The organism is Acinetobacter lactucae (assembly GCF_013122135.1).
In the GTDB taxonomy this organism is placed as follows: Bacteria; Pseudomonadota; Gammaproteobacteria; order Pseudomonadales; family Moraxellaceae; genus Acinetobacter; species Acinetobacter lactucae.
This window is the reverse complement of sequence record NZ_CP053391.1, coordinates 3,517,616-3,575,286: the sequence shown is the minus strand read 5'-3', so window position 1 is coordinate 3,575,286 and position 57,671 is coordinate 3,517,616. Positions and strand designations below refer to the sequence as shown.

The 57,671-nt window shown below is 40.2% G+C and carries 51 protein-coding genes, 2 tRNA genes and 1 riboswitch (2 of these 54 running past the window's edge); of the genes, 29 read left to right on the top strand and 24 right to left on the bottom strand.

Annotated elements, in window-relative coordinates; translation table 11 throughout:
• On the top strand, nucleotides 1-1,207 hold the 3' end of the coding sequence (locus HLV59_RS16700; RefSeq protein ID WP_171430402.1) for a UvrD-helicase domain-containing protein. 2,492 nt of this gene lie to the left of the window's left edge; the window shows 1,207 of its 3,699 coding nt (coding positions 2,493-3,699); its start codon lies off the left edge, out of view; the stop codon is at nucleotides 1,205-1,207.
• A 108-nt stretch (nucleotides 1,208-1,315) separates the two neighbouring features.
• Nucleotides 1,316-3,067 carry an exodeoxyribonuclease V subunit alpha gene (gene recD, locus HLV59_RS16695; RefSeq protein WP_171430401.1) on the top strand — a complete coding sequence of 584 codons (1,752 nt, stop codon included), beginning with the start codon at nucleotides 1,316-1,318 and terminating at the stop codon, nucleotides 3,065-3,067.
• Nucleotides 3,068-3,768: 701 nt separating this feature from the next.
• On the opposite strand, the gene HLV59_RS16690 is transcribed toward recD, so the two are convergent.
• On the bottom strand, nucleotides 3,769-5,067 hold the full coding sequence (locus HLV59_RS16690; RefSeq protein WP_151748020.1) for a serine hydrolase domain-containing protein: 1,299 nt from the start codon (nucleotides 5,065-5,067) through the stop codon (nucleotides 3,769-3,771).
• 210 nt (nucleotides 5,068-5,277) lie between these two features.
• Here HLV59_RS16690 and rpsO point away from each other — a divergent pair, with 210 nt between their 5' ends.
• The 3 genes from rpsO to HLV59_RS16675 all read left to right on the top strand — a co-directional run bounded on the left by rpsO (nucleotide 5,278) and on the right by HLV59_RS16675 (nucleotide 9,188).
• Entirely contained in the window at nucleotides 5,278-5,547 is a 270-nt protein-coding gene (gene rpsO / locus HLV59_RS16685; RefSeq protein WP_002114951.1) for a 30S ribosomal protein S15, read from the top strand.
• A gap of 256 nt (nucleotides 5,548-5,803) precedes the next feature.
• Complete coding sequence (pnp, locus tag HLV59_RS16680) at nucleotides 5,804-7,891, top strand: polyribonucleotide nucleotidyltransferase (RefSeq protein ID WP_171067952.1); 2,088 nt, start codon at nucleotides 5,804-5,806, stop codon at nucleotides 7,889-7,891.
• Between the two features lie 85 nt (nucleotides 7,892-7,976).
• On the top strand, nucleotides 7,977-9,188 hold the full coding sequence (locus tag HLV59_RS16675) for a magnesium transporter CorA family protein (RefSeq protein WP_057104867.1): 1,212 nt from the start codon (nucleotides 7,977-7,979) through the stop codon (nucleotides 9,186-9,188).
• A gap of 228 nt (nucleotides 9,189-9,416) precedes the next feature.
• Here HLV59_RS16675 and HLV59_RS16670 read toward each other — a convergent pair whose 3' ends face one another.
• The 6 genes from HLV59_RS16670 to HLV59_RS16645 form a co-directional block, all read right to left on the bottom strand.
• Complete coding sequence (locus HLV59_RS16670) at nucleotides 9,417-9,746, bottom strand: chaperone modulator CbpM (RefSeq protein ID WP_016144191.1); 330 nt, start codon at nucleotides 9,744-9,746, stop codon at nucleotides 9,417-9,419.
• Nucleotides 9,747-9,757: 11 nt separating this feature from the next.
• On the bottom strand, nucleotides 9,758-10,714 hold the full coding sequence (locus HLV59_RS16665) for a DnaJ C-terminal domain-containing protein (protein WP_171430400.1): 957 nt from the start codon (nucleotides 10,712-10,714) through the stop codon (nucleotides 9,758-9,760).
• Between the two features lie 146 nt (nucleotides 10,715-10,860).
• Entirely contained in the window at nucleotides 10,861-11,472 is a 612-nt protein-coding gene (locus HLV59_RS16660) for a LysE family translocator (protein WP_057104864.1), read from the bottom strand.
• A gap of 137 nt (nucleotides 11,473-11,609) precedes the next feature.
• Complete coding sequence (hslO, locus tag HLV59_RS16655; RefSeq protein ID WP_125699041.1) at nucleotides 11,610-12,485, bottom strand: Hsp33 family molecular chaperone HslO; 876 nt, start codon at nucleotides 12,483-12,485, stop codon at nucleotides 11,610-11,612.
• 163 nt (nucleotides 12,486-12,648) lie between these two features.
• Nucleotides 12,649-14,493 carry a monovalent cation:proton antiporter-2 (CPA2) family protein gene (locus HLV59_RS16650; RefSeq protein ID WP_031947229.1) on the bottom strand — a complete coding sequence of 615 codons (1,845 nt, stop codon included), beginning with the start codon at nucleotides 14,491-14,493 and terminating at the stop codon, nucleotides 12,649-12,651.
• A gap of 76 nt (nucleotides 14,494-14,569) precedes the next feature.
• On the bottom strand, nucleotides 14,570-16,798 hold the full coding sequence (locus tag HLV59_RS16645) for a primosomal protein N' (RefSeq protein WP_171430399.1): 2,229 nt from the start codon (nucleotides 16,796-16,798) through the stop codon (nucleotides 14,570-14,572).
• A 148-nt stretch (nucleotides 16,799-16,946) separates the two neighbouring features.
• Here HLV59_RS16645 and gspF point away from each other — a divergent pair, with 148 nt between their 5' ends.
• From gspF to HLV59_RS16625, 4 genes are all read left to right on the top strand, one after another.
• Nucleotides 16,947-18,152 carry a type II secretion system inner membrane protein GspF gene (gene gspF / locus HLV59_RS16640; protein ID WP_005065941.1) on the top strand — a complete coding sequence of 402 codons (1,206 nt, stop codon included), beginning with the start codon at nucleotides 16,947-16,949 and terminating at the stop codon, nucleotides 18,150-18,152.
• A gap of 20 nt (nucleotides 18,153-18,172) precedes the next feature.
• Complete coding sequence (gene gspG, locus HLV59_RS16635) at nucleotides 18,173-18,622, top strand: type II secretion system major pseudopilin GspG (protein ID WP_227513998.1); 450 nt, start codon at nucleotides 18,173-18,175, stop codon at nucleotides 18,620-18,622.
• 268 nt (nucleotides 18,623-18,890) lie between these two features.
• On the top strand, nucleotides 18,891-19,235 hold the full coding sequence (locus tag HLV59_RS16630; protein WP_171430398.1) for a hypothetical protein: 345 nt from the start codon (nucleotides 18,891-18,893) through the stop codon (nucleotides 19,233-19,235).
• Nucleotides 19,236-19,379: 144 nt separating this feature from the next.
• Complete coding sequence (locus HLV59_RS16625) at nucleotides 19,380-19,718, top strand: tRNA-binding protein (RefSeq protein ID WP_171430397.1); 339 nt, start codon at nucleotides 19,380-19,382, stop codon at nucleotides 19,716-19,718.
• Nucleotide 19,719: 1 nt separating this feature from the next.
• Here HLV59_RS16625 and lnt read toward each other — a convergent pair whose 3' ends face one another.
• Both lnt and HLV59_RS16615 read right to left on the bottom strand, forming a co-directional pair.
• Nucleotides 19,720-21,279 (bottom strand): apolipoprotein N-acyltransferase, encoded by a 1,560-nt coding sequence (gene lnt / locus HLV59_RS16620; RefSeq protein ID WP_016144200.1) that lies wholly within the window; start codon nucleotides 21,277-21,279, stop codon nucleotides 19,720-19,722.
• Nucleotides 21,276-22,115, bottom strand: a complete 840-nt coding sequence (locus HLV59_RS16615; protein ID WP_002114976.1) for an HlyC/CorC family transporter — start codon at nucleotides 22,113-22,115, stop codon at nucleotides 21,276-21,278. Before HLV59_RS16615 ends, lnt begins: the two co-directional genes overlap by 4 nt.
• Nucleotides 22,116-22,299: 184 nt before the next feature.
• Between HLV59_RS16615 and tusA the strand changes: the two genes are divergently transcribed.
• On the top strand, nucleotides 22,300-22,557 hold the full coding sequence (tusA, locus tag HLV59_RS16610; protein ID WP_002053527.1) for a sulfurtransferase TusA: 258 nt from the start codon (nucleotides 22,300-22,302) through the stop codon (nucleotides 22,555-22,557).
• Nucleotides 22,558-22,689: 132 nt separating this feature from the next.
• Nucleotides 22,690-23,070, top strand: a complete 381-nt coding sequence (locus tag HLV59_RS16605) for a hypothetical protein (protein ID WP_016144201.1) — start codon at nucleotides 22,690-22,692, stop codon at nucleotides 23,068-23,070.
• Nucleotides 23,071-23,113: 43 nt separating this feature from the next.
• Here the strand turns inward: HLV59_RS16605 and HLV59_RS16600 are convergent, their stop codons facing one another.
• Nucleotides 23,114-24,826, bottom strand: coding sequence for an electron transfer flavoprotein-ubiquinone oxidoreductase (locus HLV59_RS16600; protein ID WP_032005116.1), 1,713 nt, complete (start codon nucleotides 24,824-24,826; stop codon nucleotides 23,114-23,116).
• Nucleotides 24,827-25,013: 187 nt separating this feature from the next.
• Here HLV59_RS16600 and HLV59_RS16595 point away from each other — a divergent pair, with 187 nt between their 5' ends.
• The 5 genes from HLV59_RS16595 to HLV59_RS16575 all read left to right on the top strand — a co-directional run bounded on the left by HLV59_RS16595 (nucleotide 25,014) and on the right by HLV59_RS16575 (nucleotide 29,417).
• Nucleotides 25,014-25,625 carry a DUF1285 domain-containing protein gene (locus HLV59_RS16595; RefSeq protein ID WP_016144203.1) on the top strand — a complete coding sequence of 204 codons (612 nt, stop codon included), beginning with the start codon at nucleotides 25,014-25,016 and terminating at the stop codon, nucleotides 25,623-25,625.
• A gap of 46 nt (nucleotides 25,626-25,671) precedes the next feature.
• Complete coding sequence (murI, locus tag HLV59_RS16590; RefSeq protein WP_087090117.1) at nucleotides 25,672-26,538, top strand: glutamate racemase; 867 nt, start codon at nucleotides 25,672-25,674, stop codon at nucleotides 26,536-26,538.
• Nucleotides 26,539-26,654: 116 nt separating this feature from the next.
• Nucleotides 26,655-27,659 (top strand): DUF4062 domain-containing protein, encoded by a 1,005-nt coding sequence (locus HLV59_RS16585; protein ID WP_171430678.1) that lies wholly within the window; start codon nucleotides 26,655-26,657, stop codon nucleotides 27,657-27,659.
• Nucleotides 27,660-27,732: 73 nt separating this feature from the next.
• Nucleotides 27,733-28,749 carry a ferrochelatase gene (gene hemH, locus HLV59_RS16580; protein ID WP_125699046.1) on the top strand — a complete coding sequence of 339 codons (1,017 nt, stop codon included), beginning with the start codon at nucleotides 27,733-27,735 and terminating at the stop codon, nucleotides 28,747-28,749.
• Nucleotides 28,750-28,772: 23 nt separating this feature from the next.
• Nucleotides 28,773-29,417 (top strand): MBL fold metallo-hydrolase, encoded by a 645-nt coding sequence (locus HLV59_RS16575; RefSeq protein ID WP_057105401.1) that lies wholly within the window; start codon nucleotides 28,773-28,775, stop codon nucleotides 29,415-29,417.
• Here the strand turns inward: HLV59_RS16575 and HLV59_RS16570 are convergent.
• Entirely contained in the window at nucleotides 29,414-29,608 is a 195-nt protein-coding gene (locus tag HLV59_RS16570; RefSeq protein ID WP_016144208.1) for a DNA gyrase inhibitor YacG, read from the bottom strand. The genes HLV59_RS16575 and HLV59_RS16570 overlap by 4 nt on opposite strands.
• An 87-nt stretch (nucleotides 29,609-29,695) precedes the next feature.
• Here HLV59_RS16570 and HLV59_RS16565 point away from each other — a divergent pair, with 87 nt between their 5' ends.
• The 4 genes from HLV59_RS16565 to crcB all read left to right on the top strand — a co-directional run bounded on the left by HLV59_RS16565 (nucleotide 29,696) and on the right by crcB (nucleotide 32,635).
• The gene (locus tag HLV59_RS16565; protein ID WP_171430396.1) at nucleotides 29,696-30,334 is read left to right on the top strand and encodes a class I SAM-dependent methyltransferase; all 639 of its coding nucleotides are present in this window, start codon (nucleotides 29,696-29,698) and stop codon (nucleotides 30,332-30,334) included.
• Nucleotides 30,324-31,529: a TIGR03862 family flavoprotein gene (locus HLV59_RS16560; RefSeq protein WP_171430395.1), complete on the top strand. Its 1,206-nt coding sequence runs from the start codon at nucleotides 30,324-30,326 to the stop codon at nucleotides 31,527-31,529. The genes HLV59_RS16565 and HLV59_RS16560 overlap by 11 nt, the downstream gene beginning before the upstream one ends.
• Before the next feature lie 78 nt (nucleotides 31,530-31,607).
• A complete protein-coding gene (locus HLV59_RS16555) occupies nucleotides 31,608-32,018 on the top strand; it encodes a GFA family protein (RefSeq protein WP_081175408.1) in 411 nt (136 codons plus the stop codon).
• Between the two features lie 45 nt (nucleotides 32,019-32,063).
• Nucleotides 32,064-32,130: riboswitch (Fluoride riboswitch) on the top strand.
• A gap of 124 nt (nucleotides 32,131-32,254) precedes the next feature.
• Nucleotides 32,255-32,635: a fluoride efflux transporter CrcB gene (crcB, locus tag HLV59_RS16550; RefSeq protein ID WP_005045024.1), complete on the top strand. Its 381-nt coding sequence runs from the start codon at nucleotides 32,255-32,257 to the stop codon at nucleotides 32,633-32,635.
• A 428-nt stretch (nucleotides 32,636-33,063) separates the two neighbouring features.
• On the opposite strand, the gene HLV59_RS16545 is transcribed toward crcB, so the two are convergent.
• From HLV59_RS16545 to HLV59_RS16535, 3 genes are all read right to left on the bottom strand, one after another.
• A complete protein-coding gene (locus HLV59_RS16545; RefSeq protein ID WP_081175406.1) occupies nucleotides 33,064-33,399 on the bottom strand; it encodes a HopJ type III effector protein in 336 nt (111 codons plus the stop codon).
• A gap of 252 nt (nucleotides 33,400-33,651) precedes the next feature.
• On the bottom strand, nucleotides 33,652-33,906 hold the full coding sequence (locus HLV59_RS16540) for a type B 50S ribosomal protein L31 (protein WP_002114896.1): 255 nt from the start codon (nucleotides 33,904-33,906) through the stop codon (nucleotides 33,652-33,654).
• A gap of 102 nt (nucleotides 33,907-34,008) precedes the next feature.
• Entirely contained in the window at nucleotides 34,009-35,307 is a 1,299-nt protein-coding gene (locus HLV59_RS16535) for an ABC1 kinase family protein (RefSeq protein ID WP_081175405.1), read from the bottom strand.
• 256 nt (nucleotides 35,308-35,563) lie between these two features.
• Between HLV59_RS16535 and HLV59_RS16530 the strand changes: the two genes are divergently transcribed.
• On the top strand, nucleotides 35,564-36,811 hold the full coding sequence (locus HLV59_RS16530) for an SfnB family sulfur acquisition oxidoreductase (protein ID WP_031947246.1): 1,248 nt from the start codon (nucleotides 35,564-35,566) through the stop codon (nucleotides 36,809-36,811).
• A gap of 33 nt (nucleotides 36,812-36,844) precedes the next feature.
• Entirely contained in the window at nucleotides 36,845-38,095 is a 1,251-nt protein-coding gene (locus HLV59_RS16525) for an acyl-CoA dehydrogenase family protein (protein WP_171430394.1), read from the top strand.
• 33 nt (nucleotides 38,096-38,128) lie between these two features.
• Here the strand turns inward: HLV59_RS16525 and abeM are convergent, their stop codons facing one another.
• The gene (gene abeM, locus HLV59_RS16520) at nucleotides 38,129-39,475 is read right to left on the bottom strand and encodes a multidrug efflux MATE transporter AbeM (RefSeq protein WP_171430393.1); all 1,347 of its coding nucleotides are present in this window, start codon (nucleotides 39,473-39,475) and stop codon (nucleotides 38,129-38,131) included.
• A 33-nt stretch (nucleotides 39,476-39,508) separates the two neighbouring features.
• Nucleotides 39,509-39,970 carry a DMT family transporter gene (locus HLV59_RS16515; RefSeq protein WP_016144218.1) on the bottom strand — a complete coding sequence of 154 codons (462 nt, stop codon included), beginning with the start codon at nucleotides 39,968-39,970 and terminating at the stop codon, nucleotides 39,509-39,511.
• 116 nt (nucleotides 39,971-40,086) lie between these two features.
• On the opposite strand from HLV59_RS16515, the gene hemW reads away from it, so the two are divergent.
• Nucleotides 40,087-41,241 carry a radical SAM family heme chaperone HemW gene (gene hemW / locus HLV59_RS16510; RefSeq protein WP_081175400.1) on the top strand — a complete coding sequence of 385 codons (1,155 nt, stop codon included), beginning with the start codon at nucleotides 40,087-40,089 and terminating at the stop codon, nucleotides 41,239-41,241.
• A gap of 46 nt (nucleotides 41,242-41,287) precedes the next feature.
• Here the strand turns inward: hemW and HLV59_RS16505 are convergent, their stop codons facing one another.
• Nucleotides 41,288-42,043, bottom strand: a complete 756-nt coding sequence (locus tag HLV59_RS16505; protein WP_061874212.1) for an SDR family oxidoreductase — start codon at nucleotides 42,041-42,043, stop codon at nucleotides 41,288-41,290.
• Between the two features lie 112 nt (nucleotides 42,044-42,155).
• Between HLV59_RS16505 and HLV59_RS16500 the strand changes: the two genes are divergently transcribed.
• Nucleotides 42,156-43,052, top strand: coding sequence for a LysR family transcriptional regulator (locus tag HLV59_RS16500; RefSeq protein WP_081175398.1), 897 nt, complete (start codon nucleotides 42,156-42,158; stop codon nucleotides 43,050-43,052).
• A 63-nt stretch (nucleotides 43,053-43,115) separates the two neighbouring features.
• On the opposite strand, the gene HLV59_RS16495 is transcribed toward HLV59_RS16500, so the two are convergent.
• From HLV59_RS16495 to HLV59_RS16480, 4 genes are all read right to left on the bottom strand, one after another.
• A tRNA-Lys gene (locus HLV59_RS16495) sits at nucleotides 43,116-43,191 on the bottom strand.
• Nucleotides 43,192-43,213: 22 nt separating this feature from the next.
• Nucleotides 43,214-43,289: transfer RNA gene (locus HLV59_RS16490), tRNA-Lys, on the bottom strand.
• A gap of 120 nt (nucleotides 43,290-43,409) precedes the next feature.
• Nucleotides 43,410-45,251: a long-chain-acyl-CoA synthetase gene (locus HLV59_RS16485; protein WP_081175396.1), complete on the bottom strand. Its 1,842-nt coding sequence runs from the start codon at nucleotides 45,249-45,251 to the stop codon at nucleotides 43,410-43,412.
• Nucleotides 45,252-45,442: 191 nt separating this feature from the next.
• Entirely contained in the window at nucleotides 45,443-48,769 is a 3,327-nt protein-coding gene (locus HLV59_RS16480; protein ID WP_081175394.1) for an Rne/Rng family ribonuclease, read from the bottom strand.
• Nucleotides 48,770-49,490: 721 nt separating this feature from the next.
• Between HLV59_RS16480 and HLV59_RS16475 the strand changes: the two genes are divergently transcribed.
• The 4 genes from HLV59_RS16475 (at nucleotide 49,491) to HLV59_RS16460 (ending at nucleotide 52,518) form a co-directional block, all read left to right on the top strand.
• Nucleotides 49,491-50,423, top strand: coding sequence for an RluA family pseudouridine synthase (locus tag HLV59_RS16475; protein ID WP_062849589.1), 933 nt, complete (start codon nucleotides 49,491-49,493; stop codon nucleotides 50,421-50,423).
• Nucleotides 50,420-51,094 carry an HAD-IA family hydrolase gene (locus tag HLV59_RS16470; RefSeq protein ID WP_081175392.1) on the top strand — a complete coding sequence of 225 codons (675 nt, stop codon included), beginning with the start codon at nucleotides 50,420-50,422 and terminating at the stop codon, nucleotides 51,092-51,094. The genes HLV59_RS16475 and HLV59_RS16470 overlap by 4 nt, the downstream gene beginning before the upstream one ends.
• Before the next feature lie 73 nt (nucleotides 51,095-51,167).
• Nucleotides 51,168-51,863, top strand: a complete 696-nt coding sequence (locus HLV59_RS16465; RefSeq protein WP_171430392.1) for a helix-turn-helix transcriptional regulator — start codon at nucleotides 51,168-51,170, stop codon at nucleotides 51,861-51,863.
• Nucleotides 51,864-51,912: 49 nt separating this feature from the next.
• Nucleotides 51,913-52,518, top strand: coding sequence for a glutathione S-transferase family protein (locus HLV59_RS16460; RefSeq protein WP_171430391.1), 606 nt, complete (start codon nucleotides 51,913-51,915; stop codon nucleotides 52,516-52,518).
• 58 nt (nucleotides 52,519-52,576) lie between these two features.
• Here the strand turns inward: HLV59_RS16460 and HLV59_RS16455 are convergent, their stop codons facing one another.
• Both HLV59_RS16455 and hcaR read right to left on the bottom strand, forming a co-directional pair.
• Nucleotides 52,577-53,254 (bottom strand): DUF1345 domain-containing protein, encoded by a 678-nt coding sequence (locus tag HLV59_RS16455; RefSeq protein WP_016144228.1) that lies wholly within the window; start codon nucleotides 53,252-53,254, stop codon nucleotides 52,577-52,579.
• Nucleotides 53,255-53,521: 267 nt separating this feature from the next.
• Nucleotides 53,522-54,427 (bottom strand): DNA-binding transcriptional regulator HcaR, encoded by a 906-nt coding sequence (gene hcaR / locus HLV59_RS16450; protein WP_016144229.1) that lies wholly within the window; start codon nucleotides 54,425-54,427, stop codon nucleotides 53,522-53,524.
• A gap of 653 nt (nucleotides 54,428-55,080) precedes the next feature.
• Between hcaR and HLV59_RS16445 the strand changes: the two genes are divergently transcribed.
• Nucleotides 55,081-56,133, top strand: a complete 1,053-nt coding sequence (locus tag HLV59_RS16445; RefSeq protein ID WP_016144230.1) for an MBL fold metallo-hydrolase — start codon at nucleotides 55,081-55,083, stop codon at nucleotides 56,131-56,133.
• A 73-nt stretch (nucleotides 56,134-56,206) separates the two neighbouring features.
• Here HLV59_RS16445 and katG read toward each other — a convergent pair whose 3' ends face one another.
• Nucleotides 56,207-57,671 carry the 3' portion of a catalase/peroxidase HPI gene (katG, locus tag HLV59_RS16440; RefSeq protein ID WP_171430390.1) on the bottom strand. Its footprint extends 692 nt past the window's final position, so only the last 1,465 of its 2,157 coding nucleotides appear in the window; its start codon lies beyond the right edge, outside the window; it ends in the stop codon at nucleotides 56,207-56,209.

Genomic DNA, 57,671 nt, shown 5'->3' with positions numbered 1-57,671 from the left:
GCAACATGAGGAGCGAGCGCTCGCTGAACAGAATCGTCTTTGGTATGTCGCTTTAACGCGAGCAAGCCATCGCGTCTATGCTGTTTTACAAGATCTCGATGGTAAATCGGTATCAGGCCTCGCATTTTGGAAAAATAGGAATGAGCCTTTTCAGCACCATTGCTGTACGGATGAAATGGTTTTGGAACAGATTCCACAAGCAATTCATTTAGCCGAACAAACAAGTATTATCGAAATACAAGCAAAACGGTTTCCTGAACAACGTTTTTATTCGAGAGGGAAAACCAGTTTCAGTTACTTGGCACAGCATTTAAAACATAAGACGGGCACAGATTTATTGGCCAGCCAGAGCAATGATGCTGTATTGGCAGAAGATGAGTTGGATTTAATTCATACTGCTGAAGCAATCAGTGCTCAGCCGATTGACTGGATAAAGAATAACTTTCCTAGAGGAACACTTGCCGGTAATTTCTTGCATGAAATATTTGAACATATTGATTTTCAATGTTCAGATGACTGGGTCATAGAAATACGTCGTCGCTTTAAAAATGACTATAGTAGCCTTTGGCAAGATTTACTCAGTAAATATAACGAGAGCTTCCCAGAAGAGGAAGATGCCGAAAATCTGCTTTACCAGTCAGTTGCAGAATGGTTAAAAGATATTTTGCGAACACCGCTTTATCAAGGCTTTCGATTAAACCAGCTCCAACAAGATCAGTATTTGTCAGAGTTTCCTTTTTATTTGGCACTCTCAGATCGGGTATTAGCGATGACTCGTATTCAGCAACTCTTCGCTGAGTATGGGTTGAATATGCCAGAATTACTTGAAGCTCGCTCAGCGCGTTACCTTAATGGTTCTATCGATTTGGTTTATTTTGATGGTCAGCGTTACCACATTGCCGATTATAAAAGTAATTACTTAGGCGATGATCTTGCAGATTATCGTAGCGACAGCATTGCCCAAAGTATGTCTTTAGCAAGTTATTGGCTACAAGCAGGTTTATATCTCGTTGCGTTACATCGTTATTTGCAAGTCAAAATGCAGGATTACCAGATTGACCAACATTTGGGTGGGGCAACTTATCTTTATTTACGTGGTATGAATGGTGAAGCGGAGCAGGGGTACTATTATTGGGAACCTAGCGTCGAGTTTATTCTTCGTCTTGATGCCATTTTGGGGTATTTTGCTGAGGATAAAATTGCATGAAAAATGCTGATAAAATGCGTAATTTGAAGATTAACAAATACTTGGCATGTGGATAAGCCTGTCTATAACCATGTGGACAAGCGTGTGGAAAACTAGGTGGATAAGTGTGTGGACAATCTAAACAGCCCTGAACAAGCCGATTTAAGCTGGTTAACAACTTGGAGTAACTTCTTAAATCAGGCTCCATTTACTGAACAATCGCAAGTGCCAGAAACCACTTCTTACTTGCAGCAGCTTATTGAAGCGAGCTTACAAGGCGATAGCTGTATTGATATCAGTTCAGAGCAAATTGCAGCACTTGGTCAGCTTGCTATATCTGCCGATCAAGCAACTTCAAAAGTTGCGCCGTGCGTCTACGATGAGCAGGGGTTGGCATTATACCGATATTGGCACCTAGAGCAACGACTTGCAGAACAAATTTGTCGATTAAAGCAACAATTAATTCAACCTGTAGCTTGTGAAGACTATCTAGACCTACTCACCGATCCTCATCAACAGGCAGCTTTACAGATGGTTGCTCGGCAAAGCTTGAGTATTATTACGGGTGGGCCGGGTACAGGTAAGACTTATACGCTGGCACGTATTATTGCTGTGCTGAGTCAGGCAATTCCGCATATTCGTGTGGCGATGGCTGCTCCAACAGGTAAAGCAGCACAGCGAATGCAAGAAGCATTACAGAACTCGTTTAATGATCCTAAATTGCTTGAGTCTGGATTAGTGAGTGAAGAGCTAAGGAATCAGGGAACACAAACGATTCATCGATTATTAGGGATGGGACATAGCCAAACACCACGGTTTAATCAAAAACAGCCTTTGCCTTATGACGTGATTGTCGTGGATGAAGCTTCCATGCTGGATTTAAATCTGGCTACTCTTTTATTTGAAGCTGTGCCTGAGTCTTGTCGAATTATTTTATTAGGAGATGCGAATCAGCTCGCTTCCGTCGATGTCGGCGCGGTTCTTGCAGATTTACAACAAATACAGGCGTTGGCTGATAACAGAGTACAATTACAAACCAGTCGTCGTTTTGCTGAGGGTGCATTGATTGGACAAGTGGCCAAATTTATTCAGGCACAAAGCTATCAACAAGACCATGTAGAAGTTTTGCAGCGATTTGAAGTTGATATTGTTCAGGTGTCAGAATTAAAGCCCATACTTTTACAAAGAGATATGCCTGATGTGGTTCAGCTTGAATATTTATCAGAAGGGAATCAATTAGACCTAGATAGCTATTATCAAAAGCTAATGCTCGGGTTCCAAGGGTATGTACAGAGTCTAAAAAATTATTTAAAAGAAGAGCGTTCGATTGAACAGGCCCAAAATGTAGTAAAAGCGTTTGATGATTATCGGATTTTAACGGCTGTTCGTCATGGCCCGTTCGGCTTGCAGCAGTTAAACCAATATGCACAGCGTTGGCTACAGCAACAGTTATCAATCGTGACTCTTGGAGGATGGTATGTGGGTCGTCCGGTAATGATGACTTATAACGATTACCAGCTTGGTATTTCAAATGGAGACATTGGTTTGTGTTTTGAACATAGAACTCAGCCACAGCAGTTTGAAGTATATTTCCCAAGTTTAAATAAATGGGTCGCTGCAAATCGATTGCCTAAAAGTATTCAAAGTGCCTTCGCCTTAACCATTCATAAATCGCAAGGGTCTGAATTTACACATACTGCTGTCGTTCTAGATCAGGCTGCAAAGAACTTATTAAGCCAAGAACTTATTTACACTGCGATTACACGAGCTAAGAAAGTAGTCAGTCTTTTAGTGCATCAAGAGGCATTATTACAGGCATTTACAGTTCGTACTACACGAAAAAGTGGTTTAGTTCAGAAAGTTAATCGGTTAGTTCGTTAAGACAAACTTAATATTTTTACACTTGTAAGAAAAAGCTTACATAGATTCGAGATATTTGCTGCTAGAGTACACCCCGTGTTTTTGAGATTATAAATGCACAACGAGCTTGGCACGGAATGTCGGGCAAAATCGCACAATAATAATTACTTAAGTCGAGAGACTGCGAACTTACAATGATGTAGGTGTATAAAGAGGAAACTTACAGCCGCTAAGCCTTGTAGTTTTGGGAGAGACTACAGGGCTTTTTTATATTCTAATTTTTACCACGTTTCAAAAAGTATTAAGAAGTTTCCTTTCTAGCACTGCCGTCGCTATGTTTTCTGCTAAAAATTTAAATCAATAATATCAATATATTTATTTGTAATATGATTTTAAAACAGGCATTTTTCCTGTGAATTGTTAAGTTAAATGTTATACAGAACTGTACGTTAAATGTTAAAAGGGGCCATTTGCCAAATATTAGACAGACCTGTACGTTTTTACTTACATGATGATAAGAAAAATACTACTTTTCTTCATAATTGGATATGTCACAATACATCACATAAGGAAATAGAAACTAAAACAACGGAAGTGAGTTAAAACAACAAGAAGGATGTGGCTAGCATCTCACCAACGACAATAAAAACAGTAATAACACGATAAACAAAAACTACAGCGCAAAAAACCCAAGCAGAAATGCTTGGGTTTTTTATTTGCTTCTACACTAAGTCAGTCTCATGAGAATCGCTACCAAATAAAGAACGGCGTTGATCTCTCGGTATACGTGGACATTGGGTTGAGATTTGATATAACACTTTAGCTAAAGCAGGCAGGTGAGTACCTACTACAGATTTGCCTGTTGTTAATAGAGAAACACTGATATCTCTTTCAGGATCGGCCCAGCATAAGATATTAGAGAACCCTAAATGGCCAAATGCTTGCCCTGACATTGGACCAAAAAGTCCTACAGGGTTGCTGCCTAACATTGGTCCTAAAGCATAGCGCATTGGAATTAATAATGTACGGTCAATGTTAACGCCTGTGGTGGGAAGAGTCGCTCTGAAAATAGTTTTTTCACTGAAGATTTGCTGACCTCCGTAGCTTCCACCACTTAAAAGCATTTCAAAGAATCGGCCAGCTTGTTCTGCGCTGGTATAGATGTTCCCTGCTGGGCAAATGGTGTCCATAAAACGACTATCATTAGTGACATCAACTGCAAGTTGTAAACCGCCACCTAAAACATGGTTAAGGTAGTGATCGGTACCAAGGCGAGGATGCAAACCTGTTGCACAGTTTAAGGCAACTTCTGAACGGTATTCAGGTTTTAAACCATAGTTGAAATAAGGCATTCCCATCGGTTTTTCGATAGTCTGATGCACAAAGTCACGTAAATCCTGCCCAGTCACCCGCTCAATGACTTCTCCTAAAATATAACCTGCCGTAACCGCATGATAGGCAAGGTGATTACCAGCGGGAGACACAGGGCGAGCAGTATATAAACGTTTTAAAATTTCGTCTTTATCAAATAATAATTCTGGTGTGACATCGCCATCAATATAGGGAATGCCACCACGATGTGCTAACAAATGAAAGATCGTTGCGCGGCGCTTACCGTTAACACCATATTCGGGAATGTAATAGCTCACGGGATCAAGCAAATTAATTTCACCTTTTTCATCTAATAGATGAATCAACATGGCTGTGATCATCTTTGATGCTGAAAAGAGGCAAACAGGGGTATCTGGTGTTGCAATCAGCGCATTGTCTTGAAGCCCCATCGGAGAATTCCCTTGGGCATATCCAATGCTTCTATTGAGCAAAATTTTACCTTGCCTACGTAAACAAAAGGTAATGAGTGGATAGTTTCCGGTTTTATATAGTGCTTCTATACTTTTCCAGATTTTTTGAATCTGGTGTTCACTCATGCCACCCTGTTCAGCAGCAACTTCATCTTTTTGTCGAATGACTTGCTCAATATTGTCCGGTACTGGACAAGTGTTGGTCGAAAAAATTTTCACACGTCCCTCGCGCTTCTTTCTTTTTATTCAAGGCTAGTGTGCAGGGTTAAGGTCTTCATGTCAGTGTCTAAAATGACAAGTTACTGAAAACTATTTTGCAATCCACCTATAGATACCTTAAAATAGGCGACTTGCTGTAGTGATGCACGGCAGTCAGTTGCCTCAACTGATTCATATCGTTTACTTTTTTAAGCATCTCGGAGAAATCGAATGGCTTTAACTAATGCAGACCGCGCAGAGATCATTGCTAAATTTGCTCGCGCTGAAAATGACACTGGTTCACCAGAAGTTCAAGTAGCTTTATTGACTGCTCAAATCAATGATTTACAAGGTCACTTCAAAGCTCACAAACACGACCACCACAGCCGTCGTGGTTTGATCCGTATGGTTAACCAACGTCGTAAATTGCTCGACTACTTAAATGGTAAAGACCACGGTCGTTACACTGCTTTGATCGGTGCTTTAGGTTTACGTCGTTAATTCGATTTTCACTTTGTTTTCGCTATTTCGCATGTCGCAATGCTTTATCGCTGAAAAGAGAGTTTCACTTAATGTTAGGTTAAGTGATTTTTAGAAGGGGCGCTTGTGCGCTCCTTCTTTGCGTTTAACTTTTTTAAATAATTGATCTAGTGTGATGGCTTCTAAGCTTTGTCATTTATCTACCAATCGGTGTAGTCTGAATGCCAAACCTTAGGGGTCTCACTAGAATAAAATTAGGAAAATACAATACATGTCAATGTTCAATATCGTTCGTAAAGAATTCCAATTCGGTCAACATCAAGTCGTTTTAGAAACGGGTCGCGTTGCACGTCAAGCAAACACAGTTTTAATCACTATGGGTGGCGTAACTGTTTTAGTTGCAGTTGTTGCTCAACCTAAAGCAAAAGCGGGTCAAGACTTTTTCCCGTTAACAGTTAACTATCAAGAAAAACAATATGCAGCTGGTCGTATCCCTGGTGGTTACGGTAAGCGTGAAGGCCGTGCTTCTGAAGCTGAAACTTTAATTTCACGTCTTATTGACCGTCCAATTCGTCCGTTGTTCCCAGAAGGTTACTTCAACGAAATTCAAGTAACAGCAACTGTTGTTTCTTCTGACAAAACTATGGATGCTGACATTGCAGCAATGCTTGGTACATCAGCAGCATTGTCTATTGCTGGTACTCCTTTCCGTGGTCCAATCGGTGGCGCACGTGTTGGTTTAATCAACGGTGAATATGTTCTTAACCCGAACTTCGAACAGTTGAAAGAAAGTGACCTTGACCTTGTGGTTGCAGGTACAGAATCTGCTGTATTGATGGTTGAATCTGAAGCGAAAGAACTTTCAGAAGATCAAATGCTTGGTGCTGTGCTTTTCGGTCATGATGAAATGCAAATTGCAATTCAAGCGATTAAAGAATTTGCTGCCGCTGCTGGTGCTGTTGAATCAACTTGGGTTGCTCCAACTAAAAACGAAGCTCTTCTTGAGCAATTAAAAGCAGCTTTCGAAGCGAAAATTTCTGAAGCATATACAATTGCGGTTAAACAAGACCGTTATGCAGCGCTTGATGCACTTTATGCAGAAGCTGTAGCTCAGTTCGTTCCAGAAAATGACGAAACTGGTATTGCTGATGAAGTAAATGAATTATTCGAAGACCTTAAATACCGTACAGTACGTGACAACATCTTGTCAGGTAAGCCACGTATTGATGGTCGTGATACTAAAACTGTTCGTGGTATCGACGTTCAAGTTGGTGTATTAGATCGTGCACACGGTTCTGCATTATTTACACGTGGTGAAACTCAGGCGTTGGTAACAACAACTTTAGGTAATACTCGTGATGCATTAATGGTTGATACCCTTGCTGGTACTAAAACTGACAACTTCATGTTGCACTATAACTTCCCTGCATACTCTGTAGGTGAAACTGGCCGTGAATCTGGTCCTAAGCGTCGTGAAATTGGTCACGGTCGTTTAGCACGCCGTGGTGTTCAAGCTGTTCTTCCTGCTGCTGACCGCTTCCCGTACGTGATTCGTATTGTATCTGACATTACTGAATCTAACGGTTCATCTTCAATGGCTTCTGTATGTGGTGCTTCATTATCACTTATGGATGCAGGTGTTCCACTTAAAGCTCCAGTTGCGGGTATCGCAATGGGCTTAGTGAAAGAAGGCGAGCGTTTCGCAGTACTTTCTGACATCTTGGGTGATGAAGATCACTTAGGTGATATGGACTTTAAAGTAGCAGGTTCTGCAAACGGTATTACTGCGCTTCAAATGGACATTAAGATTGAAGGTATTACCGAAGAAATCATGGAAGTTGCATTAAACCAAGCGTTTGCTGGTCGTATGCACATCCTGAATGAAATGAATAAAGTCATTTCACGTGCTCGTGCTGAAATCAGTGCTCATGCACCGACGTTTGAAGTTATTAACATTAACCCAGACAAGATCCGTGATGTTATTGGTAAAGGCGGCGCAACTATCCGTCAAATTACTGAAGAAACTAAAGCTGCAATTGATATCGAAGACAACGGTACAGTTCGCGTATTTGGTGAAACTAAAGCTGCTGCTAAAGCTGCAATTGCTAAGATTCAAGCCATTACTGCTGAAGTTGAACCAGGTAAGATCTATGACGGTAAAGTAATCCGTATCGTAGAATTCGGTGCGTTTGTAAACATCATGCCGGGTACTGATGGTCTTCTTCACATTTCGCAAATTTCAAATGAACGTATTGCGAATGTAACTGATGTTCTTAAAGAAGGTCAGGAAGTGAAAGTACAAGTTGCTGATGTTGATAATCGTGGTCGTATTAAATTGACTATGAAAGACATTGAACAAGCATAATTGTTCCAGTGACATGAAAAAGTCCGCTTGATGCGGACTTTTTTTATGGCATGATGCAAGTAATACAAAAACAGATCATTGTGGTATGCAGGTTTATTACTTTTATCGCCATCAAGCTGACGGCTATGTCTTTTTAAGCCGTGAACAGCATAGTGAACATGTTCTGGAGTTTTTCTGGATTGATAGTGTCAGAACCGATGTGGTGAGCCATAACGAAGAATGGCAACAAAAAATTCAACAGCTTTCAGGCGTGGTGATTAATGAATTTCATATGCGGGATATCGCGAATATTGAGCATCCTTGTGCATTTGATACGCTTGAAGAATATGACCTGCTGATTTTTAAAAAGTTGGTTACACCTGATGATGAAATTAAACAGGCAGACTCCCAAGACAGTGTTTTTGGATTGGCCACAACACCTATCAGTTTTATTTTGACGCCTGATGTACTGATTAGCGTGCGTGAGCAGGGGAATAAGTCGATTGAAAACTATATTCAACGTCTAGAAAACATTTTATGTAAAACCTTAGAAGAGCAGAATAAGACCCGTAAATTACCGAATTCACCTGTAGATTTATCTTTGCGTCTTTTAAATAGTATGGTGGATGGATATCTTGATATTCGCTCACCATTGACGAGAAGAGTCGAGCATTGGCAACAACAATTATTGCAAGGTAATCGTCGTTTCAAACAATGGCATCAGCTATTCCATGAAAATATGGCCTTTCAACAGGTCGAAAATTTATGTGAAGAGCAAATTGAAACCTTACAAGAATTTCGAGATGAAATTGTAGACAATTACCATCATGTGGTCGGTAGTCATATACGTAATTCTCAAGATATTTTATTGGTGCGTGTAAATGATTTGATGAGTCATGTTGAGCGTATTCAAAAACATACTTTACGTCTACGTAACGCTATTCAATCAGCAATTGATTTGCACTTTTCTGCAATTGCAAACCAGACCAATGAAAACATGCGGATTCTTGCCATTATCACCGCTGTTTTTGCACCGCTTACGCTTTTAACAGGTATTTATGGAATGAACTTTGAGTTTATTCCAGGGCTTAAATCTCCTATTGGTTTCTGGATTATGTTAGGCGTCATGCTACTGAGTACGATTTTGCTTTTGTACTATTTTTATCGACAGCATTTGGTGGGACGTGGTGAAAAAAGTGTGATTGATTTACTGGCTCACCGACAACGTCAAGATCGAATGAATTTGTTTTGGTTTTTGGAATATGAGCCGATTAAGCAGACTTTGAAGGAAGTAGAGAAGATTACTCGGTTAAAGTAATAGTAATTTTCAAAAATGAATAAAGTCGATTTATTAGCATTGCCTCAAATATAGAGATTAGTTAAATATTTTTTTATAGGCATGTCCTTACTTTTGACTGGGCAAAAGTAACAAAACCCTTTATTGGACTGACGGTACATCCATGTTACCGCAGTCCAAAAGGCGGCATCCATGCCGCCCATCACTTTAATTCATGCCTGTTTAGAAGGTTACTTAGAAGAAAAAATCTCAATGAAAATGCTTCAACTGTTTTCTAAGTTGTTGTACTTCATCAATCAAATCTAACATTACCGCAACTGCTGCCAAACTTGCGTCAAAGTCGCGTTGTAGACGATAAGCTTTACGTGCGCGTGCGACATCTTCGCCCATAAACTGATGCGCTTCAGGTGTATTTTCGACTGATAAAATATCATATTCAATTAACTGAAGAATCCAGTCAGGACTTTGGCCGCAAGCTTGGGCAAATTGTTGTAAGTCAAATGTAGATTGTTCATCAACGACCTCCGCATTAAAGGTGTGGCCGTCATATACAATTTCGCGATAGTGAATGGTTGTCATGATCTTGCTCCCTAATGAGATGAACGAGGTTCGAAAGAAGCAAAGGCTTCTGCTAGTTGCTGATAGGCTTCTTTTTCTTTTTCAGAGTTTGCAGGCGGGAATACAATATTTAAAATTAAATAGAGATGGCCTGGCGTTTTATTTGGTATCCCTTTATCTTTTAAACGTAGCTGTTGTCCTTGTTTTGCATTTTTAGGTAAGTTGACATGTAAAGATCCTGCTGGTGTTTTTACTTCAATACCCTGACCTAATGCCGCTTCCCATGGAGTTACGTCTACAGTCAGATATACGTCACTGCCTTCGACATGAATACGGTCGGTATCTTTATACTGGATTTCAATATAAAGATCGCCGTTAGCACCACCATTAATCCCACTTTGGCCTTGTCCACTTAAGCGGATTTGCTGACTTTCTTTCATGCCTTTTGGTATTTTGACTTGAAGTGTTTTGCGTTGAACTTCAGGCTCACCATAAGCGTTTATGGTTGGAATTTGTAGAGTAATTTGTTGGGTTGAACCATGATAGGCAATATCAAGATCAACCTCTATGCTGGCATGTTGATCTTCACCGCGGTAACTACGTTGTTGTCTTTGGTATTGGTGTTGCCCACCGCCAAAGCCCGCACCAAAGCGACCAAATAAATCGTCAAAACCACTAAAGTCTGCTTGCTCACCACCTGTAAAGCCTTGACGATAAAACTGAGCTCCATCAAAGCCCCCTTGAGCAGCACCTTGACCAAAGTGATTAAAACCTTGAGGGTGATCTAACATCTGGTCATATTCGGCTTTTTTATCTGCATTACTTAATGTGTCGTAGGCAACATTAATTGCCTGCATTTTTTCTTCTGCATCTTTTTCTTTGCTGATGTCTGGATGATATTTACGGGCCAATTTTCGATAAGCTTTTTTAATGTCATCAGCAGAGGCTTTGCGTGTAACCCCTAATTCTTCATAATAATTTTTTGCCATAATGTTTTATCACGATGGTGTTGTTTATTTCATTATGAAACGATTTTTAGAGTTTTTAATAAGCTAGATTGTATAAGAGTTGTTCTATTCCAAAATGAAATTAATAGAAAGAGGTATAGGTAAATGAGGCCAATACCTCTCATGATTTAGAGAACACTTTGATATAAGCCGTAAAGGGCAATAAGTAGAAGTAATAAACCGCATAGGCCCAATATTTTTGGATATAAATGACTGTTAGAAAGGCGGCGGAAAAATATATAAACCAAAGATAGGGTAAGGAAATCTAAAACAATCCATGTTAACGTGAGTATGGTTAAACTTAAATTTAACTGAGGGGTAATAGAGACAAATTGCGGAAAAAAAGCCGAGAAAAAGATAATATCTTTTGGGTTTGAAATACCGACAAGAAAACCTTTTTTAAAGCCTCCATTTTGTGCTGAAACGGTTTGTATCGCTTCTGGATGAGGGGCTTGAATCACTTCTTTAAGAATACTAAAACCCAAATAACCAATATATAGACAGCCTAAAATTCGAATAATGTTGAGATAACTATCATTAACACTCAGCACTCCTTTTAAAACGAGTACTGAAATAAAAATTAAGATAAGGGATGCTAGGTTTGTACCAAAAATGGTTTCAAGTGCTTTTTTATAGCCCCCTTTAAGTCCAGCGCTTGCAACTAAAATCATGACAGGGCCAGGGGTTGCAATCATGATAACTACACTAAAAATAAAGAGAAAATAATCAAAATAATTCATGGTACTTAGACATCTTATTTATAAGGCTATAAAGTAGCCTTATATTATCCTATTTAAAATAACATGTTGAAAATTATCATCAAAAAATACGGATAAATAAAAAGGCGGTATAACCGCCTTTTTATAAAGTTAAAATATTAACTTAAATGTTCACCAAATAACGCTAAAGCTTCTTCAGCTGTAAAGGTATATTGCGTATTACAGAACTGACAATCCATACGAATCGGGTTCTGATGTTCTAGGGTTTCATGGACAGCGTCTACACCAATTTGAATCAGAGCATTTGCACAGCGTTCTTTTGAACATGTACAGCCAAATTTTAATGCTTCAATTTCTGGTAAACGAACTTCTTCTTCGTTGTATAAACGATATAAGATTTCATTTGCATCTAAATTGGTAAGCTCTTCAGCTTTTAATGTTTCAGTCAACATCGTCAAACGTGGCCATAAATCTTCATCGACCAAGTTTTGCTCTTCTTCATCATGGCGTGGTAAGAGTTGAATCAGTAAACCACCAGAACGCTTATCCGTACTTGCCAACACAATGCGAGTTGGAATTTGAGCAGATAAATCGTAATACTGCATCAAGCAACCCGCTAAATTCACTTGATCAAGCGGCACGATCCCTTGATAACGTTCGCCAAATTCCGGTTCAATATTAATAAATAAAACTGGATTAACTAAAGCGCCAAGAACTGTGCTGCTGTCTGTTGCTTCAAGAAAGCGAGGGTCGGTTTCATAGTCCGCTAAAGCACGAACCTCTCCTAAATGGTTACATTCAGCCATCGCCCATTTGAAGGTGCCGCTAGCCTGGATTTGCAAGCTGATACGGCCTTTGATTTTTAGTGTACTTGCAAGTAATGCAGTCGCACTCAACATTTCACCTAGCAGAATTTTAACCGCAGGCATATAGTCACGTTGAGCTAAGATAGTTTGTAGGGCTTCTTCTAGATGAACTACTTCTCCACGTACTGGAAAGTTCTCTATATAAAAGCGTTGGCGTAAATCAGACATAATATTCTCCAGGGCCCTAAGCAGAGTATAACTATTTCGTTTTAATCAAGCTTAGGAAATGCAGCGAAGCCGCAAGCCGGACAGGGGCAGCTTTGTGCCCATTGTCCAATTATTTAGGCAATGTGAATAAGTCCTTAATATAGCCATTTTCTGAAATCTCAAGTTATTCTAGATGATCTCTTGTAATGTCGATGCGATTTGGTTGCAAATGACGCTTTAAATTAACATCATGTTTTGATGTAGCCTGTTGCTGTGCATCACTTTCAAACAAATGCTCAAGCTCGGCTAAGGCATTACGATGTGTTTCAAAAATCTTCTGTTCATCAGTATAAATACTTTGCTGCTGTATGAGCAATTTCTCATCATAATCCCGAAAGATTTCGATATTGTTATATGCTTGTTCATCAGAGATACCAAGTTCTCGCAAGGCGCGATAAGCCATTCCTAATGAAGATAAATATGTCTCACGCCAAATGTATTCCACGCCTAAATCTCTTAAAAGATGGACATGATGGCGGTCACGCGCGCGAGCCAATAGCTTTAAGTGTGGATAATTTAATCTAAGATGACGCGCGACATTCATAGAGTCTTCAACATCATCAATCGCTAAAATAAATACTTTAGCTTTTTCAATACCAGCAGAGCGCAGTAAATCAGGTTGGGTCACATCGCCATAATAGAGCTTACCGCCATATCGACGAACAAAGTCCACTTGCTGAAGATTGTTGTCGATTGCGGTAAAGCCTAAATGTTGTAGGCGGGCAATACGCGCGATAATTTGTCCAAATCGACCAAAACCAGCAATGATAATGGGGTTATCCTGCTCGGGAATTTCATCGTACTCAGGTGGACGTTCTTTATTAAATAGAGGAATGACCTGATTTGCCATAATCCAGTAAATCACTGGGGTAAGGACCATCGATAAGGTCACAATCAGGGTCACTGGCTCTAATAAAGCTTGAGTTAAAATCTTCTCACTTTTTGCAAGACTCAAAATGACAAAAGCAAATTCTCCGCCTTGTGCCAAGCAAGTACCTAAAAGCAAACTGTTATTCCAACTGTATTTTTTATAGCGAGCAATCGCAGTTAATATCAGTGTTTTGATGAATAATAAGCCGACTGCGCCACCAATAATAAGCAAAGGCATATCAATCAGTAGTGACAGCTGGGTGGTCATACCCACAGTCATAAAGAATAAGCCAAGCAATAAACCTTTAAACGGTGCAATACTCGCTTCAACTTCGTGACGGAACTCTGAATCTGCTAATAATACGCCTGTGAGGAACGCGCCTAATGTGGTGCTAATTCCTAATGTATCCATCAGCAAGACAACAGCAAGAATAATAAATAATCCTACTGCCGTAATGAGTTCAGTCGCTCCACTTTTTGCAACAAAACGGAAGAATGGGCGCATCACATAGCGACTAAACAGAAATAGGCCAGTAAAGGTTGCAATAATCGCCGCAAAATAAGCGACGCCGTGATGGGTTGATTCTGTTCCTGCCAAGAGTGGAATGATGGCAAGTAGGGGAATAGCTGCTATATCTTGAAAGAGTAAAATTGAAAAAGACTGTTGACCATAAGTCGTGTTGAGTTGCTGTTTTTCGGTCAGAAGCTGTAATACAAAAGCGGTAGAAGACAGCGCAAGGGCAAAACCAATCACAAAGCTGACAGAAAGCTGCTGTTGAAACAGTAATAGTATGATCAACATAAGAATACCCCCACTAATGAGGACTTGCAGACTTCCCATCACAAAAATAGAGTCACGCATTTCCCATAAACGTTGTGGACGTAACTCTAAGCCAATTAGGAACATTAATAAGATAACGCCGAATTCGGCAAGTTCCATAATTGCTTCAGGGTCATGTGCAATATTTAAAACACTAGGACCCAGAAGTATTCCTGTAAATAAATAACCTAAAACTGTTGCTATCCCTAGGCGTTTGCCAAGAGGGACTAAAATCAGAGAAGCTCCAAGAAAAATTGTTGCTTGCAGTAAGAATGACATTCATTGCCTCGAATGTATTAGTCTCTTTTAAGTGTAAAGCCAAAAAGGCTTCTTCACACCATGATATTCAAATCATCTAATTAAATTCTTGCGGATCGACATCAATTGATAGCCTGAGTTGATGCTGGCGCGGTGCATGAACTAATTGTGACCACCATTGTCTTAAGTAAAAATGTAGGCGAGCACGGTCAGCAGATAAAATCACCATATGTGCGCGGTAGCGTCCAGCTTTACGCTCCATAGGGGCTGGAATAGGTCCCCAAATATCAACAATTTCACCAGCCACTTGACGAAGTTGCTCGGCAGCTTCATTTAAAAAATGTAAGGTATAGTCACGGTCTTTGGACTCTGCACGTATCAGTACGGCATAGCGATAAGGCGGCAGCAATGCGACTTTACGTTCTGCAAGTGTCTGTTTGGCAACCGCCCGATAATCTTGTTCGATGAGTGTGGTGAGTAAAGGGTGATCTGGTCTTAGGGTTTGTAAGTAAACATGGCCTTTATGTTCGCCACGGCCTGCACGTCCCGCGACTTGTACAATTAACTGCGCAGTACGTTCTGGCGCACGAATATCGACACTCAATAAGCCCGCATCAATATCTAAAATAGCAACCAAAGTAACATGTGGGAAGTGATGACCTTTTGCCAACATTTGAGTGCCGAGCAAAATTGTTGGTTTGTTTTGGTGAATACGATCATAAATTTTTTGCCAGCTTCCGACACGACTCGTGCTGTCACGGTCAACCCGAATCACATCGTGTTCGGGAAATAATTCTTGTAAGTGTTCTTCGACCTTAGCTGTTCCTGCTCCTAGGGTTTTTAAACTCTTTTGCTGACATTCAGGGCAATGGTCTGGCAAGCGATGAACGGTACCACAGTGGTGGCAATGTAAATAAGAATAAGGCTGAGTATGCAAAGTAAAATGTGCGTCACAATGTGGACAATTTGCTTGCCAGCCACAGCTTTCACACACCAGTACAGGTGCGTAGCCACGACGGTTTAAAAAGATTAAAACCTGTTCTTTTCTGGCTAGGGTATTTTTAATCTTTTCAATTAAAGGTTGGCTAATACCATGTTGTTTTTTGACAACTTTAAGGTCAATCAAATGCATTTTAGGTAAAAGCGCATGGCCTGCACGTTGGTTAAGCTGAAGCGCTGTTAACTTGCCAGTTTCGACCAAATAATAACTATCGATGCTTGGAGTTGCTGAACCTAAAATAACAGGGCAGTTTTGTAAGTGCCCACGGTACAGGGCGACATCACGTGCATGGTAGCGGAAGCCTTCTTGCTGTTTATAAGACAGGTCATGTTCTTCATCTAAAATGATTAAGCCCAAACGTGGTAGTGGCGTATAAATCGCAGAGCGTGTGCCTAAAATAATAGATGCTTTGCCAGTCTGAGCCTGTTGCCATGCTTGTAAACGTTTAGAGTCATTTAAGCCCGAGTGTAATAGAGCAATATCACAGTTAAAACGCGATTTAAAACGAGAAATGGTTTGAGGGGTTAAACCAATTTCAGGGACCAAAACCAATACTTGCTTACCTTGCTTTAGCACTTCGTGCATGATGTGTAGATAAACTTCAGTTTTACCACTTCCAGTTAAACCATCTAACAAGAAGGCTTGGTATTGATGCTGCGCGTTTATGACGTGCTGGGTTGCCTTCTTTTGGTCTTCATTGAGTGTGAGTGGCATTTGCGCCAATTGAACAGGTGCGGGGCTAAAGTCGTGCGGTTCAAGTGTGCAGTCTACCAGTCCTTTCTTTTGAAGTGCTTTAAGCGTAGCCGTTTCTACACCACTTAAATTAAGAATATTCTCTGTAGTTCCGGAAGGGTGTAACTTTAAAATTTGATACGCGTCTTGTTGCTTAACAGAACGTTTAAGAAGTGCTTCAACATTATCACATGGTGTAATTTTCCAAAGATGGAACAAAACATCCATCGGTTTGCCTTGACGCAATAATGCGGGTAGGGCGGTTTGCATGACCTCACCAATTGGAAATTGGTAATACTGAGCTGACCATGTCAATAAACTTAAAACTTGTTCATCTAAAATAGGCTGTTCGTCTAAAAGGTCAGAAATGGCTTTAAGCTGAAAGGTACCGGTAAATGATTCACTTGGGTCAACTTTTTCAGTAATGATGCCAATCAGATTTTGGCGTCCAAATGAAATGGCGACGCGTGAGCCTACGTGAGCCCGTTCATATTGTGCTTTGGTGAGTGTATAGTCAAAAGTGTCGTACAGATGCACAGGTACGGCTACACGCACACGATAAACAACTGAATCAGGCTTTGGCGTTATGGTCATAGAGGCTCATTTCGTCAATTTTAAAAAACGGCATAGCGTCGTGAAGAGGACTTGGGTATTCTACACAGGCTATAGAACGAATATGAATGATTGCGTAGCATAGATGCAACAGCAGCGACTATTATTTTTGGAAAATTAGAACATTACCATGCCTGCATATCAATTTACTGCCATTGATGCTTCAGGGAAGCAGCAAAAAGGGGTGCTTGAGGGAGACTCAGCGCGCCAGATTCGCCAACAATTACGTGATAAAGCATGGACACCAATTAGCGTTGACCCTGTTGAACAAAAAGATAAACATCAGAGTCAGGGGTTATTCCAAAAAAAGTTCAGTGCTTATGATTTGGCGCTCATGACCAGACAACTTTCGGTCTTGGTTGCTGCTGCTATTCCACTTGAGGAAGCCTTACGCGCCGTGAGCAGACAAAGTGAAAAAACACATGTGCAAAACCTTTTATTATCTGTACGTTCTCGAGTCTTAGAAGGGCACTCACTCGCGCAGGGTATGCAGCAGTCTGGACGTTTCCCTGACCTGTATATTGCAACGGTTGCTGCTGGCGAGCGTTCGGGGCATTTAGATCTCATTTTAGATCAGCTTTCGGATTACACCGAAAACCGCTTTGCCATGCAAAAGAAAGTTCAGGGTGCCATGATTTATCCCATCATTTTAATGCTGATGTCTTTTGGTATTGTGATGGGTTTAATGACTTATGTTGTGCCAGAGATTGTAAAAACTTTTGATCAAAATAAAGATGCTCTTCCGTGGATTACAGTCGCTTTAATGAAAGCGAGTGATTTTATTCGCCATGCGTGGGTGTTTATTATTCTTTTTGCAGTAGTAGGTGTTATCGCATTCGTTCGGTTCTTAAAAACCACTGCTGGACATTATGCTTTTGATCGATTAACACTCAAATTGCCATTATTCGGTAAACTGTCACGTGGTATTAATGCTGCAAGATTTGCCAGTACCTTATCTATTTTGACTCGTTCAGGTGTCCCTTTGGTTGATGCCTTAAAAATTGGTGCAGCAGTAACCAATAACTGGGTCATACGCGACTCAATTGCTCACGCGGCTGAGCGTGTGACAGAAGGTGGTAACTTAGGTACGCAACTTGAGCGCAGTGGTTATTTCCCACCAATGATGGTACAAATGATTCGAAGTGGAGAGGCATCAGGCGAGCTGGACCGCATGTTAGAACGAGCATCGACCATGCAAGACCGTGAGGTGACGACATTTATTTCAACCTTACTGGCATTACTTGAACCGCTTATGCTGGTTTTAATGGCAAGCATTGTACTGGTTATTGTAATCGCGGTTATGCTGCCAATCGTAAATATGAACAATATGATTTAATCACTTTGATATTAGAGATAATGATGAAAGTACAAACTATGCAACGTAAGCGAAATAAAAACTCAGGCTTTACCCTCATTGAAGTCATGGTAGTAATTGTAATTTTAGGCGTGTTAGCTGCTTTAATCGTACCAAATGTCATGGGGCGTAGTGAAAAAGCCAAAATTGATACGACTCAAATTGCATTAAAGGGTGTAGCGGGAGCTTTAGATCAGTACAAGCTTGATAACGGGCATTTCCCAACCATGCAAGAAGGCGGGCTAGATGCTTTGGTTAACCAGCCAGCTACAGCGAAAAACTGGATGCCAGGTGGTTATGTAAAAGGTGGTTATCCTAAAGACAGTTGGAAAAATGATATTCAATATGTCATTCCTGGGGCAGATGGTCGAGCTTTTGACTTGTACTCGTTTGGAGCAGATGGCAAAGAAGGTGGTGAAGGTAATGATGCAGATATTTATTATCAACCTTAATTAAAATGTAATGGAGATTATCAGTTCAGTTAAAAAGATAAAATGATAAATGTGAATTGATAATCTCTCTCAATTAGTAAAATATAATAAATAACTGAAAAATATAAATTAAAGTTAATATTAATATTTTGAGATTTATAATAAGAATTATTCCCATATTTAATAGTTACAAGAAAGTTAAAATGTAGAGGAAAATAAGCTATATATTTAAATGAAAGCTTTGCATAATAACTAAAAAGCACTTTATTCAATTAAAAGGAGAGATTAAATGAAAGCATTTCTCATATTAGATGAACTGACTCAGTTTCATGGGGTAATGCTCAAGTCTGTCCTATTGATTTTGGGTTTATTGCCGATTGCTGAAGTTTTTTTAAAGTTATGGCTGAGTACAGAGGGAAGTAGCCAAATCATGATTGGCTTCTTTGCACTAAGTATTGTGAGTGCATGGTTAATGGTGAGTTTCTTCACCGCATTAAAAGCGAGCGTTTGGCAAGTTAAACAAATATCTACTCAATATGAGCAATTACTTTTTAAAGCTTATCGTTATCTACCCATGGTCTTTTTATCGAGTTTAGTTGCTTATTTATCTTTGCAATTATCGATTGCTTTTTAATAATATTTTAAAACCAAGTTTTTAGATAAAACGTAGACTAAACATCTACGTTTTATCTTTTAACTGAACTTAAAAATAGGGTGTTCCTTCATTTGTACATATTATATGCTTCAGATCAGCTATTTAAGAACATGAGAAAAGTAAATGGAACAAATCGAGTGGAATGATTTTTTAAAAGTAGAGCTTCGCGTTGGTAAAATTATTCAAGCTGAGGTTTTTGAAAAGGCGCTTAAACCTGCCTATATTTTGCATGTAGATTTTGGTGAAGAATTGGGTGTACGTAAAGCAAGTGCACAGATTACCAAGCTCTATCAACCACAAGATTTGGTAGGTAAATTAGTTGTAGCTGTAGTGAATTTCCCTAAAAAACAAATTGGACCTATCCAGTCAGAATGTTTAGTGACAGGGTTTCATAATGCAGATGGTGATGTAGCACTTTGTATCCCAGAGTTTGAAGTGCCTCTGGGTACAAAGTTATTATGATTTAGCGACGAGATTTAAAAGAAACGTCAACTTTACGTGGACGATAAACCCAACCTAAAATCAGCAGTAAGACCGCAAATCCTAAAATTGGATAATCACCTAAACGGTTATAAAGAGTTTGGCCTTGCATAGCAGGTAAATCGCCTCTCAAGACAAACTCTTTATCGATTGGTGCTTGTTCAGTGATATGACCATTTTGATCAATAAACGCTGTTACACCTGTGTTAGTTGCACGAATAAACCAGCGGCCATTTTCTTTCGCGCGCATCTGCACCATTTGTAAATGTTGCCAAGGCCCAGCAGTACCCGTAAACCAAGCATCATTCGATACAGTCACCAAGAAATCACTGCCTTCTGCATTACGTCTTGTTAGGTTCGGATAAGCCACTTCATAACAAATTGCAGCAGCAAGCGCATGCCCTTTAATTAAAAGTGGTTTCTGATCACTCTCACCACGTGTAAAACCGCTCATGCTAATGTCATTTTGCATGGCTGGTAATACCCAAGAGAGTAAACCTGAAAGAGGAATATATTCACCAAATGGAACAAGACGCTGCTTTTTATAGAGTCCACTTGAATCACTGCCAGAAGCCATAATACTGTTGTAATACAGCGGGCTACCAACTTGATGTGATTTCGCAAAATCCCAATAAGGAATGCCAGTTACCCAAGCTGTATGGTTCTTTTTCGCTTGTGCATCCATTGCATCCAAAAATGGTTCAATGTCAGTTTGGAAGAGCGGAATTGAAGACTCAGGCCATACAATTAGGTCACGGCCCCATTCAGATTGTGTCAAACCAGCATAAATTTCTAATGTTCTAACTTGGTATTCAGTCAGCCATTTTAAATCTTGTGGAATGTTACCTTGAATGAGCGAAACGCTAAGTGGTTTAGCCGCTTTAGGTTTTACAAACTGTATATAGGATGCTCCCCATGCACCCAAAACTAACAGGGCAGAAGGGATAACCCAGAAAACACGTTTACGCAGAACTTCAACTAAAGCACATGCTAATACAATGACAACGAAGGAAATTGCATAAATACCAAATAACGGCGCATAACCATCGAGTAAGCGTTCAGTAAAAGCGTAACCTACAAATAACCATGGGAAACCTGTAAATACCCAAGTTTTTGCCCATTCGAAAACAATCCAAAGTGGGGCAAAAGTAAGTGGTGTTTCAGGGAAGAAACGTCGGTAAACCCATGTCTGAAATGCCGTAAATAAACCCATCACAAGGGCCATAATAGCAATCATACATACGCTTAGAAACGCATTGGTATCGCCGTATACATGGATGGAAGTATAGAGCCAGAAAGCGCCTACAAACCATAAACCAAAGCCGTAGCTCCAACCAATAGCAAAGGCTTGTTTAGCTGAGCGCTTATGTAGTGTTGCATAGAGTAGGGCTGGAGATAAAATTGCCAACCACCACCAATAATAAGGTGCCAGTGAAAAACTGAACACGGCACCTGAAAATAAAGCAATGAGTAAAGGAAAAATTAAAGGAAGCTGTTTTTGTTGTTGCGAAGAATCTAACAGCTTTTCAAAGTATGCTCTCATTGACGTACAGCTCGAATCAGATGAATAGTGCGGGCATCTGCTTCAACGATTGTAAATAACCAATTTCCAAGCTCAACAGTTTGACCTTGTAAATCACTTACTAGACCAATCTCTTGAAGCAATAAACCGCCGACAGTTTCTACTTCATCGTCAGAAAAATCAGCATCTAAAACAGTATTGAAATGTTCGATTGGTGTAAGTGCTTGCACCATCCATGCATTTGCTACCGTATGGTCATTGTCAGGAACAATGTACTGAGCATCTTCATCGACAGTGTCATGCTCATCTTCAATTTCGCCAACGATCTCTTCAAGAATATCTTCAAGCGTAACAAGACCTGCTGTTGAGCCATATTCATCAATCACAATCGCAATGTGAGTCTGAGTGTGTTTCAACATACGCAATACCTGATCGGAACGCGCACTTTCAGGAACAAACAACGGTTGACGCATGAGAACTCGAATATCGACTTTGGTATTCGGTTCAGTTAGAAACGGCAATAAATCTTTTGCGAGCAAAATCCCGACAACATTGTCTGGCTGATCGGCAGAGAAGACAGGAAAGCGTGAGTGAGCAGACTCAACCAGTACATCAAGAATATCAAGTAATTGATCATCTTCTTGTAAACTGATCATTGCTGTTCGTGGCGTCATGACTTCACGAATTTTTGTAGCTGGAAGGTCAAGAACGCCTTCAAGCATAGCAACAGTATCTGGTTCTAAAAAGCGGCGTGAATTTTGGACTAATTTTAATAATTCATCACGGGTTTCTGGCGCTGTACCTAACCATTTTCGTAAGCCTCGCATTCCCCACGACGGACTTGGTTCCTCTTGCATGATCTTTCCTAAAGACTCAATGTATCAAATGAATACACAGATCATACCGAAGAAAAGATGCTTATGCATCTATAAAACAAGCTAAAAGACAAAACGTATATTGTTATGTAAAAGCCAGTTACAGTTAACAGCTCAGTAATTTGTTTATGCTAAAATGTGAAAATTCTATTTGTTCGAGTTTGTTATGTCAGAGCAACCCATTTCACCTACTGTACAACTCAATACGCGTGGTTTACGTTGTCCGGAACCTGTCATGATGTTGCATCAAGCCATCCGCAAATCTAAGTCTGGGGATGTGGTTGAAGTCTTCGCAACAGATAATTCGACCTCGTGGGATATTCCTAAGTTTTGTATGCATTTAGGCCATGAGTTGTTGTTGCAAGAAGAACGCTTAGATGAAAATGGTCATAAAGAATTTCATTATTTAGTGAAGAAAGGTTAATAGAATAATATGGCTTCTAATAAAGACGTTTAGAAGCCAATAATAATTCACATTTAATTTGAAATGATAATTTTTTACAAATAAGAATCGTTATATAATTTATAAAATTAAGCATATAAATGACGTATAAAAATGAATGAATATTTTGTGAAACGAAGCTTATTTATTTTTCTTTGGTTTTTCTCAATTGCTCTTTTATTACATACAGAAACTTCTTGGTTATCTGAAACTGCTGCTATTATTATTTTATTAATCCTTATTATATTAGGTTCTGTTCTACTTGGTTACAGAAATACATCTTTTGCTCCTGAACCTAAGATAAAGATGAGTTTGATTCTGCATACAGGGTTTATGGGGCTTATGTTAATTCTTGATTTATTATTTAGTAATTCTGTTTGGTACTTCGATTTAGCGCGAAACTTTGGCTTTCTTGGCTTATTTTTATTAGGCACATTTATTTTCTATAAAAAGAATTTTAATTTAAACGTAGCAAAAATACCGCCTTTTCAATAAGAGGATTCCAATAAAAAAGCCCCGAATAATCGGGGCTTTTTTATTACATATTAGGATAATTCGGACCACCGCCGCCTTCAGGCGTTACCCATGTGATATTTTGAGATGGGTCTTTAATGTCACAGGTCTTACAGTGAACACAGTTCGCTGCGTTAATCTGGAAGCGTTTAGAACCATCATCATTTTCCATGATTTCGTAAACACCAGCAGGGCAGTAGCGTTGTGCAGGCTCATCCCATTTTGGTAAGTTCACATTCACTGGAATTGAAGGATCAGTAAGCTTCAAGTGAGCTGGCTGGTTTTCTTCATGTACAGTGTTTGAGATAAACACAGAAGACAAACGGTCAAAAGTCAACTTGCCATCCGGTTTTGGATAGTTTGGTTTGAAGCTGGTTGCATCAACAGTTTTTAATGCAGCAAAGTCTTGCTTCAAATCATGTAAAGTGAATGGTACTTTAAAGACATTCTGGTCGATAAAGTTAAATGCACCACCCATCCATTGACCAAATTTATGCATTGCTGGGCCAAAGTTACGAGAGTTATAAAGCTCTTCTTTTAACCAGCTGTTGTTAAATTTGTCAGTGTAAGAAGTTAATTCTTTAACGAATAAATCTTCGCCTTCAGTAACACGTGCAATCGCAAGATCACCACCTTTTTCTACACCCGCAGCAATCGCTTCAAATACAGCTTCACCACATAACATGCCTGATTTCATGGCAGTGTGTGAGCCTTTGATTTTTGCAAAGTTTAAGAAACCTGCATCATCACCAATCAAGCAACCGCCCGGGAAAGTTAATTTAGGCAATGAGTTGAAACCGCCTTTCACTACAGCACGTGCGCCGTAAGAAATACGCTTACCACCTTCTAAATACTGTTTAATCAGTGGGTGAGTTTTCCAGCGCTGCATTTCCATAAATGGATACATGTGTGGATTTTCGTACGACAAGTCCACGATCATACCCAAAGTCACTTGGTTGTTTTCAGCGTGGTATAACCACCAGCCACCTGAAGACGCTGTTTCAGCTAAAGGCCAGCCTGCACCGTGCATCACTAAGCCCGGCTTATGTTTTGCTGGATCAATTTCCCAAAGCTCTTTAATCCCGATACCGTAATGTTGAGGATCAGCATCTTTATCAAGGTTGTATTTCGCAATCAGGCGTTTACCTAAGTGACCACGGCAACCTTCAGCAAAGAGAGTATATTTAGCGTGAAGTTCATAACCTGGGGTAAAGTTATGCGTTGGTTCGCCATCTTTACCAACACCCATGTCGCCAGTTTGAATCCCTTTTACAGTACCGTCTTCATGGTAAAGCACTTCAGATGCAGCAAAACCAGGGAAGATCGAAACTTCTAGCTCTTCAGCTTTTTGACCTAACCAACGAACAACGTTACCTAAAGAGATCACATAGTTACCATCGTTATGCATGGTTTTAGGAACCATCCAGTGTGGTACTTCTTTTGAAGTGGTGTCTGAAAGTAAGAAGAATGTTTTGTCTTCAGTTACAGGGACATTAAGAGGCGCGCCTTCTTCTTTCCAGTTCGGGAAAAGTTCATTGATGGCACGTGGCTCAAGCACAGCACCAGACAAGATATGCGCACCTACTTCAGAGCCTTTTTCAACTACACAAACAGAAAGATCGGGTAAGTTTTTTTCAATCGCTAATTGACGGATCTTAATCGCAGCAGATAGACCTGCAGGTCCTGCACCTACGATGACAACGTCAAACTCCATCGATTCACGTTCGATGTGTTCCATGTAGGACTCCTCAATACTTAAAGGTGGCAACCGTCATATTCAGAAAATTCGGTGCTGCCGTGAGTGTTTTAATCCATAGGCGCAAATATGCTATTGTGCCTTTTATCGTTTGGGCTAGTATAGTTTTAAACCATGATCTAGCCAATTGGCTGAGTCGTAACATTTTTTCGTCAGCAAGGCATAAACTATGGTAAATCAAAATAATTCACCATCGGATATGGGAAAAATACCGTTATCTGATGATAAAAACTTAATGAACATTGCACAATACTTAAAAGGTGTACAGCAAAGTCACAAAAGGTCAATTCCACCTTTAGAGCAGTGGCATCCAAAGCATTGCGGTAAAATGGATTTGACTGTGAAATCCAATGGAGAATGGTGGCACGAAGGTCAATTAATCAAGCGCCAAGCTCTATTAGATCTGTTTACCAAAGTCCTATGGAAAGAAGAGGGTAAATTCTACCTGAAAACCCCTGTAGAACAAATTGAAATCGAAGTTGAAGATGAACCTTTATTAGTCAATCAGGCAGATCAGGTCGAAATTTCAGGTGAGCAGTTTTTACAACTGACCACGACCAATCAAGACGTGATTTTAGTTGATAAAGAACATCCAATTTTTATGCGGGAATATGCAGGGGAGTTGCGTCCTTATGTGCATGTCCGTTTTGGAATTAATGCGCTGATTCAACGTCAGGCTTTCTATCATTTGGTGAACTATGGAACACTGATTGAAAATGATAAAGGAGAAACCATTTTAGAGCTAAAAAGTGGTAATTTGCTCTTGCAATTAGGCACTTGAGGTTTAAGCTTTAGGGAGTGAAATTTTCTGACACTTCAGTACAGCTATGACCGCCATACAACCTTTATTTTCCGAGCTAGAACCTATGCCTAAAGCATCAGCAGATGCCCCAATTGGTATTTTTGATTCGGGAATTGGAGGAATGTCAGTTGCAGCAGAAATTGCCAAACATTTACCAAATGAACGTATTGTGTATTATGCCGATACGGCCTATGTTCCTTATGGTCCTCGCTCTGATGAAGAAATCAGAGAACTCACTGCTCGTGCTGTTGATTGGCTATATCGTCAAGGCTGTAAAATTGCAGTCGTAGCCTGTAATACTGCTTCCGCATTTAGCCTTGATCATTTACGTGAACATTATGGAGAACACTTTCCAATTGTGGGATTGGTTCCAGCATTAAAACCTGCCGTATTACAGACACGTTCTAAAGTGGTTGCTGTGTTGGCGACACCTGCTACTTTTCGTGGCCAACTCATTAAAGATGTGGTCGAGAAGTTTGCTATTCCGGCAGGGGTTAAAGTGATGACTTTAACTAGCCTTGAACTTGTTCCTTGTGTCGAGGCAGGTCAGCAAATGGGTGAGACATGTTTAAAAGCATTAAAAGAAGTTTTACAACCCGCTGCTGAGCAAGGTGCGGACTATTTAGTGCTCGGTTGCACGCATTATCCTTTCTTAAATCAAGCAATTCATCATCTTTTTGATAACCAATTCACACTGGTTGATTCTGGGTTGGCAGTTGCCCGACAAACAGCCCGTATTTTAATAAAAAATGAGTTATTATGTGACCAAATAGGTCAGAATGTTGCACGTATTGAATGTTATGTCAGCGGTAATAATGCTGAGGCACTGCAACCTGTTTTACAACATATGATTCCACAAGAGTTAACTTGGACACTTCATAATCTGAACTGATCGTTTAGCATCATTTAGAAAATAGTGTTTTTTAGATTTATTATTTTATTTGGGGCGGTTCATGATCTTGGCTGATATTAAGTCACGGACAGATCATGGGGCGAAAGGGTATTGTTATGCTCGATACACGCTATCAGATTTTTATTTCAACGTCTGGCCGCGATATGCAGCCAGAGCGAATGGTTTTGTCTCAAACCTTGGTAGGGATGGGTTTCTTTGCTTGGGGATTAGAACAACGAACACCTCTAACCACTACACTTGCACGTCGACAAATTGATGAATGTGATTATGTAATCCTACTTTTAGGCAGCCAGTATGGCGAACAATCGATTTCTGGTGTGAGTTATTTGTCTTTAGAATATGAATATGCGTTAAGTCAGGCTAAACCCATTATTGTGTTCATGCATGAGCAACCCGAAAGCCGTGATATGCATTTACAAGAAATACATCCACAGCTTAAAGATAAATTTCTCGCATTTAGAAAAAAGTTATTACTTGATGTGAATCATATTTTTTACTTTAAAACTCCACGTGAACTAGAGTTGGCTGTCCGTTTAAATATGCCTTTAATCATGGAGCAGCATATCGGACAAGGTTGGGTGCCTGCTCATCAGGCTCATCACTTAGAAGATGAAATTCAGCTATTAAAAAGTAAAATTTTACAGTTAGAACAACAATTAGCAGAATCATCAGCTCAAGTAAATGAAGTTGCTCCTCAAGATATTTTTGCATTTGAATATCAAATTCAAGCATTTCAGGATGGGAATTTTAAAGAGCTTAAACGACAACGACAAATGACTTGGTCGCAGTTGCTAAGCATATTGGCAAAGCAGTTTGAAACACCGATGCCAGAAGAGAGCTTTAGGACATGCTTGAATGAATATTTAAATCAGGCAGGTTTAGAAGATGCTCGTCAGGAGTTACCTCGCGCACATGCTGTTGCTTGTGCTCAGATTAACCATAAGGCATTGTTCCGGATTAAAAAGCAAATGCATTCACAGGGCTGGATTGTTCCAACTCAAACTGAACAATCCTATAACTTATGGAAAGTTACAGCTAGAGCTCAAAAGATATTACTTAGCTATAAATGGAGCCATCGGGGTACTCGATTAAAAGCTTAGAGCGATTCAATTTATATATGACAATAAAAGCTGTTACATTAATGTCATAAGATGAACTGAAAGGCATTTACACATGTCGTTTGAACAAAAACCGAAAGTTACTGTCATTTTAGCGAATTTAGGTACACCGGATGAGGCGACTGTGCCTGCGGTGCGCCGTTTTTTAAAGCAGTTTTTATCTGATTCACGCGTGATTGAAATACCAAAATTTATTTGGTGGATTATTTTAAATCTGTTTGTTTTACCTTTTCGACCGAAAAGAGTAGCGCATGCCTATGCTTCGGTATGGTCAACAGATTCACCCATGCGTGAAATTGTGTTTGAACAAACCAAACGTGTGCAGGCTTATTTACAGCAAGAAAATAATCAGTTTGATTTAACCGTGATACCAGCAATGACCTATGGTAATCCGGGTATTGATGCAGTATTAGAAAAACTGGCGTCTAACCCGCAAGAGCATGTCATTCTATTGCCTTTGTTTCCTCAATATTCTGCAACTTCTACAGCGCCGTTATACGATGCGTTTGCGAAGTGGATTCCAGCCCAGCGAAACTTGCCAGGTCTAACAATTATTAAAGACTATTATCAGCATCCCATGTTTATTCAGGCATTGGCAGAAAGTGTTTTAGCTTACCAAGAGCAACATGGGAAACCTGAAAAGCTGTTGATGTCATTTCACGGTATTCCACAGCCATATGCTGATAAGGGTGACCCGTATGCAGACCGTTGTCGCATCACAGCAAAGTTAGTCGCTGAAGCCTTACATTTGAAAGATGATGAATGGGCAATTAGCTTCCAGTCACGTTTTGGGAAACAAGAATGGGTGAAACCTTATACTGATCAGCTTTTACAAGATTGGGCGAAGCAAGGGGTTCAGTCCGTTCAGGTTTTAAGCCCAGCTTTTTCTGCTGACTGCTTGGAAACACTTGAAGAACTAGCCATACAAAATGCTGAGTTGTTTCAAGAGGCGGGCGGTGGTAGCTATGCTTACATTCCTGCTTTAAATAGCGATCAAGCTCATATTGATTTGCTTGCAGGGTTAGTTCAGGCTAATCTTGATGCCCTTACTTATACCTTAGCCCACCGTTAATTGCGTTTTAGCCAGAGGTTCTTATGCTGCAAGTCAAAATTGTTCCAGTTACTGCATTTGCCCAAAATTGTTCTCTTGTTTGGGACAGTGAAACCAAAGAAGCAGTTTTGATTGATGCTGGTGGTGATGCTTCAGTTTTGAAAAAAGAAGTTGAAGCCTTAGGTCTGAAGGTGAAGGCTCTTTGGCTCACTCATGGGCATTTAGACCATGCTGGAGCGGTAGGAGAGCTTGCTAAAGAATGGAGCATTCCAGTTATTGGTCCCCATAAAGAAGATCAATTCTGGTTAGATATGATTCAGGAAGTTTCAGCACGTTATGGCTTTCCAATTCCACAGCCAGTAAAAGTCGATCAATGGCTTGAAGGCGGTGAAGTGTTAAAACTGGGTGAAGATGAATTTGAGGTGCGCTTTGCGCCGGGTCATACACCAGGTCACGTCATTTTCTATAATAAAAATCATGGCTTGCTTTGGACTGGTGATGTCTTGTTTAAAGGCTCGATTGGCAGAACAGACTTCCCGCGTGGAAACCATGAACAACTCATTGAATCGATTAAACGTGAGTGTTTTAGTTTGCCAGATGATACTCAGTTTATTTCAGGACATGGTCCGATGAGTACCATTGGCTATGAAAAACAATTTAACCCATTTGTCGCGGGCAAAGCGGGTTAATCCTCGTAATCATCTTCATTTTGACTACCCTTGTCATGCTGAGGTGCATCTTGGGTAGGCAGTTTATATTCATCGTTTGCCCACGCCCCTAAATCAATTAATTTACAGCGCTCTGAACAAAACGGACGAAATTCATTACCTTCCCAAACACTTGGTTCACCACAACGTGGGCAGGGGAATGTACGTGGCATAAAGCGATATCCTCAAAGTGAAGAGAAATAGATTAGGCAAAAGTCAGGTGACTTGTTAGACTTATGCCGATTTTTATTTAGTTTGATGTGATTATGCAGATTCGTCAATTTCAAGCACAACGTATGCAAGCGCCTCGCGATTTTACCCCAATTGAAAATACCCCGATTTGTGTAGAAATTGGAGCAGGCAAGGGTAAACATGCTTTGCTTTTTAGCGGGCAACAACCGCAGCACACGTTGTATGCAATTGAACGAACCCGAGAAAAATTCTTGGCAATGCAAAAACAGCATGGACTGGAACCAAGAGATAACTTAATCCCTGTGCATGCAGATGCTTTACCGTGGGTGGTACATGCTTTGTACCCCGCCCAAGTAGAGCATTTCTTTATTCTCTATCCAAATCCAGAACCACATAATCCAGCACAGCGCTGGTTGAATATGCCATTTTTTGAGTTCTTAATCTCACGCCTGAAAACAGGTGGAACCATTACTCTGGCAAGTAATATCCCTGAATATATTGAAGAAGCTGAACAGCAGTTATTAAATGTTTGGAAGCTGCCTTATCAAAAAGAAAAAATTGCTCAAACATCTGCACGTACTCATTTTGAAATTAAGTATTTAGAACGTGGCGAGCTTTGTCAGCAGCTCATTATGACCAAGCCTGAAGGTTATAAAACTCGATTTGATGAATTTGCACCACTGCAAGGGCAAACACATGGCGAATAAGCGGGTTGCCATTATCGGTGCTGGTCCGGCTGGTTTAATGGCAGCTGAGGTGCTCAGCCAATATACTTATGATATTGACGTGTATGAGCAAAAACCTTCAGCGGCACGTAAGTTTCTAATGGCAGGTAAAACAGGGTTAAACATCTCGCATGCTGAACCTTTAGCGCAGTTTATTGAGCGCTATGACCATGCAGAATGGCTCAAACCGTGGGTTGAAAAATGGGATGCAGGCTGGATTCAGAACTGGATGAAAAATCTGGGAATAGAATCCTACGTTGGTACCTCAGGGCGTATTTTTCCTGTCGAAATGAAAGCTGCTCCTTTACTACGTGCTTGGCTAAAACGTTTGACAGAACAGCAGGTTAAATTCTTTTATCGACATCGTTGTATTAATTTACAAGGTACAACAGTAACTTTAGAAAGTCAGAATAATCAAAGCAGTGAGACTTTTACCCAGCAATACGATGCAGTGATATTGGCATGTGGTGCTGTGTCTTGGTCACAATTAGGTAGTGATGGTGCATGGCAGCAATGGATGGATCAATCTAATATTGAACCTTTTCAAGCGAGTAATGCAGGCGTATTGCACGCTTGGTCAGCTTTTATGGAAAGCTGTTTTGGTGAGCCTTTAAAACGTATCAATGCGTGGGTTGATCCTAGCCAGATTACACATGGCGATATTGTGATTACTCACTATGGTTTAGAAAGTGGTGTTATTTATAAACTCGGACGTGCTTTACGAGAGCAGCAAAAACAAGGGCAAAACTTAAATTTGTTTTTAGATTTATTGCCTGATGTAGATCTCACGCAATTAGTTAAAAAATTACAGGCTAGCAAAAAACAATCACTCACCAATATCTGGCGTAAAGCAGGCTTAGATACAGCTAAGATTAACTTAGTCAGAGAAGTCGTTGATAAAGCACTATGGAACCAACCAGAGGCTATGGCTCAGCAAATTAAAGTACTTCAAATTAAGCTAGAGGGGTTTAGACCCATTGAAGAAGCGATTAGCTGTGCTGGTGGTGTTAAGCAGAATGCATTAACTGAAAGCTTAGAGCTTAAACAAACCTCAGGCATATTTTGCTGTGGTGAAATGCTAGATTGGGACGCACCTACAGGTGGATATTTGCTTACAGCATGCTTTGCTACAGGGCGAGCGGCTGGTGAAGGTGTGCATTCTTTTTTAGAAAAATAACAGGATAATTTGGTGCTATGTTTGATATGTGAAAAGTGTTATTTTTGAGCGATCAATAATAATAGGATCTACGAGAACATGTCTCAAGCATCACCAATCTATCAAGGAAGTTGTTTATGTCAGGGTATTCGCTATGAAATTAAAGGCGATATCGGAGATATTATTCAATGTCACTGTCAACGCTGTCGAAAAGCAAATGGAACAGCATTTGCAACGAATGCTCCTGTTAAAAGTACAGATTTTAAAATTACCCAAGGTGAAGACTTAGTTAAAAAATTTGCTGTGGAAGGCGTATATCGTTGGTTCTGTAGTGAGTGTGGTTCACCGCTTATTAGCTCGCGTGATGCGCAGCCTGAACTGTATCGTTTAAGAATTGGCACACTTGATACACTACTCGACCAAAAGCCCACAATGCATATTTTTGCTGCTTCTAAGGCGGAATGGGAATGTATTCAGGATGATTTACCACAATTTGCTGAACGTCCATGATTTTAAAAAGTATGTTTTAATCAAATTTTAGATGATTTAATATACTTAAAACGAGGAGATGGCATTCCTCCTCTGAAAAACCGCCGGATTGGCTAATGATGCCTACGTTACCCTCATGTATTTATATCGCTGGGTACGTAGGTTATTGCGTACTCTGCTTATTTTTGGAGTACGCTGTGTCATATTTCCCTTCATTATTTTTTGCTCTTTTAGCGTCTATCTAAAGGGGTGGTCTTATGTATTACTCTCTACTTTCAATTGCTTTAGGCTCAGTTCTAGGGGCATGGTTGCGTTGGTTTTTAGGTTTAAAACTCAATCCGATCTACCCGCAAATACCACTCGGTACTGTCACTGTTAATTTAGTCGGTGGTTTTATTATTGGTTTTGCAATTGCCTATTTTGCTCAAAGTGATTTAAGCCCTAACTATAAACTTTTTGTGATTACTGGTTTTTGTGGTGCTTTAACTACCTTTTCAACGTTCTCGATAGAGATCGTCACTTTATTACAAAGTGGTAAGTTAGGAATGGCGATGTTGGGGATTTCTATTCATTTGATTGGATCGTTAATTTTTACGTGTTTGGGATTGGCGACTTATTATTGGGTAGCTGGCAACTGATTTTGGTTGGGTAGATACAGTCATGATTTTTTATGTATTTTCGGCAGGGTTTTACCGTTTAGATATCTAATGGAAGTAGCTAATTCTGTTACTTTGGTTTTGCCCAAAGTAACCAAAAGCATCTGTCATTCGCAGAACCTGTTCACTGTAGGCATTTAACTTAAGCGTTGCAAAAACTATCTTTTATAGAAACCACGCAGGCTGCGAATGACGTTATCGCGTATCGAATATAAGGGCTAATAAAATAAATAAGAAAAATAAGGCATTTACTATCGTGACAGACGGCATGGATGCCGTCGTTTCGCTGTGCTACATGGATGTAGCATCAGCGTAACAAAGGGTTTTGTCACTTTTGCCCTCAAAAGTGAGGCATTACCTATTAGCAGGCTTTAGAAAATCTCATAATTTGAGGTTGTGCTAAAAAATGATTAAGCTTTTTCAGCCAAAGCCTGACCTTCAAACTTCACACCATCCCAACCATTTTGCATAAACTGACGAATATTTTGATGATCAGTTCCCTCAGGTGTCGCTAATACAGATGCGTAGTGTTCTGCAAATAAACTCAAAGTCTGTGCTTGGTCTAAACCTTGTAACTTAGCAAAAGAGAAAACTTTCGCACTACCTTGATTTTCAGTTGAAGCATTATGCTGTGCGCCATTTTGAAAAGCTGTTGGAGTATGTTGGTAACGTGCTTCAATATGAGCTAAAACGTCTGAAAATTTTGCTGTGCCTGCTTGTAATTGGGCAAGTAACTCTTGTGCCATTATCTTAAACTTCCTATCAAATGAGGGTTTAAGCATAGCATCGAATAGCAACTTTGAAAGCTTGGCGAATACAAAAAAATGATGAGTTGTGGGCAAAATAAGAAGAGTTTTTAGACAAATTGTGGATAAGTTCTCTTTTATACACAGTTTAAAAATGATCAAAAAAATGCATATAAAAAAAGAAGCCTAAGTGGAGGAGATAGTCTTAGGCTTCCAATGTTTTAAGTGTATTGGTCAAATCTTAACGCGAGATTAACTCTTACGATTAAAGCGGGCGAAGCGTTTATTAAAGCTTGCTACACGGCCTTCGTTACTTGCTTGACGTACTTCACCTGTGTAGAAAGGATGTGATGCACTTGAAATATCAAGAGTTACATAAGGGTAAACCTTCCCTTGATATTCTTTAGTTTGTTTAGACTGAAGAGTACTACCAATTAAGAAGTACACGTCTGCATTGGTGTCATGAAATAACACTTGTTGATAAGCAGGATGAATATCTTTACGCATGAGAGATTGTCCTAAATTATTTTTGATTAAAGAAATGTTATAACATAACAATTGAAAAGTCAATGTAACCCCCTACAAGGCTACATTGAACAGTAAATTAAGTTAGTTAGAAGGAGGAATAAGCTCTTCAAATAAATCGTTCAGATTGTCATGAACTTTTAAGTGAATCAGGTTCCAGTAATGTCCTGAAATGGTTCTGTTGACCATTAAAGTATCTGGAGATGGTTTAAATACATCCCAATACTTCAAAGATTTTTTCACAAGTAACATGCCATCATGGTGCGATGAGTTCTCGGCAAAATCATAAGTGGTTGTAAGCGGGCGTAATAATACTTCAATCCAGAGTTTATATAGTTCACTCGGGAATTTGCCTTTTTCAGCAAGTGAATGTAGTTCAAATAATTCTGTTTCAATCAAATCGATATTTTCATGGCGAGCTGCATTTACTAAGCGTTTAAAGTGCTGCACGATTTCATTTGAAAGCGTTTTAACACTACCATAGTCGTAAATAATGACACTGCCATCTTGGCGGAAGGCAAAGTTACCCGGATGCGGGTCACAGTGAAAACGTTTTAAAAAGAACATTTCCTGACCTAAAGCGCGAATCAAGCGGCGTCCAATCGTATTTCGAATTTCAATAGGCCAAGCACTGGCAGTTTCAATGCTGTCACCTTGTTCGAGACTCAAGGTTAAAATACGTCTTGAAGAGTAATCTTTATAAACGGTCGGGATGATAATTTTGTCATCTAATTGGCTATGAAATGTTTTGAAAACCTCAAGGTTTTGAGCTTCGATTTCATAGTTAAGTTCTGCTGACAGACTATCTTGAATCTCTGCAAAAAGCTGATCTTGTAGTTTTTTATCAATTTTAAGTACGCCCATTAAACGAAGTGCTAACCGAACTTGTTTTAAGTCACTCTCACAGGCTTCATCAACACCTGGATATTGAACCTTAACCACAACTTGCTCACCGCTAGGCAGGACAGCTTTGTGAACTTGTCCAATTGAAGCAGCTGCAAAAGGTTCGCTATCAAAAGATTTAAAGGCAACATTCAACGGTTTCCCAAGCTCTCGTTCAACTTGTTGCTGAATTGCAGCAAAGGGCATGGCTGGGGCTTGGCGTTGTAGTTTTGAAATTGCTTTGGCAACTTCAGGTGGGAAAATATCTTTATATTGCGATGCAATTTGACCGACTTTCATCACGGCACCTTTCATTTCACCTAAGGTGTCGGCAATTTGCAACCCAATATCCTGAAATAGCTTGGTTTTTGAAGCCAGCTTTTGTTCTTCGTCTGCGTTCAAGTTTCGAATCGAGTTAGAAACGGTTTTCGTTGCAATGCTCGCGGTCATTCCTGCAAGTTTCATAAATCTTTTGCCAGGTGAACTTGCATTCTTTGCCATATCTTCGATACCTCATTGACTACAACATAATATTGCCTAGTTTTGATCATAGGTGACAAAACTTAAAAAGCCTATAAGAAATTGTTTATCTCATGTAAGAAAATTTTCGAAAAACAAAATGTTATTTTTATAGTAAAAAATATGAAAAGCTTGTGAAAATCTATTTCATAAACAAAGCTTTAATATCTATAAATGCTCTGTTTTTTTGGTGCTAATGTGAATGGCAGGTTAAATAAAAATAGAGATAACAAAAGTTATGACAAGTTTAAGTTCGGCCCATGGGCGGTCTCAGGCGGTTCCTTTATCTGTGTTTGAGCAGTCAAAAGATGCGCATATTATTCGTTCTGATGAAGAAGCAATTGAGCTTGCCAAACAACTTGCTCAAGTGTTTGCACACGAAGCATCCGATCGAGACAGAGAGCGCCGTTTACCCCTAAATGAAATTCAACAGTTCTCACAAAGCGGCTTATGGGCCATTACGGTTCCCAAGCAATTTGGTGGTGCACAAGTTAAATATCGAACTTTGGCTGAGGTCATCAAAACAATTGCGAGTGTTGATCCATCTCTTGCACAACTGCCTCAAAATCATTTGGCTTTTATTGAACATTTACGTCTTGATGCAGGCCCAGAACAACAACAGTTCTTCTTTAACTTAGTGCTAAGAGGAATTCGTTTTGGTAATGCCTTTTCGGAAAAACATAGTAAAACGGTGGCTGACCTCACTACCACATTACGAAAGACCGAGCACGGTTATGAAATTAATGGCAAGAAGTTTTTTGCAACAGGTGCATTGCTTGCGCATTGGGTTCCCATTGTTGCTGTAAATGAACAAGGGCAGCCTTATGCGGCACTAGTTCCTCGGGAAACTTCAGGGGTGAATATTATTAATGACTGGTCTGGTTTTGGGCAACGAACCACGGCTAGTGGTACGGTAGAGTTAAATCAAGTTCCAGTACGTGAAGAATATCTAATCCCGATTTATCAGGCTTTCGAACGTCCTACACCGGCAGGTGCAATTTCACAATTTATTCAAGCTGCTGTCGATGCTGGTATTGCACGTGGTGCAATTGAAGAAACAATTCACTATGTCAAAAATCATAGCCGCGCGTGGGTCGATTCAGGTTTGGAAAAAGCGAGCGATGACCCTTACACAATTGCAAATATTGGCGATTTAAAAATTAAACTTCGTGCAGCAGAAGCGGTATTAGATTTGGCTGGAGATGCGATTGATCAAGCGATTGCCGACACGACAGAAGAACATGTAAATCAAGCGACATTACTGGTTGCCGAAGCAAAAGTACTCACCACCGAAGTTGCGATTTTAGCAGCGAATAAGCTTTTTGAATTATCGGGAACACGTTCCACTTTATCTGAGCTTAATCTGGATCGCCATTGGCGTAATGCACGTACCCATACCTTGCATGATCCGGTGCGCTGGAAATATCACATTGTCGGTAATTATTATCTCAATGGCATCCATCCACCTCGTCATGCATGGAGCTAAAGTGAAGAAAAAAATAAGATTAGGAGAATAAAGATGACAGTTACCCAAATTGAATTAGAAGAATTGTCTGTCGGCGCCGATTATGAAAAGGTAGCAAGTAGATTTCGTCCAGTTTTTGAAAAAATTGCTCAAGGTGCAATTCAACGTGAAAAAGAACGAATCTTGCCTTTTGAACCGATTCAGTGGTTAAAAGAACTTAAGTTAGGTGCAGTACGAGTACCCCGTAAATATGGTGGAGATGGGGTGTCATTGCCGCAACTTTTCCAGCTTTTAGCAGAATTGGCGCAAGCAGATTCGAATATTGTGCAAGCGTTGCGTGGACACTTTGCTTTTGTTGAAGACCGTTTAGTTGCTCATAAAGAGCATTCACAGGAGGTTTGGTTTCAGCGTTTTGTGCAAGGTGATTTAGTCGGGAATGCATGGACAGAAGTTGGAAATGTACAAATTGGTGATGTCGTTACACGAGTAACCAAAGATGCTTCGGGTAACTTGGTGGTGAATGGTGAAAAGTACTATTCGACAGGAAGTATTTTTGCTGACTGGATCGATTTATTTGCTTACGATGAAGTGAATGACCGCCACGTAATTGCTGCTATTTATCGTCATGAATCGGGCGTGAGTGTAATTGATGATTGGGATGGCTTTGGTCAAAAGACAACGGGCAGTGGTACTTTAAAAGTGCATCAGGTTCATTTGCCAGCTTCGCACCTTATTCCATTTGACCAGCGTTTTAAATATCAGACCGCTTTTTATCAGGTTGTCCACCTTGCAACCCTAACAGGGATTGCGCATGCCGCGGTCGAAACTTTTAGCCAAGAAATACGTGAGCGAAAGCGTATTTTTAGTCATGGTAATGGCGACCTTGTTCGTCACGACCCACAAGTTTTACAGGTGGTGGGTAAAGCCTCGGCTCAAGCCTATGCAAGTTTAGCAATTACGATTAAAACAGCAGAAGCATTACAGAAAGCTTACGAAAGTCACTTTAGTGAGTTAGAGGTGAAAGAACATCAGTTTAATGTTGATGCAGAGCTTGAGTCGGCGCAAGGGCAGGTGGTGATTTCTAATTTGGTACTCGATTTAACCAGCCAGTTATTCAATGCCTTAGGTGCATCGGCAAGTAGTCAGGTCAAACAACTCGACCGTTTCTGGCGCAACGCACGAACAGTCTCTTCTCATAATCCGCTCATCTATAAAGAAAAGGTGATTGGCGATTGGGAAGTGAACCGTACCGATTTGCCCTTTGTCTGGCAAATTGGAGCAAGCCCTAGGGCAAAGTCTGCATAAAATAAAAAAGCCGATGTTTCATCGGCTTTTTTATTAGGTTTTGCTTAAACGTTTGGTGTTTAAATAAAGCCTTGAGAGTAATAAAACACAAGCAATGCTTAAACCAATAATCAAACCTAGCCATACACCAGCTACACCCCAATGAGTATAACGTGCTAAATAAAGGCCAATAGGGAACGCAATCACCCAATACGCCATGAGTGTAATCCACATCGGTGCTTGAGTATCTTGCATGCCTCTTAAACAGCCTGCCGCGCTGACTTGCAATGCATCCATCAACTGATAACCCATGGCAAACCAGAGTAAATACATGGCAACAGGAACTACATCTATATCTTGAGTATAAACCGAGACAATTTGTTCACGACCTAGGGCAATAAAAGACATTGTCAATAAAGCAAAAAATATTGCTGTGCTCAGACCAATCTTTTGCACTTGGTACATGGAAGCCCAGTTCTTTTCACCATAATAGGTTCCCACTCGAATGGTTAAGGCAATCGCAAGTGAAAGCGGAATCATAAACAGCACTGAAGTCACTGAAATTGCGACTTGATGCGCTGCAATAAACACTTCACCCAATGGGCTAAGCACCAATGCACCTGTGCTAAAAATACTGACTTCAAAGAACACGGCTAAACCGATTGGTAGGCCAAGCTGTAAAATTCTTTTTACCCAACTCAGGTTAATTTTATCGAATCTGCTAAAAATAGACGTGTTTCGGTAAGCCGAGGCTTTATAAATATAGCCTGCTAATGTAATTAGCATGAGCCATTGTAAAATGGAGGTTGCAAAACCACAGCCTGCGCTACCTAATGCAGGTATTGGTCCTAAGCCATGCATAAAGATCATATTAAGAGGAATCAATACAACTAAAGCTAATAGGCTAATAGCTGTTACAGGGCGTGGATGACCTAAGGCCTCCGAATAACCGCGTAGAGCTGCATACATGGTCACAGCTGGCATGCCTAAACCAATCGCATGTAAGAATAAACTTGCTTTAGGCTGTAAGCTCTCTGGTACGCCAAACACATGCAAGAAAAATGGCATGAGCTGCAAAATGAGCATAGCCATTACGCCTAAAATGATGGCGACCCATAAGGATTGGCGAACAATAACAGGAATTTGTTCTGTATTTCTTGCGCCCTTTGCTTCAGCGACCAATGGTGTAGTTGCAATCATAATGCCACTGAACAGGAGCATGACTGGAATCCATAAACCGACTCCTACAGCAATTGCAGCTAAATCAGTTGCAGATAAATGCCCAGCCATAATAGTGTCAATTAACCCAAATCCTGCTTGAGCAAACTGGGTAATTAAAATCGGTAGCATTAAGTGGAAGAGTTGTTTTAATTCAGACCGAAAAGATGTGACATTCGACACAAAAGGTACTCTTTTTAAATTATAAAAATGAAGCTAACGTTGCAAGGTGAGTATCACACCGACAAAGATGATGACTCCACCAAGAAACCGTTGCCATGTAACAGGAGTCTTTTCTGTACCTAACCAGCCAAAATGATCAAGTAGCATAGAAATAACAATTTGCCCAAAAACGACTAGTCCTGTAAAGGTTAAAAAACCAAGCTTAGGTGCAGTATAAATGCTCATGCTAATTGCATAAACCCCTAGGAATCCTCCTGTCCAAAGAAGCCATGGAATATTTGATATTTCACTTAAACTAGGTTTCTCGGCACTTTGAAAGAAAACCATAACTGCTAAAACAATAGTACCTATGAAAAATGATAATAAAGCTGCCTGCAAGGGTGAGTGTAGTTGCTCGCGCAGTTGTGCATTAATTGCAGTTTGAAAAGCCATGGCAACACCGATTCCCATAGCTAGAGGTAAGATCAGGAAAAGTTGACTAGAGAATTTCATCATTTTTATCAATATTTAAGTATGTTTAAAAACAGTCTAAAGCAATTAAGGTATGTTTTCATAAGCCCATTGATGCAGTCATGTTAAAATAGAAATATTGTGTAAATTGGACCTGCTCCTTGGCCGTATTAAACCCTGCTTCTATTCCTCTATCTTTATATATTCATATGCCTTGGTGCGTGCGTAAATGTCCATATTGCGACTTTAACTCGCACGCTGTACCAGATGGAGCACTTTCGTCAGAGCTTGAGCAAACCTATTTAAAAGCATTGGTGGCTGACTTTGAAACTCAAGTCGATATGGCACAGGGACGTTCAATTCACAGTGTATTTATTGGTGGTGGAACGCCTTCACTCATTTCTGCAAAAGGTTATGCATGGCTCTTTGATCAGCTTAAGTCATTGCTCAAATTTGAAGATGGCTGTGAAATCACACTAGAGGCAAACCCTGGAACACTAGAGCATGATCCGTTTGCAGGCTATTTAGAAGCAGGTATTAATCGTTTGTCGATTGGTGTGCAGACTTTTAATACAGAGCACTTGCAAAAGCTTGGACGTATTCATTCAGCAAACAATGCTATGGATGCAATAGAACAAGCAAGACAAGCAGGCTTTAAGCGAGTGAATGTCGATTTAATGCATGGCCTACCTGAGCAAACGCTAGAGCAAGCGCTTTATGATTTAAAGGTTGCTGTAGAGCATGGTGCGACCCATATCAGTTGGTATCAACTTACTATCGAACCGAACACGGTGTTCTTCCGTACTCAGCCTGTTTTGCCTCAAGACGAAGTGCTAGAAGACATTCAAGAGCAGGGTGAGGCTTATCTAAAAGCCAATGGTTTTATAAACTATGAAGTATCGGCTTGGCGTAAAGAGCAGCCTTCAGCCCATAATTTAAATTATTGGGAATTTGGTGATTACCTTGCGATTGGTGCAGGGGCACATGGCAAAGTGACACAACCTGATGGGGTGTACCGTTTCCAAAAAACCCGTTTACCGAAAGACTATTTGGCTAAGGTTCCAGCCGAGCATTTGCAAATGAAAAAGATTGAGGCAGAAGAGTTACCTTTTGAATTTATGATGAATGCTTTGCGTCTAAATGATGGTGTAAAAGCCGAGTTATATGAGCAGCGTACAGGCTTAAGCTTAGATCACTTAAATGAGGTACTTACTTCATTGCGAGCTAGAGGGTTATTGGTAGATGATCATTCTCGTTTAGCTTGTACAGAGCAAGGGCATATTTTCTTAAACTCGGTACTAGAAGAGTTCTTGTAAAGAAACAAGCTAAAAAGCCGCACGATGAGATGCGGCTTTTTTGACTTTAGCGGGTGGTGTAGCCGCCATTTGCAAAAATCGTCTGACCGGTAATCCACCAACCTTCGGTTACTAAAAAGCGAACTAGAGGTTCAATATCTTCAATTTTAGTGAGTCCACCTAAAGCTGAAGCTGATTTATGGTAAGCGACCGCTTCGGCAGACTCCTGGCCATAAAAGAATGGTGTGTCCATTGGACCTGGTGCAACAGCAGTCACGGAAATCTGACGATCACCAAATTCTTTTGATGCAGCACGGGTGTAATGCTCAACAGGTGCTTTTAAACCCTCATAGGTTGAATAGAGTCCAGTGTAGGCTGCAAGAAGGGAAGTTACGATTGAGCAAATCTTGCCGCCGTTATTTAGGTGACGACCCGCCGATTGAATAAAGAAATAGGCAATTTTTGAGTTGATATCGCTCATGCTATCAAACTCTTGTTCGGTGGTTTCTAAAAATGATTTCTTTAAAACCTTTCCAACTGTATTGATCGCAATATCTATTCCACCAAAATGTTGCTTAGTGTCTAAGAAGAGTTTTTCGATATTATCAATATCCGTTAAGTCTGCTTGAATTAAAACGGCATCTACACCGAATGCTCTTACATCTGTGAGCGTCTGTTCAGCATCTGCTTGAGTTTCAGCGCTATTGTAGTGAATCGCGATTTTTGCGCCTTGTTCTGCGAATTTACGGCTAATCAGTCCACCTAAGTTTTTTGCGCCGCCTGTAATCAGTACAACTTTATCTTTTAAGGTATGAGTTGCCATGATGGTTGTTCCTATGATGACTTGTTTTAATGTGTTTTTAGTCTAGATTGGCGGTAATTTTTGATCAATTATGCTAGTTTGGTTTAACTATTCATAAAATACGAACAATTAAATGGATCGGTTGCAGCAATTTTTTATTTTTACAGAAGTCGCTAAACGACAAAGCTTTAGTGAAGTGGCAAATCAGCTTGATTTACCTCGTTCGACAGTGACGAGTGCAATTCAACAATTGGAAACTCACTATGGGGTACGTTTATTCCATCGAACTACGCGTAAAGTCAGCCTTACCCAAGATGGACAACGAATATTACCTGAATGCCAAAATCTATTATTTGATTATGAACAGCTCGAACAGCTTATACAGGCACAAAAGCAGCATTATCGTGGCACGCTAAAAATTTCAATGCCCAGCCGAATCGTACACCAAGTGATTATTCCTGAACTTCCCGATTTTTATAGGCGCTATCCGGATATCCATTTACAACTTCATAGTTCTGATGACATTACTGACTTAATTGAGAAAGGAATTGATTGTGTTGTTCGGGTAGGGCAGTTAAATAACAGTAGTTTAATTGCGAAGTTTGTTGGTAACTTGATTATGGTGAATTGTGCAAGTGCTGACTATTTAGAACAGTATGGCATCCCTGAACAATTAGTAGATCTATCTCAGCATAAATTGATTAATTACACAGGTCCCGTTGGTGAGAAACAAGGGGGATTCTTCTATCAAAATGGAGCTGTGATGATGGATAGTGCTTTAAGTGTAAATAATACCGAAGCCTATATTGCAGCAGCCAGTGCAGGTTTGGGGATTATTCAACTACCGTACTTCGATGTACAAGATAAAATTGAGCAAGGAACTTTAGTTGAAGTATTAAGCACTTATACGTCCCCATCTCTTCCACTCAATATTTTGTATCCGAACCGAAGTTATATTCCTAAGCGTTTGGAAATCTTTATGGAATGGGTTAAAGATGTTCTATATAAGAAATGCATCGTCATCTTTTAGTCATAAAACTAAAATACATTAACAATAAAAAAAGCCTCTCGCAGTGAGAGGCTTTTTAGAATTTGGTGGGTCGTCCGCGACTCGAACGCGGGACCAACGGATTAAAAGTCCGCTGCTCTACCAACTGAGCTAACGACCCAAATAGGTTCAAAACAGATAAGTGGTGGGTCGTCCGCGACTCGAACGCGGGACCAACGGATTAAAAGTCCGCTGCTCTACCAACTGAGCTAACGACCCGTATCGTTTTGATGTCGCGTATTTTAGCAAGTTATTCAACTAACACAAGAGGAAATTGAAAAACATTTGCATGATTGCCTATAAAAAGCACGATTTCCTCTTGTTTAGCTAAAAAATGAACTAAAAACGGTATTTATATGCCTGAATGTTGTCAAAAATTTCAGTTGTGATGTCACAGTAACTGCTTTCACCAGGTAATAAAGCGAGTAAACGTTCAGAAGTTTTGCTTGGATTAAACGCATCTTCCTTCAATTTATTCTTTTGGTACTTAAAAGTACCTGTTGTTTCAACTTTAGCTTGTATACGTAAAAACACTGGTACTGCATAAGCAGGTAAGCATTTTTTAAATACAGTCACCATTTCTGTTAAATCAGTGTCATTTAACTCAGCACCATCAGCAAGTGTGATTGCTGCCATACCTGCACGCCCATTGGTATTTGGAATTTCTACACCATAAACCACAGCTTCAGCGATCTTGTCATATTCACACACCATGTTTTCAACTTCGGTAGTAGATACATTTTCGCCTTTCCAGCGGAAGGTATCGCCTAGACGGTCAACAAACTGGGCATGACGGAAACCAATATTACGAACAAGATCACCTGTATTGAAATATGAGTCACCTTTTTTAAAGACATCTTGCATAATCACAGATTTATTCTTTTCTGGGTCGGTATAGCCGTCAAATGGTGAGCGACTGGTAATTTTGCCTACCAATAAACCGACTTCACCTGCTTTAACTTTTTTACACCAGCCATTTTTATCGCGTACAGGCTCATTCTTTTCTTTATCAAATTGAATGACTGCATACGGCATAGGGGAGAAGCCTACCGTATTGTCAAAGTTGAAAATATTACTAAAACCGACATTACCTTCACTTGAAGCATAAAGCTCTAGAACTTCTTGAATGCCAAAACGTTGTTTAAATTTATCCCAGATGTTTGGACGCATGCCGTTACCAATCATTTTGGTTACACGGTGAGCACGGTCAAGCTCTGTAGCCGGAGCATCCATCAAGTAACGGCAAAGTTCACCTACGTAGCCGATTGCAGAAGCATTAAACTTCTGTACATCTTTCCAGAATGCACTGGTTGAATATTTGCGGCGAATTGCAAGGGTCGAGCTTCCTGCAATCACACCACACCAGCAAACAACCACGCCTGTTGCATGGTACAACGGCAAAGTGACATACATCACATCATCTGGACCAAGGTTTAGAATGTGGCCGTAAGTACCATAGGCAAGTGTCCAGCGGCTATGTTTAAAAATAACTGCTTTTGGTAACCCCGTTGTGCCCGAAGTATAAATATAAAACAGGCCATCATTTCCATGAACAGAATGTGTGGTTGATGGATTGAATTTCGGAAATTGATCTATTTCTAGTGCAAGATTGGCATAACCTTGAGGTGCAGTTCCCGCATCTTGACGCGTTGCCTGATCTGCAAACCAATGGAAGCGATCTTTAGGAACGTTTAAGTCTTGACGAATTTCATCAATTGCAGCACGGACTTCTTCGCCAGCAATGACTGCAATTGGCTTTACAAGATTGATGCTATGAGAGAGGACTTTACCGACTTGAGATGTATTTACAAGCGCAATAGTTACCCCAATTTTAGCTAAGCCCACAATAGTGGCAATAAGCTCAGAACGGTTCTCAACCATTACGGCAATCACATCACCTTTACGTGCGCCGAGAGATAAATAATAGTGAGAAATCTGGTTAGCCCATTCATTTAAAGCTTCGTATGAGTAACTTTGATCTTCAAATAATAAAGCAATACCTTTCGGATTCCGTTTAACAGCTTTCTCAAAAGCTACACCTAATCCAGTTGGTGTGTTTGCTGTTCTTAAATAAGCCTGTTTAAGACCATTCAGGATATGGGGTACTTTGGGAATAAAGCTAGGAAGTCTGGTGGCAACATCCCCAAGCGTAATGATATCGGTCTGTGTTGTCTGGCTCATATCAATCCTATTTATTTTTCGATCAATCCAAAAAAGGTTGCGTTGGCAAAAGTACAGTATTTTTCATGGTTCACCATGCTTTTAAAACTTTTCTTCTAGTGCAATCAACCTAATTGGTTAAAAATAACAAAAAAAACCTAGTCATCGAAATGACTAGGTTTGTTTAAATTAGCTGCAATTGAGCAAATGATTTACTCAGCTACAGGATTTGCTTTCTTCGGTGGACGGCCACGAGGACGACGAGGACGACTTGGTTTGTCCTTATCAGCTTTAGAATCTTCTGATTCACTCTCGGCAGCAGCTTCAGTTGGTTCTACAGCTTGTTCTGTAGCTACTTTGGTTTTTGTAGCTTTTGGCTGCTTTGCAACTGGAGCTTCTTCAACTACAGTTGACGCTGGTGTTTCTTCTACGCTAGCTGCAGCCTCAGTTTCCTGATCAAGTTCAAGCGGTTGTTGCTTAGATTCAACTGGTGCTTGTGTTTCAGCAGTAGGAGCAACAACGGTTTCTTCTACAGTCTCAGCTACAGGGACAGCTTCTTCTGGTGCAGAATGTTGTTGTTTAACTTGCTCAAAAGCTTGTTCAGCTGCAAGTTTCGCTAAACGACGGCGTTCACGCGGATCATTAGCAACACGCGGTGTTGCCTCTTTTGGTGGCGTCAACGGAAGTACTGGCGCAGGTTCTGCTTCTTGTGAAGGCTTGTTACTTGGAAGCTCAGCATCACGAGTAACAGGCTTTTTGTCTTCAGCTTCAGCTGCGACTTCAGTCACTAGAGTACTTGCGTATTGCTCTGCAAATTTCTGCAATGCACGATTGAATGTTGGAACTAAACCAAACTGTTCAATCAGTACTGTACAGTCTTCACCGTAAACATGACGAATCAAGCTACCAATCGTATATTGCGCCAACGTTGGAATTTGCGATGGGGCAATTGATGGTGTAACAGCTTTGGCACGTTTTGCGTTGCGTTGTTCACGGCGACGCATACGAGGATCATTACTCGCACGTTGAATTTGCGGTTGAGCTTTCTCAGCCTTTGGTTGAGGAGCTTCTGCTTCTGCAGTTACTGTCTCTTCCACAGCAGCAACAGGTGCTGGAGCTGATTCTTGTGCAGCTTCAACAACAGGTGCTTTTTCAGTACGTTCAACAGGTTGCTCAGGCGTTAAAGCAATAATTTCGCTTTGTGCTTGATCAACATTGATGACTAAGGCTGTATTCATGACTTCATGCTGTGGAGCATCAATCAAATCAACCTTAATTTGTTTTTCATCAACAACTGCTGGTGCCTGCGTATTTTGATTTTCATTTAATACGCTTGGATCGCGGTGGCGATTCGGGCGGTTTGGACGTTGTTGATTATTACGGTCACGACGTGGTACAGCATGCTCAGCTTGTTGACCATCATTTTGATGTTGGGCATGTGGCTGATCTTGTTGTTGACGCTTTTGTTGACGTTTTAATTCACGTTGCTCTTGGCGTGATAACTGTACAACCTCTTCATGAACCTGCTGTTGTTGTGGTTCTTGATTATGGTGGTGCTGATGTTGTTCACGTTGCTCTTTGTGCTTACGTTTTTTGTTGTTTGGACGCTGCTGTTGTACTTTATCGTCTTTCTCAACATTCTCACGTGCTTCCTGTTTAACAGGAGATTGAGAAATATAAGCATTGTTAGATGGAGCCGAAGTAACTTCAGCAACTACTGGTACTGTAACTTGGCCAAACTGTCCACGGCTAACAGCGCCTGTATTCACCATTTGTTCAATTGCGGCAGCAGCATTTTGTGCTGAGCGAGATTGATCAACTGTTTGAGCTTGTTTTTGAACAAAAAGGTTCTCTAACCATGCACATGGGCTTGCTGCTTTTTGAGCGCTTGGCTGAGCAACAGCAGGTTGAGCTGCTTGATTTACTTTCTTTTGGTTAGCTGCGTTGTTGGCAGCAGGGGCTGCATGAGTATGACCATGATCAGCTTCTTCTAAATGCCATTCAGAAGATTCATAACCTAACTCTTTTTCACTTGAACGAGTTGCTTCAGTACGTTCGTAGCTAGATGGTGCAAATCCATCTGGATTGTACTGAATTTCGTAGTGAGGTGTTTCTAAGTGTGGGTGAGGTAAAACAGTCACACGAACACTAGAAGTTTGTTCTAAATAAACAAGGCTATGACGTTTTTCATTGAGCAAAAACGCTGCAATTTCAACAGGTACTTCTACTTGTACTTCACCATGACGTTCACGAAGCGCGATCTCTTCTACTTTACGCATAATAGAAAGTGAAAGTGAGCGTAAGTCACGAACCATGCCTGTACCATGACAGCGAGGGCACACATAACCTGTTGCTTCTTCAAGAGATGGACGTAAACGTTGACGGCTCATTTCCATTAAGCCAAAACGAGAGAGTTGGCCAAACTGAATACGTGCACGATCGCTTTGTGTTGCTTCACGAAGTTTTGCTTCAACCATGCGTTGGTTGCGCTCTTTAGTCATATCGATGAAGTCAATTACAACTAAACCACCAATGTCACGAAGACGAAGTTGGCGAGCAATTTCTTCTGCCGCTTCTAAGTTCGTATTCAGCGCAGTTTCTTCAACGTCATGTCCACGAGTCGATTTCGCAGAGTTAATATCGATTGAAACTAAAGCTTCAGTCTGGTCAATCACGATTGAACCGCCAGAAGGAAGTTTTACTTCACGCTCATAAGCAGTTTGAATTTGGCTTTCAATACCAAAATGAGCAAACAATGGCTCGTTTAAAGTATAAGTTTTAAGTTTATCTAATTGACGAGGCATCACTGCTTTAACAAAGTTATAAGCTTCGTTATAAGCCTGTTCGCTATCAATTAAAATTTCTGCAACATCATCACGTAAATAATCGCGGATAGCACGAGTAACAACACCAGCTTCTTGATGAACCAGCATTGGAGAAGGACCAGAGCTCGCTGTGCCTTGGATTTGAGCCCAAAGGTCAAGCAAATGCTGTAAGTCTAACTGTAGTTCTTCTTGGGTACGGCCAATACCAGCGGTACGTACAATAACGCTCATACCACGCGGTAAATTTAAAGAAGCTAAAATTTCTTTTAATTCTTCACGTACAGAACCTGAAATTTGACGACTAATACCGCCGCCTTTCGGGTTGTTCGGCATAAGAACCAAATAACGTCCTGCAAGTGAAATAAAGGTAGAAAGGGCAGCGCCTTTATTGCCACGTTCTTCTTTTTCGACTTGAACAAGTAATTCAGTACCTTCAGTGATAAGTTCACGAATGTTTGAAGTTTGTCGTGGGTCTGCTTGGAAATAACTGTTAGCAATTTCGCGCATAGACAAGAAGCCTTGACGGCCTGCGCCGTATTCAACAAAAACAGCTTCTAAAGATGGTTCTACGCGGGTTACATGGCCTTTATAGATATTGGATTTTTTCTGTTCTCGGGTACGATTCTCTAAATCAAAATCGTAAAGACGATTACCAGTGATAAGTGCAACGCGGACTTCTTCTGCGTGAGTTGCATTAATCAACATACGTTTCATGGGTGTGACACCTAATAGTGACCCACACAAACATATCGCACAAACTTAAAGGTTCTGAACGAACATCGAACATGACGGATCATTTCCCAGATCTCAAAATATTTGTGGTCTGAGTCATCTGTTACCGGCTACATTTAGCCTTAGCTTCGATTCTCGTCTGTGATGTAGGCAATACTGCTTCAACCTTTAAATCAGACTTCCTTAGTGCTTCACTGGCGGGTGAGCGGTGCATTGGTTAATGACTTTCACTGTCATTGGGCGCGAAGTGACTTCTTTTTGGAAGTTTGATACGGAATGCTCATCGTATCGGTGCTTTCGGCAGTTCCAATGCATCAACGCTTTAGCCTGAAGGCAACATTAAGGAGCGATTTGTCTGATGTGTATCAGTTTACGTTCCATAACCAACTAGAGTTGGTAACATATTTTTTTGAACAAACTGAATTAAACGCAACAGTTTGTCATTTTGCCGATATAATAAGCCTTCGGCGTCGGCATAATTCTTTAGGACCAATCCGAGCTGGTGATGAAAGCATCATTTTGATTGAGGTTTCAATCAGGGAAATTCCCTATTAGATGTTCACTTACGGCGGTATCCGTGCGCTGACTATATCAAACCTTGCAGCATCTGCCTATGGGCTAAGCTTAGATTTCTTGTGAAAAAACTAAGCTAATCGGTCATTTATTAATCAAATTTAGCAAAATTTCAGGTTTAAATATTAGTATGAATTCTACACAGCAATGGCAAAGTGTCACTTGGTTTGAGGTGGATGAACATCAAGCAGGACAGCGAATTGATAATTTCCTGTTTTCGCGTTTAAAGGGTGTACCTAAGAGTCGTATTTATCGTTTGATTCGTGAAGGTCAGGTTCGAGTAAACAAAAAACGTATTAAAGCTGAGACCAAATTAGAGATTGGAGATCAGATTCGTGTAGCACCTATTCGCTATGAACAAAAAGATGAAACAGCCGCTCCCGTGAGTGACAGTGTAGCACAAAGCCTACTCAGCCGTGTGGTCTATGAAGATGAAGGGCTGATAGTCATAAATAAACCATCAGGTATTGCCGTACATGGTGGTAGCGGTGTGGCGTATGGTTTGATTGAGGCTTTACGCGCCGCGACAGGTAAGAAATACTTAGAACTAATTCACCGCATTGACCGTGACACTTCTGGTCTGGTCATGATTAGCAAGAAACGTAGTACTTTAAAGCTGCTACAAGATATGTTGCGTGAGCACAAAATTCGTAAGACTTATGCGGCAATTGTAAAAGGTCAGGTGAGTCTCGATAAACAACTTATTGATGCTCCTTTATTTCGTTACGAGTTAGCCAATGGCGAGCGTCGTGTACGTGTCTCTAAAGAAGGTAAACCGAGTAAAACGGAATGGGTGGTTGCTGAGCGCTTTAAAAATGCTACTTTGGTCCATGCCTCACCTTTGTCAGGCCGTACTCATCAGATCCGTGTACATGGTTTAAGTATTGGACATCCTTTGGTAGGTGATGATAAATATGGGCACACCACTGAGTACGCAGGTCCGCAGGCACGACGTTTATGTTTACACGCGATGCGTTTAGATATTCCGGGTTATCCACCCATTGAAGCGCCGTTACCAGAAGATATGACCCAGTTATTAAAGGCTTTGAGAGTAGCAAAATGAGTCTGAAAACCGAATTAGTTATTTTTGACTGGGATGGAACTTTATATAACTCTGTTGGCCAGATTGTTGCTAGCTTACAACATGCCGCAGAGCAACATGAATTACCTCTAAGTGATGAGGCAGCAAAAAGTATTATTGGGTTAGGCTTGCCAGAGGTTATGCAGACCTTATTTCCAGAAGCACCAGAGTTGCATGACTCGATCTTAAAAGCATATGGCGATCACTATATTGCGAACTCGACTAGTGATGCATGGTTTGACGGTATTTCTGAACTACTCCATGATTTAAAAGCCCAAGGTTTAAAACTTGCAGTCGCGACGGGTAAAAACCGTCGTGGGTTAGACCGTGTAATCGCAAAAACACAAAGTACTCATCTTTTTGATGTAACTCGGGCAGCCAACGAAACACGTTCAAAACCAGACCCACTGATGTTACAAGAGATTTTGACTGTAACGGGAGTGAGTGTTGAGCAAGCGGTCATGATTGGTGACAGTAGCTATGACCTTGAGATGGCACAGCGTTTGGGGATGCCGCGTATCGGAGTAGGTTATGGCGTGCATTCGGTTGAAGTTCTGCAAAAGTTTCAACCTTTAACGATTGCTAAGGATGTACAAGAGCTTCACAGCTTTTTGAGAGGGTATGCTCAGTTACCTACAGTAGATGTCGCTTAATTTAAAATAATTCAAAGAGGGAATACGTTCCCTCTTTATCTAAGTTAAATAACAAAACAATAAGAAGAGAAAAATGAGCCGTTCAATTCGCCTATTAAATCTTTTACAGCAGCTCCGTGAAGCCCATTACCCAATCACAGCGCAAGTCTTGGCTGAGCGCCTAGAAATTAGCGTTCGAAGTGTCTATCGAGATATTGATAGCTTACGTGAGCAAGGTGTAAGAATTGATGCTTCAGCAGGTCTTGGGTTTCAGCTCAAAGAAGATATTGTATTACCACCAGTAACATTTAATGAAGATGAGGCGGAGGCTTTGTTTTTAGCTTTAGAATGGTTGAAAGATGTTCCTGATCAGTCATTAAAATCTGCTGCGGTTTCAATTTATTCAAAGCTTTATGCTGTTTTACCTAAACACCGAAAATATCTACTTGATGATATGACCTTAGGTGTCGCACATTATTGGCATCCAGTTGATGCGACTCTGGTGGAGCAGGTGCGTATAGCCATTCGTAATCAAGTAAAGATAAAAGTAGATTATTGCGATGAACAAAAACGGTTAAGTGAACGTTCACTTTGGCCTTTTGCTTTAGGATATTTAAATGACAAAGTAGTACTGGCTGCTTGGTGTGAATTGCGTCAGGCATTTCGCCACTTTCGAGTTGATCGAATACATCAACTTCACATTAGCCAAGATATATATCCCGAATTTAAAAAGCTGCTGTTCCAAAAGTGGTGGAAACAGGAAATGCAAAAGGCTACTGACAAAAATTGACAAAGACCACTTGTAAACTAAGAACTACGATAAACAAGGAGCAATAAGAATGAGCCTTAAACTTTATACTAACAAAGAGTCGCGTGGTGTTGTGATCGACTGGCTTTTAGTCGAGCTCGGTGTTGAATGTGAACGAATTGAAGTTGCATACAAGACCGAAATGAAGTCGCCTGAATATCTAAAACTTAATCCTTTTGGAAAAGTGCCGGTATTGGTAGATGGCGATGTGGTAATTTATGAGTTAGGCGCAATCTGTGCTTATTTAGCTGATAAGTTTTCTGAAAAAGGTTTAGCACCTGCTTTAGATGATCCAAAACGCGGTTTGTACTATCGTTGGTTATTTGTGATGGCGGGTCCTTGGGAAGCTGCTGGTGTTGATAAAGCTTTAGGAATAGAAGTATCGCCTGAGCAAAAGATGTTCGTTGGCTATGGCGATTACAATGATGCTTATCAAGCTTTAGTGCAAGGTTTGAGTGAAGCGAATCCGTATGTATGTGGTGAACAATTTACCGCAGCAGATGTAAGTGTTGGCGCTATGCTTTTATGGCAGTTAAAAATGAAAGCGATTGAATCACACCCTGCCATTACCCGTTATGTTGAAACGATTAAACAGCGTGAAGGCTTAAAACAAAGCACTATGAGTCAACTGTTATAAACGTAATATTCTTAAAGGTCACCCCAATGGGTGGCTTTTTTATTTTTAAATAAGAGATCTAATTGGTAAGAAAGCCAGCAGCCACATTAATACAGATCGCTAAAATGGTGGTATTAAACCCAAAAGACAGCACTGCGTGAAATAGGTTTAAAAGGCGCATATGTTTGGTGGTAATTGAGACATCGGCCGTTTGAGCAGAAGTACCAATAATATAACTAAAATATAGAAAATCTGGATAAGTTGGGTGTTGTGTTCCTGGGAAATTTAACCCTCCATTTTCTTCATTTCTAGACAAAGCCATATAAAAATCATGGGCATAATGTAAGGCAAAAACGGTATGCATAAAAAGCCATGCAGACACAATGGTGAGTAAAGCTAAAGCCACATGGCCTAACTTTGCAGAACCGTCAGAAGGGAGCTGCGACAGTTGAATTAAAATAGCAACCAGACACATAGTTAAGGCCAATAAAACAATCAGCATAATGACCCATTTGCTTTCATCCTGTTTTTTAGCTTGCTGTTGCATTTGTGAATGATCGGCACTTCTCATGAGTTGCCAAACATGGAGTAAATAAATGCTAACCGAAGCATTCCAACTGACTAATAAAATAGTTGACCATTTCCATGAAGTTAACCATGTCAAAATACTGGCGGTGATCACTCCCATGAATAAAGCAATAAAAAAATGAGGGCGGTTTTGTACACTACGTCCAAGATGTTGAAATACGCCAACCATTTTCCCTTATCTCCTTTTATTATGTAACAGATATATTGTTTTTTATTAAATGGTGAAAATAATATCTCGTTTTATATGGATTTTATTCCATTTTCTTTCATTTATATATCTTGGAGTAATTACTTTTATCCAATATGTAAAATAGAACAAAAGCACAGATTAAACTGTTCGTAAAAAGTATAAATAAATAGAAATAATATTTATTTATACTTTTTATAAAGATGATCTTATTAATCATGTGTTTAATAATAAAATTATTTTTAATAATTAAGCATGATTTAAGTTTTTATCTAAATGAAATACTTTAGTGAGTTGATCAATAAATTTTTGCACGCCTACAGACTGTGAGTTTTTGCGGTAATTTACGAATAAATCAAGTGTGGGCAACTCGACATCAAGTGGGCGAACGACAGTATTTTTGATGCCTAAAGGTGCTACGTAAGCTGGTAAAATTGTACAACCTAATCCAGAGCCAAGAGAGTTAATATTGAATAATATGCTGTCTGCTTTTTGAACAATATTTAGTTCGATGTTGTGAGTTTTAGCGAAATCTAAAATCGTATTATGTAACGTTTGTGATTGCTCGGCAGCAGGAATAATAAAATCGATGCCTTGCAAGGCATGGACAGGGATTCGATCATATTGAGCAAGTGGATGATTCTTAGGAAGCAAGAAAATCAGGGGTTCAGTAAAAACAAATTGACTTTGAATTTCATCACTATCTGTATTTTCACGCGTAAATGTAATGTCCAACTCACCTTTTTTTAAGGCTTTAAGTTGTTCGGTATTGTTTAAATTAGATAATTCAATAGTAAGGTCGGGGTGTTGTAATCGCAGATTAGGAAGAACGTAAGGGAAAATTTTCATTTCTGCGATGGGGACAAAACCGATACGTAAGAGTTGCTGTTTCGCCTTTGAAACTTGTCGTGCCATAGCAACAGCTTTTTCAGCTTGAGCGAGAGTAAGTCGAGCATGTTCTAAAAATACTTCACCTTCTTCTGTTAACTCAACTTTACGTTTTGTGCGGTTTAGAAGTCGTACACCGACATCTTCTTCTAAGTCTTTAATTTGCTGGCTAAGGGAGGGTTGTGCAGTAAAAAGTTTAAGAGCGGCTTTACTAAAATTTAATTCTTCAGCAACGGTAATGAAATATCGGAGATGGCGTAGTTCCATAAGACTAATCCAAAAAATGTCTTACTATGATTTAAGTGAAGTATAAAGCATAAATAGATATAGCGTGAAGGTGCTTTAGATATTTATAAAATAAATGGAATTTAAATTTTCATTAAAGATTTAATATAGGTGCTTAGGTTTTAATAATTCATAAAAGATATTAATGAATAGTTAATTGATACATTATCTTTAATTAATCAATTAATTTTCTAAATGTTTTGAATATTCATTTAAGAAATTCTCATAATATGCAAAAACGTGAACAATATAATAAATTTATAATTTCTAGTTCACTCAACTCTACCGAACTGTAATTGTTACTAAATATATTTTTGTATGGGTCAGAATAATTCAAAAGTAAAAATTAGGGGCTGTAAAGATGCAAATAGAATGGTTGTATGATGGCTTTAGGCATTCTGTGATTGTTATGTTATACAAGAGGTCTTAATAGAAATGGTAATTGCTGACGCATAAACCCAACACATCTATGTGTTTTTTATGGCACTCTAATTTGACTTAGGTGAGCTATGAGCACGATAAAAAGGATATTTATATGATAAATAAGTGTAAGTACCATAGCTTAATTTGTTTTAATCGTTAAGATAGAAACCTGAACACATCCATTCTGTTGATGCTAAAACATAGAAAAGCCCATGAAAGACAAGCCGACATTAACTTATCAATTGCCGACTCAGTCCTGCTGGACGCATACATGGATAAAACCGCCTTTTTGTCATCCTGAATTGGGCCATGAAAAAGATACACGTTTTTATAATCAGCAGCCTAGATCGCCTGCACGAGGATCAAAAGAGTTATTGCGTTGGTTAGTTACGCGTGAGTCTTTTACATGGAAAGTGGATATTCAAAATGAATATGAAACCCGTGTAAATACGGCTGTAGCTTTACCGCAAAATCGTCCTCAGGCAGATCTGGACGATTGGCAAGTCTGGTTTGTTGGGCATGCAACGGTATTGGTTCAGATTGGTCCTTATAACTTTATTACTGACCCAGTGTGGTGTGATTATGCAAGTCCTGCACAAGGGCGTGGTCCACGTCGTGTATGTCCCGCAGGTTTTGCACTAGAGCAATTGCCGACCATTCATGGAGTTCTACTCAGCCATAATCATTATGACCATATGGACTTAGCGACACTTGAATGGCTACATAAAAAATTTGCAATGCCAATTTACACTGGGCTCGGGAACGGGTTTTACCTACCGAAAGAGTTTCATGTCATTGAGATGGATTGGTGGCAAGAAATTCCCTATCACGAATTAAGAATTATCTATACGCCTGCACAGCATGGTTCAGGCCGTGGTTTACGCGACCAGAATAAGGCACTTTGGGGTGGCTTTTCGGTTGTAGCTAAAACAGGTCATTGTTTCTTTGCGGGTGATACCGGTTATGCGGGTCATTTTAAGCAAATTCATGCCCGTTATGGCGCACCACGTGTAGCCTTGCTTCCAATAGGTGCGTATGAGCCACGCGAACTGATGAGCTATGTTCATATGAACCCGCAAGATGCGTTACATGCACATTTTGATTTACAGGCTCATCGTTCTATTGCGATTCATTATCGGACTTTCCAGTTGACTGATGAAGACCGAGAAGACCCAGAGCATGCTCTAGCACAGGCAATTAAAGCTTCGTCAAAGCTTGCAAATCCTTTTTATTGCATTCGGGAAGGGCATAAATTGACTGTCTAAAACTCCTTTATTTTATGTTTATATTAAAAAAGCCAGTTCAATTTGAACTGGCTTTTTATTATTTTGACTTAAATTAAGCTAAGTCAAAACGGTCGAGGTTCATGACTTTAGTCCATGCAGCAACAAAATCTTGAACAAATTTTTCTTTACCATCTGCCTGAGCATAAACTTCGGCTAATGCACGTAAGATTGAGTTTGAACCGAAGACTAAATCATTACGTGTTGCGGTAAATTTTACTGTGCCGGTTTTACGGTCTTTGCCTTCAAATACTTCGCTTGTTGAATCAACAGGTGCCCATACAGTAGACATGTCGAGTAAGTTCGTAAAGAAGTCTGTGCTAAGTACACCAACTTGTTGAGTGAATACACCGTGTTGTGATCCATCCCAGTTAGTGCCCAGTACACGTAAACCACCAATCAATGCTGTTAACTCTGGTGCAGTCAAAGTCAGTTTTTGTGCTTTATCAATTAATAATGCCTCAGTTGATGAACTGACGCCGTCTTTTTTCCAGTTTCTAAAACCATCGGCAAGGCCGAGAAGTAATTGGAAAGATTCGATATCAGTTTGACTTTGTAGTGCATCAACACGACCAGGGGCAAATGGAACGCTAATATTGAAACCTGCCGCTTGAGCAGCTTGTTCTACGCCAACGTTACCTGCAAGCACGATTAAATCAGCCAATGACAATTGAGTAGATGCTTTGAGTTCTTCAATTTTAGTTAAAGTCTCAACAGCTTTTTTGTTTACTTCCCATTCGCGTTGTGGCGATAAAGCAATACGTGCGCCATTTGCACCGCCGCGTTTGTCTCCACCACGGAATGTTGATGCGGAAGCCCAGCCAAGAGAAACCAACTCACTAGCAGATAGCCCTAGTGCAACGATTTTTGCTTTTGCCTCATCAATACTAGCAGAAGATGGAATAACGCTAGCAGCAGGTAATGGGTCTTGCCAAATTAAATCTTCAGTCGGAACTTCAGGGCCTAAATAACGTGCTTTTGGTCCCATATCACGGTGAGTTAATTTGTACCACGCACGGGCAAAAGCATTGGCAAAGGCTTGTGGATCGTTAAGGAAACGACGAGAGATCTTTTCAAACTCAGGATCAAAACGTAAGGTCAAATCTGTAGTAAGCATTGTTGGCTTACGTTTAACTGATGGATCGAATGGATCTGGAATGATTGCCTCAGCATCTGCTGCTACCCATTGGATTGCACCAGCAGGGGAACGTTCTTGTACCCACTCGTATTTGAATAGGTTTTCAAAGAAGTAGTTGCTCCATTGGGTTGGCGTTTGTGACCAAATGACTTCTAAGCCTGAAGTGATGGCATCTTTACCAACACCAGTGCCAAAGCTGTTGGACCAGCCAAAGCCCATTTGTTCAATTGATGCTCCTTCAGGATCAGCTTGAACATGGTCAGCAGAGCCAGCGCCATGGGTTTTACCTAAGGTATGACCGCCTGCGATCAAAGCAACAATTTCTTCATCATCCATTGCCATATTGCCGAAAGTCGCGCGAATAAATGGCGCAGCTGATCTT

What these genes read in the sequence shown, in the direction of transcription:
- HLV59_RS16675 (WP_057104867.1), top strand. Translation starts at nt 7,977, where the DNA reads ATGCAGGTTTATTACTTTTATCGCCATCAAGCTGACGGCTATGTCTTT.
- HLV59_RS16465 (WP_171430392.1), top strand. Translation starts at nt 51,168, where the DNA reads ATGAGCCGTTCAATTCGCCTATTAAATCTTTTACAGCAGCTCCGTGAA.
- HLV59_RS16555 (WP_081175408.1), top strand. Translation starts at nt 31,608, where the DNA reads ATGTCTCAAGCATCACCAATCTATCAAGGAAGTTGTTTATGTCAGGGT.
- HLV59_RS16515 (WP_016144218.1), bottom strand. Translation starts at nt 39,970, where the DNA reads ATGATGAAATTCTCTAGTCAACTTTTCCTGATCTTACCTCTAGCTATG.
- HLV59_RS16560 (WP_171430395.1), top strand. Translation starts at nt 30,324, where the DNA reads ATGGCGAATAAGCGGGTTGCCATTATCGGTGCTGGTCCGGCTGGTTTA.
- HLV59_RS16665 (WP_171430400.1), bottom strand. Translation starts at nt 10,714, where the DNA reads ATGGCAAAAAATTATTATGAAGAATTAGGGGTTACACGCAAAGCCTCT.
- HLV59_RS16505 (WP_061874212.1), bottom strand. Translation starts at nt 42,043, where the DNA reads ATGGCAACTCATACCTTAAAAGATAAAGTTGTACTGATTACAGGCGGC.
- HLV59_RS16605 (WP_016144201.1), top strand. Translation starts at nt 22,690, where the DNA reads ATGAATGAATATTTTGTGAAACGAAGCTTATTTATTTTTCTTTGGTTT.
- HLV59_RS16630 (WP_171430398.1), top strand. Translation starts at nt 18,891, where the DNA reads ATGAAAGCATTTCTCATATTAGATGAACTGACTCAGTTTCATGGGGTA.
- HLV59_RS16585 (WP_171430678.1), top strand. Translation starts at nt 26,655, where the DNA reads ATGCTCGATACACGCTATCAGATTTTTATTTCAACGTCTGGCCGCGAT.
- hemH (WP_125699046.1), top strand. Translation starts at nt 27,733, where the DNA reads ATGTCGTTTGAACAAAAACCGAAAGTTACTGTCATTTTAGCGAATTTA.
- crcB (WP_005045024.1), top strand. Translation starts at nt 32,255, where the DNA reads ATGTATTACTCTCTACTTTCAATTGCTTTAGGCTCAGTTCTAGGGGCA.
- HLV59_RS16525 (WP_171430394.1), top strand. Translation starts at nt 36,845, where the DNA reads ATGACAGTTACCCAAATTGAATTAGAAGAATTGTCTGTCGGCGCCGAT.
- HLV59_RS16455 (WP_016144228.1), bottom strand. Translation starts at nt 53,254, where the DNA reads ATGGTTGGCGTATTTCAACATCTTGGACGTAGTGTACAAAACCGCCCT.
- gspG (WP_227513998.1), top strand. Translation starts at nt 18,173, where the DNA reads ATGATGAAAGTACAAACTATGCAACGTAAGCGAAATAAAAACTCAGGC.
- hcaR (WP_016144229.1), bottom strand. Translation starts at nt 54,427, where the DNA reads ATGGAACTACGCCATCTCCGATATTTCATTACCGTTGCTGAAGAATTA.
- HLV59_RS16650 (WP_031947229.1), bottom strand. Translation starts at nt 14,493, where the DNA reads ATGTCATTCTTACTGCAAGCAACAATTTTTCTTGGAGCTTCTCTGATT.
- lnt (WP_016144200.1), bottom strand. Translation starts at nt 21,279, where the DNA reads ATGAGAGCATACTTTGAAAAGCTGTTAGATTCTTCGCAACAACAAAAA.
- HLV59_RS16575 (WP_057105401.1), top strand. Translation starts at nt 28,773, where the DNA reads ATGCTGCAAGTCAAAATTGTTCCAGTTACTGCATTTGCCCAAAATTGT.
- HLV59_RS16500 (WP_081175398.1), top strand. Translation starts at nt 42,156, where the DNA reads ATGGATCGGTTGCAGCAATTTTTTATTTTTACAGAAGTCGCTAAACGA.
- HLV59_RS16660 (WP_057104864.1), bottom strand. Translation starts at nt 11,472, where the DNA reads ATGAATTATTTTGATTATTTTCTCTTTATTTTTAGTGTAGTTATCATG.
- gspF (WP_005065941.1), top strand. Translation starts at nt 16,947, where the DNA reads ATGCCTGCATATCAATTTACTGCCATTGATGCTTCAGGGAAGCAGCAA.
- HLV59_RS16540 (WP_002114896.1), bottom strand. Translation starts at nt 33,906, where the DNA reads ATGCGTAAAGATATTCATCCTGCTTATCAACAAGTGTTATTTCATGAC.
- HLV59_RS16625 (WP_171430397.1), top strand. Translation starts at nt 19,380, where the DNA reads ATGGAACAAATCGAGTGGAATGATTTTTTAAAAGTAGAGCTTCGCGTT.
- HLV59_RS16545 (WP_081175406.1), bottom strand. Translation starts at nt 33,399, where the DNA reads ATGGCACAAGAGTTACTTGCCCAATTACAAGCAGGCACAGCAAAATTT.
- HLV59_RS16615 (WP_002114976.1), bottom strand. Translation starts at nt 22,115, where the DNA reads ATGCAAGAGGAACCAAGTCCGTCGTGGGGAATGCGAGGCTTACGAAAA.
- HLV59_RS16570 (WP_016144208.1), bottom strand. Translation starts at nt 29,608, where the DNA reads ATGCCACGTACATTCCCCTGCCCACGTTGTGGTGAACCAAGTGTTTGG.
- murI (WP_087090117.1), top strand. Translation starts at nt 25,672, where the DNA reads ATGACCGCCATACAACCTTTATTTTCCGAGCTAGAACCTATGCCTAAA.
- pnp (WP_171067952.1), top strand. Translation starts at nt 5,804, where the DNA reads ATGTTCAATATCGTTCGTAAAGAATTCCAATTCGGTCAACATCAAGTC.
- HLV59_RS16470 (WP_081175392.1), top strand. Translation starts at nt 50,420, where the DNA reads ATGAGTCTGAAAACCGAATTAGTTATTTTTGACTGGGATGGAACTTTA.
- HLV59_RS16480 (WP_081175394.1), bottom strand. Translation starts at nt 48,769, where the DNA reads ATGAAACGTATGTTGATTAATGCAACTCACGCAGAAGAAGTCCGCGTT.
- HLV59_RS16595 (WP_016144203.1), top strand. Translation starts at nt 25,014, where the DNA reads ATGGTAAATCAAAATAATTCACCATCGGATATGGGAAAAATACCGTTA.
- hslO (WP_125699041.1), bottom strand. Translation starts at nt 12,485, where the DNA reads ATGTCTGATTTACGCCAACGCTTTTATATAGAGAACTTTCCAGTACGT.
- HLV59_RS16445 (WP_016144230.1), top strand. Translation starts at nt 55,081, where the DNA reads ATGAAAGACAAGCCGACATTAACTTATCAATTGCCGACTCAGTCCTGC.
- HLV59_RS16475 (WP_062849589.1), top strand. Translation starts at nt 49,491, where the DNA reads ATGAATTCTACACAGCAATGGCAAAGTGTCACTTGGTTTGAGGTGGAT.
- tusA (WP_002053527.1), top strand. Translation starts at nt 22,300, where the DNA reads ATGTCAGAGCAACCCATTTCACCTACTGTACAACTCAATACGCGTGGT.
- HLV59_RS16645 (WP_171430399.1), bottom strand. Translation starts at nt 16,798, where the DNA reads ATGACCATAACGCCAAAGCCTGATTCAGTTGTTTATCGTGTGCGTGTA.
- HLV59_RS16535 (WP_081175405.1), bottom strand. Translation starts at nt 35,307, where the DNA reads ATGGCAAAGAATGCAAGTTCACCTGGCAAAAGATTTATGAAACTTGCA.
- HLV59_RS16460 (WP_171430391.1), top strand. Translation starts at nt 51,913, where the DNA reads ATGAGCCTTAAACTTTATACTAACAAAGAGTCGCGTGGTGTTGTGATC.
- HLV59_RS16530 (WP_031947246.1), top strand. Translation starts at nt 35,564, where the DNA reads ATGACAAGTTTAAGTTCGGCCCATGGGCGGTCTCAGGCGGTTCCTTTA.
- rpsO (WP_002114951.1), top strand. Translation starts at nt 5,278, where the DNA reads ATGGCTTTAACTAATGCAGACCGCGCAGAGATCATTGCTAAATTTGCT.
- HLV59_RS16485 (WP_081175396.1), bottom strand. Translation starts at nt 45,251, where the DNA reads ATGAGCCAGACAACACAGACCGATATCATTACGCTTGGGGATGTTGCC.
- HLV59_RS16670 (WP_016144191.1), bottom strand. Translation starts at nt 9,746, where the DNA reads ATGACAACCATTCACTATCGCGAAATTGTATATGACGGCCACACCTTT.
- HLV59_RS16600 (WP_032005116.1), bottom strand. Translation starts at nt 24,826, where the DNA reads ATGGAACACATCGAACGTGAATCGATGGAGTTTGACGTTGTCATCGTA.